Source organism: Anabaena cylindrica UHCC 0172 (assembly GCF_034931625.1).
Lineage (GTDB): Bacteria > Cyanobacteriota > Cyanobacteriia > Cyanobacteriales > Nostocaceae > Anabaena > Anabaena cylindrica_A.
Window position 1 is genome coordinate 1 of the sequence record NZ_JAYGGY010000010.1, and the last position, 57,671, is coordinate 57,671.

Below are 57,671 nucleotides of genomic sequence, written 5' to 3' on the forward strand. Positions count from 1 at the left end.
AAAATCATCTTTTTATTATTACTAACTGTACCTCATAACAGCGGGAAGTGCTGTATCTGCTAATGGAGATGTTTCATAACTATCATTAAATAATGTTTTTAGAGATTCATTGGCAGCGACAACTAATTTTAAACAAGCATTTTCACCTTCAGCTAAACCCCGTAAATGATCTCTCACATCCCTTGTAAATCCTGATCCATTCAATTTACCAACATTATCTAAAATTAATAATACTCTTTTATCTTGTAAATTTCTAGTAAATCTATAACCTGTACTATCTGCAATATCAACTTTTTCACATATAGCAAAATAAAAATCTTCTTGATTATGAATATTATTCATATCGAGAAAAACGTTTTGACGTGGTGATTTTAAAAGATTTATTGATTGTTGATAAACTGCATATAATAAAGATGATTTACCAATTGCTTGTTCACCAATAATGGCAACACTACTAGAACTATTGAGAAGTTCAAATATCTGCTTTATTTCTTGTTCTCTACCAAAAAACTTTTCTAGGTTCTCTATTCTTCCCGTTGTGGGAACAAAAGGATTTTGATTATTTGGTGGTGAAGTTGGTTTAATTTGAGTTGCTTCTATATTAGGTTTTACCTGATCAGGATTAGATGTATATTCTTGATGAAAGTGTTTTATAGGATTTTGAAAATTTCTTTTATTAACTATAATCCCTAAATCTTGTTTCAATTTGTTAAATAATTTTCCTCCTAATGTTCTTGTATGTTGATCACTTAAAATAATTATTCCAGCAATATCTTGATATTCTAAGCCTTTCCAAATACCCAAAAATAGACCCTCTTCTACAGAGTTTAAGACTGGTTTTCCTTTTTCTGATAAGACACGATTGATAAAACTTAAAGCTTCTTTAGAGTCCATTTAGCATCAATACCGTTCAGTTAATAAAACAGTAGGTTGGGTTAAGCGACAGCGCAACCCAACAAAAGCATTAATAATGTTGGGTTTCCTTGCGTCAACCCAACCTACGAGATTTAAGTTTTTAACCTTAGCTGAATGGTATTGGGTTAAATTTAGCACTTGGCTAATAATTTAAAATTCTACCCTACAAACCTACATCAGCCTACATTTCCCTACGTAAATTTTCTTGAATAATTACCTACAACACCCAACCTATTCAGTATAGACGACAAGTGATGATAGAGACATGAAAAAAGGACACACATTTGAGGAGTTTGAACCCATGTCTCAACAACCAACAGAAAAGGAAAATCTTCTTACCCAGTCAAATAACGTCACCAAACTTTTAGACACTGCGGAAAAAATCATGAATAACATCACAAAGTCAGAAATAGTGGAAATAGTTGAAGTGGGAACTAAAACCACAGAAACCATTTTCAAAGATTTATTGAAGTCTGGAGGTAAACCCGTTTCTATTATCTTAGCTATTGCTGTTTTGATTGTAGCGACTGCAATACCTATTGTGGCTTTGAAACTATCTCCAAACCGGATAAATCAACCTGCGAAAAGTTCTCTAGTCAAATGATAATATTAGGGTGAGTGAGCAATATTGTGACTCACCTTTTTAAACATTCCTTCATTTACAAAGGCTTTTGCGTTGGTATACCTACAGGACGAGGAAAATGAACTGGGGTATGTACTATTTTTCGCAAATATATACAATGACGAATGCTGTTAGTTAAAGGAGTTGTAAATTCTTCAATTAATTCAATTACTCCACCTAGTTGATTAGCTGCATTTTGTAAATTTGCAGTTTCTGCTGCTGTCCAATTGCCTCGATAAATGACAGCTAAACCGCCTATTTTAACCAATGGTAGACTATATTCAGCACAGGTGGAAGAAGTTCCCACGGCACGAATTAGAGCTAAATCATAGCTTTGACGATGCTTAGGTTCTTGACCAATTTCTTCTGCTCGTCCAATTATGGTTTTGGCGTTAATTAAATCAAGATTGCTTAATATAGTATCAATAAAATTAATTTTTTTGCGAGTTGAATCTAACAAAGTGACTTGAGAATTTGGAAAAATAATAGAAATTGGTATACCGGGAAAACCTGCACCTGTGCCAATATCAATTACAGATGCACTTTGATGAAGAGAATCAATAAAATGCTGTTGTGGTGCAATTCCTTTTAAAGAATCCCAAAGATGTTTTTCCCAAAATTCTTCAGTTTCGGTAATACGAGTTAAATTAAGTTGGCGGTTTCCTTCTAAAATTAATTCATACAATTGCTGAAGTTGATTTTGTTGTTGAGTTGTTGGTTGCCAATTAAGTGTTTGCTGCCAGATTTCTGTCATTTCAGGTAAACTGGCTACTGGTAAAGATTCTAGATTCATTTTCAGAGTTTAATATTGGAGATTACCCAGGAATTGGAAAAAATTACGAATTATGAATTACTACTTCTTTGACTTTAGTTTCTAATGTTGCGGGTTCAACTGCTGTTAATACACCATGATTTAGTGTCCAACAACGGTCAGCTATTGGTAACAGATCGCCAGCATCGTGTGTTACAACTAATAAAGTCCAATCTTTTTTTAGTTTCGCTAATAAGTTTACTAGTTGGCGACGCATTGACCAATCTAAACCAGCGGTGGGTTCATCTAATAATAATAAATTTGGTTGGCGGATTAACTGCACGGACAAGGCTAAACGTCTTTGTTGTCCACCGCTTAAAGCATGGGGTGGTGTAGATAAGGATAAATGCTCTAATCCCACTTCGCTTAATGCCTGATGAACTCGCTCTGAACCTAATTCAGGATGCCCTAAACGCAATTCTTCTAAGATTGTACCACCGCAAAAGTGCCTTTCTGGAAACTGAAACACTATTCCGGCTAATTGTTGTAGTTGTTCGGCTATCAGTTGTTGTTCTCTCCAGAAAGCTGCACCGGCGGTAGGTTCAGCTAGTCCAGATAAAATTTCGAGTAAGGTACTTTTACCGGAACCGCTGGGGCCAATAATCAAACCTAGTTGCTGGGGTGGTAATTCTAAGTTGATAGATTTAAGAATTGCGGTTGGGCAAGCTGTGGGGTGATAAGTTAGATTTCTAAGATAGAGCATTTGTTAAAATTAGCAAGAAGTCAGCGAATAACTGATGGAGTCGATGGAGAAAAACTTGATTTAGCAGCAATAATCATGCTTTTTTTCTATTGTGGCAGACTTATCTGAGAAAATCGCTACAACCAGTCAGGGAACAGAAGTAATTGACCAGAGTCTACCTGTGTAGAAAATTTTGATGGTGATAGATGCTTCTGGAATTTACCAATTTTTTACATTTTAAGTAACAGATAAGACAATTTCAACCGCAATTCTTCTGAGGCGTTTTATGTCCAAACCATTTTTCATTCCTCAATTAATTATGTTTTTCCGATTTCCTAACCTTGTTAAAGTTACCGTTGCTACTACTTTTGCGCTAAATTTATTGGTGAATTCTGCTTGGGCTGGTGATCCGTTTCGGAGTGGTGAACAGCATAAAATTGGCGATCGCACTGAAGCAGCTTTTAAAGCCATTTTCCAACAAGGAAATTACCCAGCAGCTGAGGATTATCTACAAAAAGCAGTCTCTAGCGAACCAACTGAACCCCTGGCTTATGCTATGAAGGCGGCTTTAGCTTATGGAAATCAAGATTTGGCCAGTTTAGATAAGTACAGCAGCAAGACTCTAGAAGCTGGACAGAAGCTGATTGCTAGTGACCCATTACGCGGTAATTTATATACTGGTGTCGGCAATTTTTTAGAGGGTGCAGTCATTCTTACCCGTGATGGGAGTGTCAATGGTGTATCAAAAGCTGTTAGTCGTTTGACAAAAGTTTATGAGTATTTAGATAAAGCGGAAGCGATCGCACCTAATGATCCAGAGGTAAACTTACTTCGGGGTTATATGAATTTAATGTTAGCTGTTAATTTACCTTTTATCAGCCCAGATCAAGCAATTGAAAAGTTAGAAAAAAATGCTTCACCTGGTTATTTGGTGGATCGAGGTATTGCTTTAGCCTACCGGGATTTGAAAAAATATCCTCAAGCCTTAGATTATGTCAATCGAGCCTTAAAATCGACTACTGACAACCCAGAAATCTATTATCTCAAAGCCCAAATCCTGTATGAAAAGGGTAAAAAGGAAAAAAACCAGAATTTGATTAAAGATGCGATCGCTCATTTTGATAAAGCTTTAACCAAAAAATCCCAACTTCCCGCTAGTTTAGTCAAACAAATTGAACACGAACGCAGAAGCGCAGCCAGTCGATTGACTAATCTGTCATAGTGCTATTCATCTCAGTGAGCAGTTTTTAATCGTAGAGTAGGGGCGGGGTTTCCTCGCCCTTGATCATATTGCATCCCACCCAAAACCGCTATATAGTAAATAATTCATCATTAATTGTGAAACCTTTTTACTAATTACCCATCTACCCATCACCAAAATGCACATTCAATTCCGTGAGTTTAATCCTTTTGATGTCTGGATTTGGTTGAAATTTAACATGATTCCCTCTGAACGGGAAAAAAAATATGTAGAAGAAGTATTTAATTCCTGGTTTTATCTGGGTAAATTAGGAGCATTTAATGCTGAAAATCTCCAGGTACAGGAAACTGGTTTAGAACTCAGCTATCTGGATTATGATCCACAAGGTTATAATAAAAGCTTTCTCGCTTTGATGCACAACATGAGTGAGTTTGAATATGAAGGAGAATGGGGGCGTTGCTGGTTTGATATGGGAACTAGTGATGCTATCTCTCTCGATATCTTAATCAACGCCTTGACACAATTAAGTGAGGAATATGTTGATATTCAAGAACTATATATTGGTGGAGAAAATCCAGATTGGCCTATTGAAGATAGCGAAAATCGTGCTGATGCAATTTACGACAATTAACTACAACCATGAATAAATCAGGTCAAATTCGAGTCATAGTTTTAGCTCTAATTCGAGACGGTGAGAGAATATTTGTTTCTGAAGGTTATGACCCTACTAAACAATCAACATTCTATCGTGCTTTAGGCGGTGGTGTGGAATTTGGTGAAACTAGTTCTGTAGCTTTAAAAAGAGAATTTCAAGAAGAAATTCAAGCTGATTTAACAAATATTCGCTATTTGAGTTGTATAGAAAACCTATTTAGTTTCGATGGTAAACAAGGACATGAAATCATTCAACTTTATCAATGCGATTTTGCAGATCCTAAATTTTACCAAATCGAAAGTTTAACTTTTTCCGAATCTCCAGAACGTAAACATCGCGCTTTATGGATAGATATTGCTCGATTTAAATCAGGAGAATTAAGATTAGTACCTGAGATATTTTTTGATTATTTGTAAACTCAAGGGTAAGGAGTCAGGAGTCAGGAGTCAGGAGTCAGGAGTCAGGAGTCAGGAGTCAGGAGTCAGGATGAAGAATATTTTTCTCTTCTGTTCCTTGCTATATCAAACATTCTGTATCCTGAATCCTTACAATCAAGATAGAAATCTTCTTCTCTGCGTGAAATGAAAATTACATCCAAGACGATTGCTATAATTAACTTAGAACATCAACTAAGAGAGTGAATTATGTCTATTCAATTAATGACAAGACGTTTCACCGTTGCACAATACAACCAAATGAATCAAGCTGGTATTCTCACAGAAGATGACAGAGTAGAACTTCTTAACGGAGAAATTATTGAAATGTCCCCCATTGGTAGAAGACACGCAACTTGTGTAAACCGTTTAAATTTTCTTTTTTCACAATTACTTACTAAAAAGGTAATAGTTTCTGTACAAAATCCCATAATCTTAAATAATCTATCAGAACCACAACCCGATATAGCATTACTCAAACCCCGTGCAGATTTTTATGAAGCTGGACACCCACAACCAGAGGATATATTGCTATTAGTTGAAGTTGCAGATAGTAGCATTGAATATGACAGAGAAATAAAAATTCCTCTTTATGCAAGTAGTGGTATTTGTGAAGTTTGGTTAATAGATATTTATGAACAACTAATTACAGTTTATCGCTACCCTAACGCAAATGGTTATAGTGAAATCAAAACTTTCCGACATGGTGATATTCTAGATATACAAGCATTTCCTGAACTTACGTTGAGAGTTAATGATGTACTAGGATAGCCGATTTAATTAATCGTATCTATCTTTTTTTAATTTAATCACTTCAATAACATTATCATGATGTTGACCACCGATAATATCTTTTAAATGTATTTTTCCCTCAATATATTGTAAATGTATCCGCCAACCTGATATTTTATCAATATCAGCACGGTAGATAGCTTGTTTAATACCAGTTACTTTGTGTAATCTGGTTTTAGGAAAAGTTCTAGTTCTATGACATTCATTATCTTCTAGTTCTGCTAAAGCTTTGAGAAACTCTATTTTTAACTCCTCTGGTAAAATTTGCATCGCTTCATAAATAACACCATATTCATCTAGAAGAGGCTTAATTTGTGGCATTATAAAGCTGTAACCTTAACCTCTTGATTTTCATCTACCGTAAAATCTTGATAAATAAATTCGGCAATGGCATTATATGCTTGTTGTGCATCTTCCATTTTTACTATTCTAAATAAAGTAACAAGTATGCAGCCAAAAATTGGATCATCATCAATGGTTAAAATTACTCTTTGTTGGTCATTAATTTTTAAAGAATATATAGTCGAATCATAGGAGTGATTAAGTTTTATGTTTCTGAGTTGTTCACTGTGTTGATAAAAAGAATTGTTTTCAGATGATAAAAGTTCAAAATTGCGATTCATCTCTTTAATAATTTTAAACTTCTCCGTATCACTAAATCTTTCTAAATCTTTTTCAAAATCCTTTGTCGATTCAATGAGTATATCCATCAATTTAACTCCTGAGTCGAAATTTCAAGGTTACTTCAAATTTACTCTAAACTTACAGATAATTGTATGGTGGCAAGTGTAAATATGTCAGATTTTTTCTAAAAAACTGATTCATGTCAGAAATCTATTGATCAGAACCTGTAATCACAACTATTCATGCTTAATAATTCATTTTTTTGACAAATCAAATATGATGCTAGTTCAACAGCTAAAAAATAAACTACCTGTAACTCTATTCATACTTCTATCAGGAGTTGCTATCACCCAAAACATTGGTTGTACAAAGTTATATTCCGATAATAGCAAAAATTCAGCAGATGCCCAAACTCCAACCAAACCAGCACCCCAAGAAATTGTTCAAGCGGGAGAAGTGCGGGCTTTACCTGGGAAATTAGATACCATACCTGTTTTTAACAGTAATAGCCCAGAATGGGTGAAAACTGAAGGAGTTTTACTTTCTACTTTTCCCCCCAATGGGAAAAAAGTTCCCGCAGCACATCTTAATTTTCCCTTCCAAGGACGCTTTGATTTATTTGCTCATCACTATAGCCATACTCCTAAAGATTTGCAAACGCTTTATCTGGGTATAGTTTTGCATAATCCTGGTAAAAAATCTGTAACGGTCGATGTTTTACAAGGTGCGAGTTATTTAATGCAAGATGCACCTTTTGTAACTTTAGCGCCATACATTGAAAATAATGATGGAAAGGCTTTTTCAGGGCCGGGAAATAGGGCTGTAGCTGATGTGTTGCGAGGAGTTCGTCAAGCTGATTTTCCGCCTAAATTGGTAATTCTTGCGGGAAAAAGTCGGATGTTGTTAAATCATCCTATTCCGGTGCGAAATTTAGAAAAACCTGTAAATGGTCGGTCGAGTTTTTTTCGTTTGCGTAGCAGTGGCAAAGTTTATACAGCTAGTTTGGCGATGTATGCGAAGAAAAATGCTGATGGTTCTGACCGTGCGCCCACTTTGGCAGAATGGCAAGTTTTATTAAATAACGGTAATTTTGCTGGGCCAAGAGATAAAATCCCCACACCACCAGATGCTAAAGGCGGTCAATTAATTTATGGGCGTGTCGCTGGTGTTTCTCAAGGTTCTCGGTGGGAAGCGAAACTGGTGGATAACCCGGAAACGCAAATTTTGACAATTCCCCAACCTGGTAAAGCGATTTCCTATCCTATAGCTACTTTGCGGGGTGGTAGATTGGGTACTGAGCAGAGTCAAACGGCGAAGATGTTGGTGCGTTATGCCGACACAGCTTATGAAGCACATGGAAATTATGGTGTGGAATATAATCTCAGTTTGCCTTTAAGTAATAATACTGCGAATGTTCAAACTGTTTCTGTGACTTTAGAAACTCCTTTGAAAGACGATAAATTAGCTCAAGGTGGTGTCCGCTTCCGTCAACCATCTTTAGATTTTCCTTTCTTTCGGGGGACAGTGAGGTTGCGTTATGCTGATGAGCAGGGGGAACAAAAGACGCGCTATGTGCATTTATGGCATCGTACTGGTCAAGTTCTGGAACCTTTGGCAAAAGTTGTGTTACAACCTGGAATGAGGCGCATGGTGCAGCTAGATTTGATTTATCCACCCGATTCCACTCCACCCCAGGTTTTGACGGTGAGAACTTTAGAGAAATGAGGTAATTACGATCGCAGTTTTCCCGATTTTATTTACCGCCGTAGAAAAAGGCAATTTCTTTTTCTTTGAGGGGTGCAAAACCGGCATCTACTAATTTTTGGTCTAGTTCTGCTTGGGGAATGTGTTTTGCACCAATACGAACTATTCGGGAGCGCATGGTATTAGATACGCCACTACGTTGTCTACCTGATTCTAAACCCATAACTTGGGTGTATAGTTCTAGTTTAGCTGATGGAATAGGAGAACCATCAAAATCAACTCCTTGAGCGATCGCTACATCAATAGCATCTGCACCCGTGGTAGTCTGCTCTCCTGGATCAATTTCGGTCGTCATGGCAATTTGCTCACAAGAATATTAAGTATACTTTACCAGTCTTGCTGCCACCTCTGGCTGCGTTGCTTGACTGATGAGCTTTACGAGTCCAGACTTGTCACTTTCGGAAATTTTGGTTTAATCTCGAACCAGCAGTATAGCAATTTTTAGGTGATGCTATGTCTGATGCCAACTCTCCTCGCCACAAAGACCGCAGTCTCGAACAAGCACTAACTAACAAAATTATCGACGATTATTTCGAGAATTCTGAAAGTTGGCTGAGAGCAATTTTGCGGATGTGTATTTTCTCTTTAGCTGAAATTAATGGAGAATCAGTATTTATCGTTGAATGTCCGAATCACGCTGTAGCTAAACGTTTGAGTCGGAAAACTTATCCGTTTCGAGGAATGGTGTATTTTTTAACTGATAACTTCGATGATCGCGATCGCACTTTATTTTGCTACAAAGATGAACGTAAAGGCTATTGGCGCTGTTTCGATACTAGTACAAACAGTTGGCAATCTCTAAGTAAGTTACAATCATCTACTACCCCAAGGGAATAGAGACTGGGTAATGGGTAATGGGTAATTGAGGAGATGAGCGAGAATAACTTTCCACCTGTTCCCTATTCCCTATTCCCTATTCCCCGATTACGTGTAATTGAACCACCAACAAACGCTCCTAATATTGTACCTGTCCAAATTCCCGCTGTACTACCTTGCCACATTGCTCCTGGTGTTACCCAAGCATTACACATTTGTTGCAAACCCCAAGCTTGATTTTGGCATTTTTGATTGTGTAGCATTGAGGTGATTTGTCCACCAATCAAACCACCAAAAAAACCCGAAGATAGAGCTAAACAAGTACAAATTAGGATGCGGTTGTTGGTCATAGTAATCAAGATTATGGTGAGGAATAATTAATAGCGTATAGATTTCTTTTAACAAATTTCTGATAAATCTCCTGATCCTTCTAGCAAAGATTTGGGATAACCACCCATTTTTTCTAAAACTGTTTTAGCTGAAGTTGGATAATTATTAACTGGTGTTTCTAGGGATGAGATAAATTGTAAGACAAGTGGGATTTGTTGATCGGTAAGATTTGCGATCGCTTGTAAGAGTTCCTGGTGTGGATTGGTGGAGTACATAGTGATTAATTGGTGTTGTGATGATTACAATTTTAGCAAATAGGAATGGAAAGCGGCTAATCGTTAACTAAAGTGCGATTCCTATGGAGTGCTTACGCTATCGCTCTCATGATATTATCGGAGCTAAGAAAAATAATATTGCTTCAATTGGTGTGACTTATAGCTATGGAAGTAGTGAAGAATTGGAAACTCACAAAGCTGATTTAATTGCTGATTTTCCAAATGAGATTCCTACATTGCTGCCTTTGAGATTCTGTTGTTAAATCATCATTTAATAATGTTACACTTTAGTTACTGGAACAATGTCATTTTCACATGGTTGAAGTAATAACACAGCACTCATTTCAAATATTTGTAACATTTATTACAATCTGGATTGCTTTTCAACAGTATCAAGTTAATAAAAACAAGTTAGAATATGATCTTTTTGACAAGCGATTAAAAGTTTTCGTAGCACTACAAGATTTTTTGACAGTTATATCAGGAAAAATAAATGATTTAGACAATATTGTCAATAATCAACCGATTTCTAAAACATATAGTGTAGTTATTAATCCTCCTAAAGAAGTTTTTATTAATTATCAGAAGGTCATTCCTATAAGCGAGTTTATCTTTAATCAAGATATACACTCATATCTTTTGGAAATTGAGAGTGAAGGAAAAGAATTATTAAATATATTGGAGAATGCTAATAACACTAAGTTCTCCACCGAAGAAACAGATAAGTTAAAGTTCAAACTAATTAATAGAAGACAATGGTGTACAAACCAACTTTCAATTTCAAGACAGAAGTTTATAAAATATTTAAAACTCAAAACCTTTAATTAATATTACCTCCATGTCTTGTTATTAATTCTTTATGGTTAACTAATTCAAGCTTACCTTTTTTTGAATTAGAATCGTATTCTAAAAGTTTCCATAATAGCCCCATCTCAAAAAAATCAATAAAATCAATAAAATCAATAAAAACTGGACATGAACATAAAGACCATTTTTTGAAAAAGCTGCTTCTACTCCCAAAATTATTAAATGTATATATTGATGGTGATTCTGATATTTTCTCCTCTAAACCTAAATTAAAATAAAATTTGTTAGTATTTACATCACCATTTACTATCCAAAACATTTTTTCATAGAACCTCTCACGAGAAATAATCTCTTCGGGTTTTATAGGTGAGTTTTGAAATTCTATGACCACACCGTTTTTTGTTTTTACATCTGCGATATGTTTTTTGCCAGTAATCTCATCTTTATGTATTAATTCTTGGCATTCTATTGGAAAAAAACTTTTCCATTTGCGATGCCATTCAGTCTCATTCTCCCACCAATGATCACACTTTTGTTTAGTACAATGCGCCCAATGCCATACTTTATAATTACCACATTTAGCAATTGTATCAGACCCGCAACATACACATATACCTTTTAATCCTGGTTGTGCTTCTATTCTAATATTATTGACTAAAGAAAAACGCATATTTCCTCCGGTTTTTTTATTAAAAACCGTTATTTTCCTCAACGAATTAAATTAATAGTAATTCCCAGAGATAAACTACTCCAGACTTTATCTGCTGTTAATACAGGTAAATTCAAGCGTTTACCTAAAGCAAGACAAGCACGATCTCCTAATGATAATCCTGCACTTTTGGTTAAAGGTCGAAATTTAGCTATACTTATAGCATCTTCCTCATTGCAAGCAATAATTTCTAGACTATTTTCTAATAATCCTTCATCTCTCAATCGTTTAATAATTTCGTCTGGTGATTCTCCTAAATCAACAACTTTTGACAATACCTCTACCCAATTAATAATACTGATATAGCACCCATCAATCAACGCATTTTCTACAATTTCGGCTCCGGTTTCATCTCTAAGATAAGCTAAAAAGGCAGAAGCATCTAACACAGATTTATTCACTTAAATACTCCTGTCTCCGTTCCTGGATAAGTTCATCTACCAAGTTTCTATCAGGTGATTTATCTTTTAATAAACCTCTTAATTTTTTAACTTGTTGTTTGAGGCTTACTAATTGGAGTTTGCCGCTATCTTCCAGAGTTAAAATTAATCTATCTCCAGATTCTAAATTAAGAATTTGTTGGATTTCTTGGGGTAAAGTTAAACGTCCTTCCGGTTCAATATCAACTGTATAGTGTTGAGGAATTGATGAATTAGCAAGTGTCATAACTTGATATTCCCTTTTTTTCTACTTAGTTCTAGTTTAGCAAAACTCTAAAATTTAAAAAATAAATCTATCTCAGCTTTTTCTCTATCTTCAAACCCTACTCATCAATCTTCATTTCCAAATCTTCAAAATTAGTAATTGTCACTTCCACATCAGGAAATATTGCTGTTATTTTCAACTCTCCTCCCATAGCTTCAATAACTTCTCGCAGATGACTAACATACATATCAGTACGATTTTCTAATCTAGAAATAGCAGGTTGTTTAATTTGTAACTTTTCAGCTAATTGAGCTTGAGATATTTTTTAAGCTTGGCGTAATTCAGCTAATGCCATTTCTTCTTTTAATTTAGCTGTTTGAGTGGCAATTTTGGCTTTTCTTTCTGCGGAGAAATCTTTAGTAAGATTGCTAAACTTTTTATGTCCTGTCATATTAAACCCTCCCGACTAATTTCTTGGAGATATTCTTCATATAGATGATGAATTGTATTTCATTGCACCGACTCAGTGGAAACTGCGGAAGGCGATAAAAGCGGTGAATAAGGTAATAAATGACCGACAGCAATGCGAAACTGAAAAATAAAATGACGGTTTCCGTCGTCAGGTGCGTCAGATGTCAAATGTCTGTTGATTGTTAATGAATTATCGAGTCTGACGCACCCTACAAAGCTACTAGGTGGGAATCATCCGTAATTACCAATTACCCATCAACCAGTATTTCTCATCCCTGCGGCAATACCGTTAATGGTTAACAACGCTCCTCTTAGTAACTCACCTTTGCTGTAACGAGAGTGAATTATTCCAGAGGTGCTGGTGTTTTTGTACTGCCGTAGACGCTTGAGTAGAGAAACTTGGATAAATCCTAAAGGTACAATTGTCCCGTTCCGTAACTGTACTGAACGCTGTAAAGTTGGATCACCGTCCAAAAGTCGCTGGTGTCCAGTGATGTTTAGAACTAAATTCCTGGTGAGATAGAATTCGCTGGCAATTTGCTCAAATACTTTATCAAACCGGGGTTTGTCTTCTGGGTTGGATAATTCATCGACGTAATGACGTGCCATTTCAATGTCTACTTTGGCTAAGGTCATTTCGGCTTTGGAAATTACCATTTTGAAGAAAGGCCATTTGAGATAAAAGTAGCGTAGCAATTTCAGGTGTTCTTCTGGTTCGGTGTTGAGAAAGTCTTGTAAGGCTGTACCGATGCCGTACCAAGAAGGTAATAAAAACCTGGTTTGTGTCCAGCTAAATACCCAAGGAATAGCTCGTAAGCTGCTTAAATCTTTTTTACCGGATGGTCGTCGGGCAGGACGGGAGCTAATTTGCAGTTGGCTGATTTCTTCGATGGGGGTGACTTGGTGGAAGAAGTCGATAAAGTCTGGTTGTTCGTAAATTAGAGAGCGATAATGTTGACGCGATCGCACTGCTAATTCTTCCATGATCTCATTCCACGGTTCAATATCATCAAACCCGGTTCGCAATAAACTGGCTTGAATGACTGCACTGGTAATGGTTTCAATGTGGTATAAAGCCAAGTCTAGCAAGGAATATTTGGAAGCTAAAACTTCCCCTTGTTCGGTGATTTTAATGCGGCCATTAATACTGTGACCTGGTTGAGCCAAAATCGCCTCATAAGCTGGTCCACCACCACGGCCTACAGAACCACCCCGTCCATGAAAAATCCGCAGGTGTAAGCCGTATTCTTCCGCGATTTTCTGGAGTGATTTTTGAGCTTTGTGAATTTCCCAGTTGCTACTCAAGAAACCGGAGTCTTTGTTGCTGTCAGAATACCCCAGCATGACTTCTTGTAAGTTGGGGTTGAGTGTGGGGGTGAGGGAAGCATTTTCTGGGTTAATTGCTTCGTAACCACCTGCTAAAAAGGCGCGATAAAGAGGGAGTTCAAATAGTTGCCGCATGACGCTTCTGGAGCGTTGTAAGTCTTCTACAGTCTCAAATAGCGGTACTACTCGAATTGAGCCAACTGCGATCGCCGGATCAAATAATCTGGCTTCTTTGGCTAGGAGTAAAACTTCCAAAACATCGCTGACTTCCCGGCACATACTGATGATGTAAGTCTGACAGATGTTGATGCCAAACTCTTGTTGTAGCGATCGCAAAACCCGGAAAGTTTCAATGACATCGTTGGTTTTTTCCGAAAATGGCAATTCACTGGGAATTAATGGCCGTCTTGTTCGTAATTCCCCGGTTAACCAAGCTACTTTCTGCTCTTCTGAAAGTTCGTTATAGGGTTGGGGTAAAACTTGCAAGTATTCAAGAATCTCATTCAGCGCATCAGCATGACGGGATGATTCTTGGCGAATATCTAGCTGGGTGAGATTGAAGTCAAAAATTTCCACTTGACAAATCAGGGTTTCTAAAGCTCGACAGCCTAAACCCGTTTCCGTCAAATTGTGGTGAATTAATCGCAATTCAGCTAAAAACTCTGCCCCGGAACGGTACATTGGTGCATCTTCATTTGTGGGCGTTTCCCGTTTATATAAAGCCAAATTGCGATCGCGTGTATTTTCTAGCCTTCTTAACACATAAGCCAGTTTTAAGCGATAAGGTTCTTGGCGATAACGTAGAGCTAGAGCATCATAGACATCACTCATCGTTGATTGATCTAACTCTAGGGATTCCAGCAAATCTGGTAATACATCACTCCAGTGCATGGAAACACTCAATAACTCAATCAGCTGCGTCACCGACTGAATATATCGCTCCAAGACCATTTTTCGTTGATAACAAGCAGTCTTCCAAGTAACTTCCGGTGTCACTGACGGGTTTCCATCTCGGTCTGAACCGACCCAAGAACCAAAGGAGCAGAAATTTGTACTTGGTGGTTCTAGCCAAGGAAATGTTTGTGCTAGAGAATATTTGAGGCGTTTGTACAACTGAGGAATGCCATCAAATAACACTTCTTGGAAGTAGTGCAGAGCATAATCTACTTCATCTAAAACCGTAGGCTTAAATTGATGTAGCTCATCTGTACGCCACCACAGGCGAATTTCTTCCATCAATCGCTCTCGCACCTCTGCTGCCTCCCAAGGATAGCCACCAGAGCGATTTTCTAAGCTATCTAGGTGTTGTAAAAGGTCTACTACCTGTCGCTGTTTATCGCGGATAGTATGACGGACAATTTCCGTGGGGTGTGCAGTGAAGACTAAGCGGATATCCAGTTGAGAAATGAGACGTTGAATTTGCTGGGGTGGGACATTCAGTTTGAATAACAGCGGAAATAAAGCTGCAAATGTACCCTTTTGTTGAATTGGTGTGGTGTCTGTCCAATTTTGAGGTGTGTCTGATCCTAATGACTTGGTGACTGGTAAATCATCTTCTCTTTGGTTGGTCGAATAAATAATATTGGCGAGATTTACCTGATCTGCACCGTTTGTATCAGAATAGCGAGTCAGTTGCTGCTTTTGTTCATATTCCTGCTCAATGATGTTAATCAACTGAAAATATAGAGCAAAGGCACGAGCAGCACGAATAGCCTCGTTGATATTTAGTTGTTCAATCAATTCGACTGCGGAGGAGGCTTGATCATGGGTAGCTTGTCCTTCTGGAGAACACAAATCGCGTAATTGACGCAATAGATCTACCATTTTTTGTCCGCATTCTTGCCGAAGAACCGACTCCCACAATTCCTCTACTACCTGTAGACGATGACGCAAGAATAATTCCGACATGGGGTATGTATTCGCTGCTGGCGATGAAGAGTATAAAAGGGAACCCATATTCTCCGTTCTGGTAAAGCCAATTAATATTTACAGTGCTGAGTGCTGAGTACCGAGTACCGAGTGCTGAGTACTGAGTACCGAGTGCTGAGTGCTGAGTACTGAGTACCGAGTAATAAGAATACTTATTACTTTTGCAAACAGTAAATGCTCGACCTTTTGTAAGTGGTCTTTTAATTCAGTATGGGCGAAACGCCCCGCTACTGCTAATAGCACTTTTAACTCAGCATTCTTCATAATTCTAGTTTTTTTGTTTGTACTGGAATAGGATTAACCGTAGCCAATAAATGCTTTTATATATATATTGTTAGCTTTGGTTTAATTCCTGTTCATTAGGGAAGTTAAGAATGGGCAAGCGATCGCCCCGAAATACTTCTTCACTGGCTTCCCCTAAGGCTTCTAGTGCTTTACCAGTAGCTTTATCGGCTATTAGCAGCAGTATTATAGACGCTATGCCTATTTGGAGGAGACAAGATTGGGGAATGTTCAAGCAAATCGGATTAAATCCGATGGTTGGTGAGGGGTTGTGGGTTACAGGTGACATTGCTAATTCTTGTTTTTTGGCAGATGAGTAAAATAAATGCAAAACTCAATCTTGATCAGACTTGTAACCTTCGGGACTTCCAAGAAATAAATTACGAACCACAGAGGCGCAGAGGAATAAGGAGTTGAGAGATTTTTGCTTTAGGTGGTTGAGTATTTTTGGATTTGGAAGTCCCTTATAAAACTATCTTTGCCCATTTTTCTAGCTCTAAAGGTAACAAAATTGTTAAAAAAAAACTGCAAAATGTGCTAAATGTATGTTTCTAGTTTACAAGTACAGGCAAAATCCCCTAATACTCGCTTCCTGTTAAAGTTAACTGCCCATGAAAACAGTATCACTTGATCGCCAACAAACCTTAGTGCAATGGGTAAGCCAAGCCACAGGAATCAGCACTTTCGGGGTGAAAGTCCGGTTGCTGGGAAACGACCTGCACATACTTTGTGAAGGTACAGACTGCCCGCAACGTTGGCACACTCTGTCTGATTTGTTGCAAGCACTACAGCAAACAGATTTGGATAGCTTAACCAGTGAGGAACAATCCCCAATATACCAAGTATTGGTCTACGGTCGAAAAAAAGGCTCACACCATCCTCAATGGTGTCATCGGGTTTATTTAAATCAATTAGATCGGCATCTAGAGCAGGTACAGCAAGCCATGTTAGTAGAAGCACAAAAAACACAACTACCTGGTGGGGCGCTGATTGTCTCTAATGAAAGTTTGGCACGCCAAGGAAATCCAGATGCGATCGCTCGCTATTTGAGCGAAAATCTGAGTAGCTTGGGTGTGGCAGTACAAGTCAAAAGTCTACCCCATAATGCCAAGGCCAAATCTCAAAAAATAGTCAATCGTCTCTGGATCTTCTGTCAGTCGAGTTATAGCCCAGATGCCACCTTGTTGGCCGAACCAGTAGCCCAAAAATTAAGGCATCTCAAACTGGTTGGTTATGAAGACGCAATCATTGTCTCTCAAGTGAAGGGAGAAATAGACCCTGATTGGCGGCTACGGGTGGATTTGACACCACCGGAAACGATGTTGAAGGAGTGGGCGCGTTGGGGAGATGTGCAAGCGATCGCTCGATTGTTAACAGAGGTATTATCAGATTTAAAAATCTCTGTCCAAGCTTCTCTCAAAGAATTTACCCTACATATCTTTTGTACCCCAGCAGTTGATCCTGTCAAAACCGCTCCTGCACCAGAGAAGGAACTGTGTTTACAAATTATTCTCTCTCAGTTAGAAGCGATCGCCCCCCAAGGTATTCTGGCAGCAGCTATCTATGGACAAAAAACAGGCGAACAACAACCCGCTTGGGTAGATTGGTTGTCTTTACCATCCGCTAAACATCCCGCTTTAGCAACATCTACACTAGCCTTAGGTTCTACAGGTGATGAACCAGCTATTATTTTTTTACTAGAACGCCTACTCAATCCTGACATGGATTGGCGCTTAAAAACTGGTGGTATTCGCGTCCTCCTGCTTCGTAAAGGTGACTTACTACACGTAATGTGTGATGCGCCTAATTGCCCTACACGCCAACAAGTCGCCAGCAAAGTTACTCAATTTGTTCGTCAACTTAATATCCCTGATCTTTTTGGTGTCAGAGTTTACGGTCGTCGTGCCGGCGATAATCAACCCGTATGGCATCACGGATTTGATTTTACACAACGTCACAGATTAGTCCCAGAAGCCACACCAGAATTTGCTGCTACTGCTGAATATTTCAGTGAACTAGTCACAAATGAAACTGACGAGCCAATTCTACGTCCTGATTTAACAACCCAGGAAGTTCAAAGTTTTGTCACCGAAACAGCACAAGATTGGATAGAAACTGCTCACAAAAAAGTTAAAAAATTACTTGTGGGAACTCAATTATTTGCAGAACCCAACCACTCCATCGAGCAGAACCCTGATGAACAAGGATTTTTAGCTGGTCTAGTTTGGGTAGCATTGGGATTAATACTCACACTTCAAAGTGATTGGATGTTAGGTTACGTCCTAACTCGTACTGTCTCAAATTCACTCAAACGTAATAGTGCTTTATCCTCACAGGCATCGTTGACATCAGGAGAAGACCCAAATCAGAGAACAACAGCATTTTTTACTAGCAACAACAACATAAAATCTGCTCAGGGAAGTAATTCGGGATTTAATGCCTCTGGTTTTACCCAAAATGATGTCACTTCATCAGAAAAGTTACCATCTGCACCATTGAAAGCAAAAGCCAGCGCTACTGCTATTCTTTTAGCAGCACGCTCTCAAATGCCAAGTTTTAATGCTAGGCAATTAGATGAGCAATTTGCACTTTATAAACAGCGTTTAGCCACAAATGGAAAACCACCAGATATCCTGATTATTGGATCTTCTCGTGCCTTAAGAGGTGTTGATCCCGTTGCCCTTTCTAAAGCTTTGACAACTCAAGGTTATCGCCAAGTTGATATATTTAACTTTGGTGTTAATGGTGCAACAGCCCAAGTTGTAGACTTGATAATTCGTAAAATTTTAGAACCCTCAGAACTACCAAAACTGATTATTTGGGCAGATGGTTCTAGGGCTTTTAATAATGGAAGAGAAGATATCACTTTTAACGCCATTGCTGCATCAAAAGGCTATCAACAAGTTTTACAAAGAGCCACGAAACCTGTCATTAGTGATCAATCACCTCAACAACAGGAAAATGCTGCCCAAAAGGCAGAAATCAAAAATGAAACCTTAGATTTTAATAGCTATCAAATTGCTAATGATTGGTTAAATCAAGCTGTGGTTGGTATATCTGCTAGTTATCAATATCGTGACCAAATTAAAACACTTTTACAAAAACAACTCAACCATTTACCTTTTAGCAATAACCATCAGCCAGTCACAGTTCAATTGACAAACGATTTAGAAGAAGATAATTCTCTGCAAGCAGTTGATTTTGATGGTTTCTTACCTTTATCTATTCGTTTTAATCCTGACACATATTATCAAAAATATGCCAGAGTATCGGGAAGTTACGACAACGACTATAAATCCTTTCAATTAAAAGGTAATCAAGATGCAGCTTTACAATCATTATTAAAGTTTACAAAATCTCAAAAAATCTCCTTAGTTTTTGTAAATACTCCCCTCACAGCCGACTATTTAGATCCAGTCAGAACAAAATATGAACAAGAATTTCAACAATATATGTTAAATATTTCTACCACTAATACAAACTTTATTTACAGAGATTTAAGCCAAATTTGGCTCAAAGCAAATGAATACTTTTCTGACCCCAGCCACCTGAACCGCTACGGTGCTTATGAAGTTTCCAAAAAGCTGGCTGTTGACCCCATGATTCCCTGGATTTTTAAATAAGAGGGTGGGGAGGTAGGCGCAGGGTAAGAATTATCTATAACCTCTTCCCAATGACTAATGACCAATGACCAATGACCAATGACTAATGACTAATGACTAATGACTAATGACCAATGACCAATGACTAATGACCAATGACCAATGACCAATGACCAATGACCAATGACCAATGACCAATGACTAATGACCAATGACCAATGACCAATGACTAATGACCAATGACTAATGACCAATGACCAATGACCAATGACTAAAAAATGAAGTTTATATCAGTTTTTTACGGACTTTTTCTGCTGAGTATTCTGGGAATTTACTGGACTGTAGCCAATCAAAAATTACGCTTGTGGACTCTACTAATAGCTAGTATTGTATTTTATTCATCTTGGCATATTCAATATTTGCCATTACTACTAGTCTTGACTTTTATTAACTTTCGTCTAGGGTTAGAAATTGGCAAAAATACCTCACCAGGACAACATTCTCAAAACTGGAAAATTTCTAACGAAGATTGGCAAATTGCTCAAGCTGACTGGAATCTTAACAGACTGAAAATTTTGTGGTTTGGGATAATTTTAAATACAGGACTTTTACTATGTTTTAAATATTTACCCATTTTATTAAAATGGTTATTTGATTTATCTATAAACTCACCAGAAGCATCTTTTAAATTAACTACACCCTTGGGAATTTCTTTTTTTACATTTGAGTGCATTGCTTATTTAATAGATGTCTATCGTGGTGCGCCAGCTACTGACCAATTTCTGAACTTTGCCACCTACAAATTATTCTTTGCTAAATTAATTTCTGGACCCATTACTCGTTACCATAATTTAGCAGTTCAATTCGATACAGTACGATTTCCCAATGCTGATAGATTGGCAGAGGGACTGTGGTTAATTGCTAGAGGTGCGGTTAAAAAAGGTATTCTGGCAGATAATCTGGGAATTTTTGTTGATTTATGTTTTGGTAACTTGCAAAGAGCAGGTAGTGCTGATTTATGGTTAGCTACCTTTGCCTATGGCTTACAGTTATATTTAGATTTTAACGGTTATGTAGATATTGCTCGTGGCAGTGCTTTACTTTTTGGTTTAGTTCTGCCGGAAAACTTTGATTTTCCTTACTTCAGTACCAGTATTGCAGACTTCTGGCGACGCTGGCATATAACTTTAGGTGATTGGTTGCGTAATTACCTATATTTTCCTTTGGGTGGTTCTCGTCGGGGGTTGCTTCGCACCTGCGGAAACTTATTGATAGTGATGATCATAGCTGGGGTCTGGCACGGTTCCGCCTGGGGTTTTCTGATTTGGGGAGCATTACATGGTTTGGCCTTAGCAGTTCATCGTCTCACAGATGCAATGAGCGATCGCTTTAAAATTTTAACCCTATTTTGGGAAAACCCTCTAGGTATAGTTTTTGCTTGGTTTTTAACGCAGCTGATGGTTTTCACATCTTGGATTTGGTTCCGTCTTCCCAACCTTCAAGACTCTGCTTTTGTCATCCAACATCTTTGGGGTCATACTGCTGATGGACAATTTGCCGAAAAAGTCTATGTGGAAGCTTTAAATATCAGTCAATACCAACTCTCTTATTTGTTGATAGTTATAGCTGTTCTCATGAGTATAACCTATGCCTTTAAGCGAGGAATGAAATTAGAATTTAGCTGGCCTATCAAACTTGTTTTTGTACCTTTATGCTTTTACGCTGTTTGGTTACTAGCCCCTGAAGGTAGCTTACCTTATATCTATTTTGACTTTTAACTAATTCTTTTGACAGCATTTAGATTGCCTTAATTAGAGCTTGCTGAAAAATTTATTTTGTTTAGTGATAGCACAGCTTTTTATAGATAATGGTGCTGGAAATCCTGATTTTCAGGGCTATTTCTTCCGTAACTGTTCCTACTCATAATCATCTCAAACCTGAAAAAATGTTTGAGTTTTTCGCATAAATTCTCACAAAAAATATGAAAGCCTTTATGCTCCTGACTTTTACATTCTCTATCCTGAATACTTACATAAAATTAAGCTTTTAAGCCAATATATCCTTTTAAAGGTAACTAGAAAAGTCGTGTAATACATCTATCCAGAGTGTTATTACACTAATCAATATTTTTAGTAAATTTCATCCAAAAGGTATATTTTCTCTATATTTTACTTTGATGTTGATCAGCACAATTAATAATTAATAATGCCATTGTAAATTTACCCTGTCAGGGAATGATATCGGAACCAAGAATTATGACAGCAGTAGTTAAAAATCAATTAACAGAACATCAGTGGCACAATCTACCTGTACAGGAAGTAAGTCGATATTTAAACAGTAATATCAAAACAGGCTTAAATTCTACTGAAGTAGCCAAGCGCAAAGAAAGTTTTGGCGCTAACGAACTTAAAGCTAAACATGGAAAAAGTGCTTTACTGCGGTTTTTGCTGCAATTTCATCAGCCACTACTTTATATCTTGCTAATTGCCGGTGCAATTAAAGCATTTTTGGGACAATGGGTAAATGCTGGGGTGATTTGGAGTGTAACTCTGATTAACGCTATTATTGGTTTTGTGCAAGAATCGAAAGCAGAAAGTGCGATCGCAGCCTTAGCTTCCTCAGTCAAAACCAACAGCACTATTATCCGCAACGGGAATAAAATCCAAGTTTCCTCCACAGAATTAATTCCGGGAGACATAGTATTATTAACTTCTGGCGACAAAGTACCAGCCGATTTACGACTTGTGCAAATCCGTAATTTACAAGTCAACGAATCGGGATTAACAGGGGAATCCGTTGCTGTTGAAAAAAATACCCAACCCGTAGACGCAGATTCAGCCCTAGCAGAACGCACTAATATGGCTTATGCTGGCAGTTTTGTCACTTTCGGAACTGGGAAAGGTATTGTAGTTGCCGTTGGTACAGCCACAGAAACCGGGCGTATTTCTCAATTAATGGAACAAGGAAACATCCTCAAAACCCCATTAACCCGGAAATTTGACAAATTTAGTCGCACCTTACTTTACATTATTTTAGCAATAGCAGCCCTTACATTTGCCGTTGGCCTAGGACAAGGTAAAACCTGGGTGCAAATGTTTGAACCTGCGGTAGCTTTTGCTGTGAGTGCCATTCCTGAAGGATTACCCGCTGTAGTCACTGTCACCTTAGCAATTGGTGTTTCCCGCATGGCACGCCGTCATGCCATTGTTCGCAAATTGCCCGCAGTCGAAACTCTAGGGGGCGCTACAGTTATTTGTTCTGACAAAACTGGGACTCTGACTGAAAACCAGATGACAGTACAAGCCATCTATGCAGGTGATCAGGATTATACTGTCACGGGTACAGGCTATACACCAAGCGGAAAAATTTTACTCAATGAAAATCCTCTAGATTTTAATGATTTTCCTCCTCTAGCAGAATGTTTAAAAGCGGGCTTGTTATGCAATGATTCCCACTTAGAAAATAAAGATGGGCAATGGATAGTAGTTGGCGATCCTACCGAGGGTGCATTAATAACTGCTGCCAATAAAGTTGGGTTAACCCGTGACAACTTACAAGCGAGTATATCCAGGATTGATGTCATCCCCTTTGAGTCGGAGTTTCAGTACATGGCAACTCTGCATGAAATTGAACAACAAGAACGAATTATTTACGTTAAGGGTTCGGTAGAAGCAATTCTCAAGCGTTGTCAACAGGTGTTAAATTCTGCTGGAGAATTTTCTCCTGTAGATGCCGATACCATAAATCGGCAGGTTGAGACAATGGCGCATCAAGGTTTACGGGTGTTAGCTTTTGCCAAAAAATCAGTATTAGAGAATCAAGTCTCATTAGATCACGCAGATATCAAAAATGATTTGATTTTCTTAGGCCTACAGGGGATGATCGATCCACCTCGTGCCAAAGCTATCAAAGCTGTGCAAGCCTGTCAACAAGCTGGGATTCAAGTGAAGATGATTACAGGTGATCATGCTGTCACGGCTGCTGTGATCGCATCTCGCATGGGTTTTAATCATCATCGGGAAATTCTGGCTTTTACAGGTGCTGAACTGGCGAGAATGGAAAAACCAGAACTAGCCACAGCCATAGAAGATGGGGTAGTATTTGCCCGTGTGGCACCAGAACAGAAATTGCGGATTGTGGAAGCACTGCAATCTAAAGGTGAAATAGTCGCCATGACGGGGGATGGTGTGAATGATGCACCTGCCCTCAAACAAGCGGATATTGGTATTGCTATGGGTGGGGCTGGTACGGAAGTTGCCAAAGAAGCCGCTGATATGATTTTGACAGATGATAACTTTGCATCTATAGAAGCTGCCGTTGAGGAAGGAAGAACAGTCTACAGTAATCTCCTCAAAGCGATCGCATTTATACTGCCAGTCAATGGTGGTGAATCTATGACAATTTTAATTAGCGTTTTGTTAGCCAGAGATTTACCTATTCTATCTTTACAAGTTCTCTGGTTAAATATGGTGAATTCCATTGCTATGACAGTTCCCTTAGCCTTTGAACCCAAATCTGATCGGGTGATGCAACAACCCCCACGGAACCCCAAGGAAAAATTACTTTCTCCTAATCTAGTCAAGCGCATTTTCATTATTTCTATCTTTAACTGGATTTTAATTTTTGGTGTATTTGAATGGATGCGACAAACAACAGGTGATATTGCTGTTGCCCGCACAATGGCAATTCAAGCTTTAGTAGTAGGCAGAATTTTTTACCTGTTAAGTATTACCCAATTAGGTATTGCTATTTTTGATAAAATTCGCGGAATTAGACGAGAAATAAGCGATCAAACTGCAATGTATGTAGGAATTGCCAGCACTGTAATTTTGCAGATTATTTTCAGCCAATGGAGTTTGATGAACCAATTATTTTATACGGCTTCCTTAGACTTGAGTCAATGGTTAATTTGTCTACTTGTCGGCTTGCCTATGATTGCAGTAGCTGCTTTAGCCAATCGTTTGGACTCTAGTTTTTAAGAAATTATTTGTGGTGTAGGCATCCTACCCACATCAATTATTCTGTAAATCTGAGAGTAAAGTCAATTCCAAAGTATTTGGGCTAGAGGTGCAAACCATGAAAATTTATTTACTCAAACCAAAACATATTTTTTGGGCAAGTGTCTTTTTACCTGTTATTTTACTTTTGCCTGTTTCGGGTTGGGCTATAACCATACAAGAAGTCCCCAATCCTCGCAAAGAGTCTGGTGGCTGGGTAACTGATATGGCAGAAATTCTCAACGATGAAACAGAAGCCCAAATCAATCAGATGATTTCTGAATTGGAGACAAAAACAGGCAAAGAAATGGTAGTAGTAACTGTGCTAACAACGAGTCCTGCTGCATCACCAAAAAGCTTTGCTACGGAATTGTTTAATTATTGGGGAATCGGTAAGAAAGGACAAGATAATGGCGTATTATTTTTGATATCAGTAGGCGATCGCCGCGTAGAAATTGAAACTGGTTATGGCGTAGAAGGAATTTTACCAGATGCTAAAGTCGGCAATATTATCAAAACCGAAATCATCCCCCATTTCAAAAAAGAAGATTTTGCAGGTGGTACGCTGGCAGGAAGCAAAGCATTAATAGTAGTTCTCAACTCAGATCAAGCATCATCGGGAAATACTCTAACCATCCCGAATAAAATATGGGGCTTCACTCTATGGCAATTTTTAGTTTTTTCAGTTGGGGGAATAGTTGCAGTCGGAGGTAATTTTTATCTACTTTTTCGTCCTCAAAAAATATTCCTTGAACCAGGAGGGCGAACTCGTAGACACAAAGCCAATTACGTTTTTTTATGTGGTAACTGCAAACAGCCAATGGAAAAACTAGACAAATCTACAGTCCAATCTTGTTTGAGTGAAGAAGAAAAAATAGAACAACAACAAGGCAAGATTAAGTTTCAGGGTTGGAGATGTCTTAGTTGTCATCCGCAACATACTGATAATAGTGTTCACATTGTTGGGATCGAGTCCTTTCGTATCGGTACTAGTAGCAGTGGTGGCAGTAGCAGTGGTGGCAGTAGCGGGGGCGGGGGCTTTGGAGGTGGTAGTAGCGGTGGTGGTGGTGCTGGTGACAGTTGGTGAAGTACCTACACTAATGCCTTCCGCGTCGTCTGATTAAACCCGTGTTTAAATAAGTCTTACACAGCGTTTCTAGTCTAATAAATCTTATGAACAATCAAGGTAAAAGAGTTCCTGAAAATATTGCTCCAGAAGTGTTAGAGTTAGCTTCGCGTTACTATGCCAATCAAACTCAAGGTTATTCAGCTTCGGAGTTAGTAGCCGCAGGTAAGGAAGTTGATATTCCTGCCGAATTTATTCAGCAAGCCATCCTGGATGTTCAAGCAAAGCATAAACAACAATTACAGCAACAACAGCAATTAACCAACCTGCGTCAAAAAATTCTGATTGCTGCCACTGGTGTAGTAGCTGCGTTAAGTGTTTGGAGTGCCTGGACTTACAACTCCATTCAAAATAGTAACTCCAAAGTACAAGCCGCTTGGGCGCAAGTCGAAAATCAACTCCAGCGTCGTGCTGATTTGATCCCCAATTTGGTGAATGTCACTCAAGCTTATGCTAAACAGGAAAAAGAGTTAGTCTCTTTATTAGTGCGATCGCACGAAGCTTATTTGCAAGCGGCTACTCCTGATGACAAAGTTGATGCAACAGTGCAAGTTAATCAAGCTATTGACCGTTTTCGTGATTATGCCACCATTAATCCCCAATTGCAATCGAGTCAATTATTTACTAATCTTCAGTACGAAATTACAGGGACTGAAAATAGATTAGCTGTAGAAAGAATGCGTTATAACCAAGCAGTGCAAGTTTATAATCAAAAAATTCAAACTTTTCCTAATTTCTTCGTGGCTAATACTCTTGGCTTTGAGAAGAAAGAATTTTTAAGAGCTACAAATATTGATCTTCCCAAAATTCCTGGGTAATGATTCCTGATTTTGGCAAAAAACATCAAAGCAAAATCCACAAAATCTTTAAATCCTGAGAATCCGACTTTTGAATGTGTATTTTAATACGATAAAGACTGGCTTTTTACAGCAAATGCCTAAGTATACACATTAAATGTCATATTTAATTGGGGAAATAGATTTTTATTAAGCAATTCACTATAAAATTTAAAATTTAAAATCTAAAATTACTATGGCAAATCTAACTCCTAATTCTAGTTTCAGTGTCACCCTGCGTTTACAGATTCCCAATCGGGTGGGGATGTTAGCATCTGTAACCCAAGCGATCGCTCACAGTGGTGGTAATCTAGGACAAATTGATTTAATTGAGCAAAGTCGCCAAGACTCCACCCGCGATATTACAGTCGATGCAGCCAGTACCGAACACGCTGAAGCTATTGTCCAAGCGGTAAAAGTCTTACCAGAAATTAAAGTGATTAGCGTGTATGACCGCACTTTTAATTTACATCGTGGTGGCAAAATTAGTATTACTAGTAGAATTCCTCTGAGGAGTGTTTCCGATCTCGCAATGGCTTACACGCCAGGAGTCGGTAGAATTTGTACAGCGATCGCCCAAAATCCAGAAGAAGTTTACAATCTGACTATCAAACAAAACACGGTTGCTATTGTCACCGATGGTAGTGCTGTCTTAGGATTGGGCAATTTGGGGCCTGCGGCTGCTTTACCAGTAATGGAAGGTAAAGCCATGCTATTTAAGGAATTTGCCGGGTTAGATGCTTTTCCTATCTGTCTAGATACCCAAGATACAGATGAGATTATCAAAGCTGTGAAGAATATCGCCCCTGTATTTGGTGGTGTGAATTTAGAAGATATTGCTGCACCTCGCTGTTTTGAAATTGAAAAAAGACTGCGAGCAGAATTAAATATCCCGATTTTTCATGATGACCAACATGGTACAGCAATTGTCACCTTGGCAGCGTTGTTTAATTCTCTGAAACTGGTCAATAAATCAATTGCAGACATTCGGATTGTCATTAACGGTGCTGGTGCTGCTGGAGTAGCGATCGCTCGTTTACTTCGCAAAGCCGGCGCAGAACACATTTGGATGTGCGATTCTAAGGGCATCATATCAACTACTCGTACAGATTTAACCCCAGAAAAACTGGAATTTGCAGTTAAAGCCCAAGGAACTTTAGCCGGTGCAGTACAAAGTGCAGATGTCTTTATCGGTGTCAGCGCACCCGGAGTTTTAACACCAGAGATGGTACAAGGCATGAGCAAAGATGCAATTGTATTTGCAATGGCAAATCCGATCCCCGAAATTCAACCAGAATTAGCACCTGACAATGTTGCAGTTATGGCTACAGGTCGGAGTGACTACCCCAACCAAATTAATAACGTCCTGGCGTTTCCTGGGGTGTTTCGTGGGGCTTTAGATTGTCGGGCTAGTACGATTACTACTACGATGTGTTTAGAAGCTGCCAGTGCGATCGCATCTTTAGTTAATCCTTCAGACTTGAATCGAGAACATATCATACCTTCGGTTTTTGACCAACGTGTTGCTACTGCTGTTGCTGCTGCTGTACAACAAGCTGCACGAGCGGAAGGTATCGCTCAGAGTTAATGACTAGCCCTTCGGGGCGGAAACAGAGGAAGAAATAACTCTGAAAAATCAGGGTTGCAAACACCTTAAACTTTCTTGTGGTGCGGGCAGGATGCCCAGCAATCATCTGAAATGTGTCCTTGTTTCACCCCCTTATATTTATGTATGGGGTTTTCCCCTTCCTCTCTGCTCCTTATCCTCTTTTTTGACTCCTCACGGCTGAATTATAATTTGTGGGTTTTTGCCCAGCTTTTCATCACACCAACACAGCAAGTTATACTAGAAATGGTGGCAAGTTGAAATTACACCAGTCAGTAACTCAGGGCTAAAGCCACTGAGCTTGCAAGAGTAATCAAGCAAGCTGTACTGACCAGACCACCCTCAGCGACTTGCCCTGAGCAAAGTTGAAGGGTAGCCGTTATTTGAGTCAAGACACCGGAGAATGCGACGCTAGTTTTCCGCTCTGTCGTTTGTAATTAAACAGTTTTAAAGTCACTGAAACAGTGTTACAAGCCAAATACAAGCCCAGATAACAAGGTCAAAGCGAACATTACCTGAGCAATCAGAGAGGCAGAAATGTCAAATTACGCATTAGTGATCGACACTAACAAACAACCTTTAAGCCCTTGTCACCCCTCGGTAGCAAGGAAATTATTGGCTTCTGGAAAAGCTGCTGTATTTAGGAGGTATCCCTTTACTATCATCTTAAACAAGTCATGCTCAGATGTTGTTACCCAAGCGATAGAACTCAAAATAGATCCTGGTTCAAAAACTACAGGCATAGCATTGCTTCAGGGCGAAAAAATCATTTTTGGCGCAGAACTTTCTCATCGAGGAAGTGCAATTAAAGCTTCCCTAGAATCCCGTCGTTCACTCCGCAGGGGGAGACGAAACCGCCATACTCGCTATCGTCAAGCCAGATTTTTGAATAGAACTCGGCCAAAAAATTGGTTAGCTCCAAGTTTGCAGCATCGCGTTGAGACTACCTTAACTTGGGTCAACAAACTCATTAAATTTGCTCCGATCACAAGGATATCTCAAGAGCTTGTCAGATTTGACTTGCAACAAATAGACAATCCAGAAATATCAGGTGTTGAATATCAGCAAGGCACTTTGTCCGGTTACGAAGTCCGTGAGTATCTACTTGAAAAATGGAAGAGAAAATGTGCTTACTGTGGGATTGAGAATGTCCCCTTGCAAGTTGAGCATATTCACCCCAAAGCCAGAGGTGGCACTAATCGGATTTCTAATCTTTGTCTTGCTTGTGAGAAGTGCAATATCAAAAAAGGCACTCAGGATATTGAGAAATTTCTGGCTAAGAAATCGGATCTTCTCAAATGTATTCTGGCACAAGCAAAACGACCTTTAAAAGATGCTGCGGCTGTGAACTCTACCCGTTGGGCATTATTTAACCGACTTAAAGAAACTGGTTTACCTGTTTCCACTGGTTCTGGTGGTCAAACTAAGTTCAACCGCACCAGATTAAACTTTCCTAAAACTCATTGGCTAGATGCTGCTTGTGTTGGGCAAATTGGAGAATTGGAAATTTTAACAAACAAGCCTTTGCTAATCAAAGCAACAGGGCATGGGACTCGTCAAATCTGTCGGACTGACAAATTTGGTTTTCCATCTCGATATGTGTCTAGAATTAAATTTGTTAAAGGTTTTCAGACAGGTGACATTGTGAAAGCAATTGTTACTACTGGCAAGAAAATCGGTAAATATATTGGTCGTGTTGCAGTTAGAGCAACCGGTTCTTTTAATATTTCCGCATCAAAATTGGTTCAGGGTATTAGTTATAAATGCTGCAACATCCTTCACCGCAAAGATGGCTACAATTACGCATTTTAGGATTGACAGGGATTAAAATCCCTTGAGCCGCATCCCACGAGGTTTTATGACTGAGCAACCCAACGCAGATTTATTGAAGACACCGATTGATGAACTAAAACCCAAGTCAGATAATGACTCTTGGCAAAACCGCATTTCCGGTGTTGTCAACAAAACCACAGCCAAATTAACCCAACTCCTACCTGTAGACCAAATAACACAAACCGTAGGCAAATGGTTTAGTGTCAGTGATGCCCAAGTTGCAGAGATTTTAGAGACGATTCGCGCTGAATTGCCTACTACAGAAGCATTGCTGTTAGGTAAACCCCAATCTGGTAAAAGTTCCATTGTCCGAGGTTTAACAGGGGTTTCTGCGGAAATTGTCGGACAGGGATTTCGTCCCCATACTCAAAACACCCAACGTTACGCTTATCCTTCCAATGATTTACCCTTACTAGTTTTTACAGATACGGTGGGATTAGGAGATGTAAATCAAGATACTGAAACAATTATTCAAGAATTAATTGGTGATTTAAAGACAGAAACAAATCGTGCTAGAGTCTTAATTCTCACAGTTAAAATTAATGATTTCGCAACTGATACCCTGCGACAAATTGCTCAAAAGCTGCGTCAACAATATCCAAATATTCCTTGTTTGTTAGTGGTGACTTGCTTACATGAACTTTATCCACCAGAGATAGAAGATCATCCTGGTTATCCCCCAAATTTTGCGGAAGTTAACCGAGCTTTTACAGCAATAAAAGAAAATTTCACAGGTTTATATAATAGTGCAGTTTTAATTGATTTCACTTTAGAAGAAGATGGCTATAATCCTGTATTTTATGGCTTAGAAGCACTGCGAGATAATTTAGCTGAACTTCTCCCAGAAGCAGAAGCAAAGGCAATTTATCAGTTATTAGATCAGCAAGCGGATGAAAAACTTGGTAATATCTACCGAGATGCGGGAAGACGGTATATTTTACCTTTTTCGATTATGGCAGCTACTTTAGCAGCAGTGCCTTTACCTTTTGCAACTATGCCAGTTTTAACGGCTTTGCAAGTCTCAATGGTGGGATTATTGGGTAAATTATATGGGCAAACGTTGACACCATCTCAAGCTGGGGGTATTGTGAGTGCGATGCCTTCGGCGGGCGCAGCCATCGCAGGTGGTTTTTTAGCCCAAGCCATAGCAAGGGAGTTAATTAAATTTATCCCTGGTTTCGGCAGCGTAATTGCTGCATCTTGGGCAGCTGCTTATACATGGTCTTTAGGTGAAGCTGCTTGTGTGTATTTTGGTGATTTAATGGGTGGGAAAAAACCTGATCCTCAGAAGATTCAAGCAGTGATGCAAGAAGCTTTTGAAGAGGCAAAAGAGCGGTTTAAGGGCATGAAAAGTTAGATATCACCAGATAAAAAAATACTCAACCACGTAACAAAAAAATCTCTCAAACACTCATTTTTCCGTGTCCTCTGTTCCTCTGTGGTATGAATCCCAATACTGCTCGGTTAAGAATTTTTGTAGGTTGGGTTGAACGATAGTGAAACCCAACAAATGCCTGTAAATGTTGGGTTTCGTTCCTCAACCCAACCTACCTAATTTCATTTTTTGAGCTTAACCGACAAGTATTGGTATGAATCTAGTGTGTTAATTCTGAATCCCTTATCCCATAAGACTTCATGCACAAAATGTGTCGCCCTATTTTTATGAGAAAGTCCCTGAAACAGATGTTTTCGGTATAAACTACGGTAACACCAATAATTTTCTGGACAATCCCTCCAAAAATACACAGAATTAACATACTAGTATGAATCCTACGTGAACGCTTTGGCGATACGTTTTTTTGGGTAATTTATAGCAGAAAAACAATTTTTTATTATTCTTTGTTTCTTGTGAAGTGAGCATCTTGCCCGCCTATAAAAAAATCCCCCACCTTGCGGCAGGGGATTTTAATTACTTACCTAAAACCAGTAGTCAGGATCAACCAAACTTACCAGCAGTAGAAGCAATGAGGAACGCTGCGTAGGTAACGATGTAGCCAACAGTGAAGTGAGCTAGACCAACCACACGAGCTTGAACAATGGAGAGAGCAACGGGCTTATCTTTCCAGCGAACTAAGTTAGCTAGAGGAGTACGCTCGTGCGCCCAAACCAAGGTTTCGATCAACTCTTGCCAATATCCTCTCCAAGAGATGAGGAACATGAAACCAGTTGCCCAAACTAAGTGTCCAAAGAGGAACATCCAAGCCCAAACAGACAAGTTATTCATGCCGTAGGCGTTGTAACCGTTAATCAACTGAGCAGAGTTAGCCCAGAGGTAGTCACGGAACCAGCCCATTAGGTAGGTAGAGTTTTCGTTGAACTGAGCAACGTTACCTTGCCAAATACCCAGATGTTTCCAGTGCCAGTAGAAGGTTACCCAACCAATGGTGTTTAACATCCAGAACATAGCTAGGTAGAAAGAGTCCCATGCGGAGATGTCGCAAGTACCGCCACGGCCTGGACCGTCGCAGGGGAACGCATAGCCGAAGTCCTTTTTATCGGGCATCAGCTTAGAACCACGAGCATCCAAAGCACCTTTAACAAGTACTAGGGTAGTAGTGTGGATAGCCAAAGCGAATGCATGGTGAACCAAGAAGTCGCCAGGGCCAATTGTTAAGAAGAGGGAGTTAGTACCAGAGTTAATGGCATCTAACCAGCCAGACAACCAAACGTTACCGTAGTTGGGATAGGCTGTGTAGGCGACGCTATCGGGGTTAGACAGCAATGTGTCTAAACCGTAGAGTACTTTACCGTGAGCAGCTTGAATGAACTGAGCAAATACTGGCTCAATCAAGATTTGCTTTTCAGGAGTACCGAAAGCAACAACTACGTCGTTGTGAACGTACAAGCCCAAGGTGTGGAAGCCCAAGAAGAGAGATACCCAGCTGAGGTGGGAAATGATCGCTTCTTTGTGCTGCAAAATCCGGTCTAATACGTTGCCCTTGTTTTGTTCGGGGTCATAATCACGTACCCAGAAGATGGCGGCGTGGGCGAATGCACCAACCATCAAGAAACCAGCGATGTACTGGTGGTGGGTGTACAGTGCTGCCTGTGTTGTGTAGTCCCTAGCAATGAATGCGTAAGGAGGCAGGGAGTACATATGCTGCGCCACCAAAGAAGTAATAGTTCCTAGTGCAGCCAATGCCAAAGACAGTTGGAAGTGCAGGGAGTTATTAATGGTGTCGTACAGACCTTGGTGAGGCAGGTTGAACTGACCTTCACTCTTGCTACCGGGAACTAAACCGGATTTGGAGTTCAGCATTTCTTTGATGCTGTGACCAATTCCGAAGTTAGTGCGGTACATATGACCGGCGATGATGAAGATTACAGCGATCGCTAAGTGGTGATGAGCCATGTCGGTCAACCACAAAGATTCTGTTTGGGGGTGGAAACCGCCCAAGAAGGTGAGAATCGCTGTACCAGCACCAGTGGAAGTACCAAACAGATGACCCGCAGTGTCAGGGTTCTGAGCGTAAACGCCCCAGTTACCTGTGAAGAAGGGGGTCAACCCTGCTGGGTGAGGTGCGGTGCTTAAGAAGTTATCCCAGCCAACGTGAATACCACGAGATTCAGGAATAGCAACGTGAACCAAGTGACCTGTCCAAGCCAAGGAGCTAACACCGAACAAACCAGCTAAGTGGTGATTTAAACGGGGTTCAGCACTCTTGAACCAAGAAAGACTAGGACGGAACTTGGGTTGCAAATGTAACCAACCAGCAAATAGGAACACTGCTGCCAACAAGAGCAGACCTAATGAACCGGTGTACAGTTCAGTATTTGTCCGCATCCCGATGGTGTACCACCAGTGGTAAACACCGGAGTAAGCAATGTTTACAGGGTTGCTTGCTCCACCTTGGGTGAAAGCTTCAACCGCAGGCTGACCGAAGTGAGGGTCCCAAATCGCATGGGCGATGGGACGGACGTGAAGGGGATCTTTAATCCACTGTTCAAAGTTACCTTGCCAGGCTACGTGAAACAGGAGGCTGGATGCCCACAGGAAGATGATTGCCAAGTGACCGAAATGCGTAGCGAAAATCTTTTGGTAAAGATTTTCTTCCGTCATGCCATCGTGGCTTTCAAAATCGTTGCCTGTAGCGATCGCATACCAAATCCGACGAGTAGTCGGGTCCTGTGCGAGATCCTGGCTAAATTTTGGAAATTTTGTTGCCATAGGTTTTGATATGTCCTCTGACCTTTAGCCATCAGGTATCAGTGTTTAGAGTTCTGAGTTTTGAGTCCTGAGTCCTGAGTTTTTACTGATTACTCAGCACTCAGCACTCAGCACTCTACAAACTGATTGCTACCCTACTGAAAGGATGTGTGCGTGGAAGAATGCCCAAGTGGTGGCAATTCCTCCTAATAGATAGTGAGCCACACCTACAGCACGACCTTGAGTGATGCTCAAAGCACGAGGCTGTATTGTTGGTGCTACTTTCAGTTTATTGTGCGCCCATACAATGGACTCAATTAGTTCTTGCCAGTAGCCACGACCACTGAACAGGAACATTAAGCTGAATGCCCAAACAAAGTGAGCGCCTAGGAACATGAGTCCATAAGCAGACAGTTCACTTCCGTAGGAGTTGATTACCTGTGTAGCTTGCGCCCACAGGAAGTCACGCAACCAACCATTGATGGTGATGGCGCTTTCGGCAAAGTTACCGCCAGTGATGTGAGACACATTACCTGCTGCGTCTACGGTTCCCCAAACGTCAGATTGCATTTTCCAACTAAAGTGGAAAATTACAATTGACAGGGAGTTATACATCCAGAACAGTCCTAGGAACACATGGTCCCAACCGGACACTTGACAAGTACCGCCACGACCTGGACCGTCGCAAGGGAAGCGGAAACCTAAGTTTGCCTTGTCTGGAATCAAACGAGAACTGCGGGCGTAAAGTACGCCTTTAAGCAATATGAGAACGGTAACGTGAATGGTGAAGGCGTGGATGTGGTGAATCAAAAAGTCTGCTGTACCCAATGCAATGGGCATCATCGCAACTTTTCCGCCTACAGCCAAGATACCGCCGCCAAATGCGTAGCTAACTGGTTCTAAAGCATTGGGTGCTGTACCGCCTGGAGCCAGTGTGTGCAAGTTTTGTACCCACTGAGCAAACACAGGTTGCAACTGAATAGCTGCGTCAGAGAACATATCTTGGGGACGACCCAAGGCACGCATTGTGTCGTTGTGAATGTACAAACCAAAGCTATGGAAGCCTAGGAAAATACAAACCCAGTTGAGGTGAGAGATGATAGCATCACGGTGACGAATGACGCGATCCAGGACGTTGTTTTGGTTAACAACAGGATCATAATCACGAACCATGAAGATTGCTGCGTGAGCAGCACCACCAACAATCAAGAAGCCACCGATCCAAATATGGTGAGTGAAAATGCACAACTGTGTAGCGTAATCAGTTGCCAAGTATGGATAGGGAGGCATCGCGTACATATGATGCGCGATGATGATTGTCAAGGAACCCAAGAAAGCCAGGTTAGTAGCTAACTGAGCGTGCCAAGAGGTGGTCATGTTTTCATAAAGACCTTTGTGACCTTCACCAGTGAAGGGGCCTTTATGGTTTTCTAGGATATCTTTGATGCTGTGACCGATACCCCAGTTGGTACGGTACATATGACCAGCGATGATGAACAGTACAGCGATCGCTAAGTGGTGATGAGCAATATCACTCATCCACAAGCCGCCTGTAACGGGATTCAAACCGCCTTTGAAGGTCAGAATGTCAGCATAAGTTGCCCAGTTCAAAGTGAAGAAGGGTGTAATACCACTAGCAAAGCTAGGATACAACTCTGTAATCAAGTCCTTATTCAAAATGAACTCATGAGGCAAGGGGATGTCCTTAATGGCAACACCTGCATCTAGTAGCTTGTTGACTGGTGCGGACACATGGATTAAGTGACCAGCCCATCCCAACGAACCACAACCTAGCAATACTTGCAAGTGGTGATTTAGCATCGACTCCGCATTCTGGAACCATTCCAGTTTAGGAGCGCGTTTGTGGTAATGGAACCAACCAGCAAATAGGAACAAGCCTGCTAGTACCAAGCCACCAATCGCGGTGCAGTAGAGTTGGAAGGAGTTGGTGATACCCCAGCCACGCCATACTTGAAACAAGCCAGAGGTGATTTGAATGCCGTGGAAACCACCGCCCATATCACCGTTTAATATGTCTTGTCCCACAATGGGCCAAACTGTTTGAGCGCTAGGCTTAACGCCTAATGGATCAGTTAACCAAGCTTCGTAGTTGGAGAACTTAGCGCCATGGAATAACATTCCGCTCAACCAGATTGTCACTACAGCCAAGTGGCCAAAGTGTGCTGAGAAGATTTTGCGGGAAATGTCTTCTAGGTCGCTTGTATGTGTATCGAAGTCGTGGGCATCAGCATGAAGGTCCCAAATCCAGGTGGTGGTTTTTGGACCTCTGGCTAGAGATTTGGCAAAGTGTCCAGGTTGCGCCCATCTCTCAAAAGAGGTGGGGACTGGATCATTGTCAACGATGACTCTTGCCTTTTTTGCCTCTCGCTCCGGAGGACTAATCGTCATTCGACCTCCTCTGTGAATAGGGAATGAGGAATCATGAATACCACCGAGTGAATTTTACTCGTCGTTTCCAGGGTTTTTCTGGAGCCGTGTGGAATAGTTGTTTCTGTTGAATTATAGAGTCTGTACTGGCACATTGTTAGAGACATTTTAACAATAATTCAAACTTGCCAATTTTATTGTCATATCTGCCTTTTATATTCAAACTTTTTGTAAAAAAGTCAATAGTTTTTCTATTTAATTTACAAACTATAACAATTCTTAAAACTAATGGTTAATCGTGAATATAGGCATAAAACTTACTGTTATGGCTGTATATTTTCGTTGTATCTCAAGTTAAATTGGAAATTTATGTCAAATATATTACGGTTTTTGCATATTTTATGATAAAGATGCAAAAACATTGAGTGTATTTGCCGCTGACCTAAATCTTTGGGTCTATATTTCACCAGTCACAATTTGCGTCACAATGATTTGTCAGTTGTTGAAGACGATCATAGGGTGAAATGCATGACCTCTGGGCAAAAGAAAGCTTTAGCGAAACTCTTCTCTAAGAATTTCCCGATCTTCAAATGGGTAATGACATTGCTGCTAGTCTTGACTTTAAGCAGCTGTGTCGAAAAAGCTGGAAGCCAAGAAGTATCGGTTAAGCAACAAGACAGATCATCACAGATATCTAAAGTTTCTCGGCAATTTTCAGAAACAGCCCCTCCTGATATCATCCAAGAACTACGTTCTAGCTTGGAAGTTTATCAGCCACAGGTAACAATCCTGACTCCTCAACCAAATGAAGTTCTCAACGAGAATACAGTTACAGTTCGGTTGCAAGTGAAGGATCTACCAATATTTAAAGATCCACAATGGCAACTAGGACCCCATCTGCACGTAATTCTCGATAACCAACCTTATATAGCGGTTTACGACCTCAGTCAGCCTCTTATTTTGCCAGACTTGTCCGCAGGTACTCATACTTTACGTGTATTTGCATCTCGTCCTTGGCATGAAAGCTTTAAAAATGAGGGCGCTTATGCCCAAACAACATTTCACCTGTTTACTAAAACCGACGATAACAATCCTGACCCTAATCTACCCCTTCTCACTTACAGTCGTCCTAATGGTAGTTACGGTGCAGAACCCATCATGTTGGATTTTTACCTAACTAACGCGCCTTTGCATATTGTTTCTGAGGATAATCTTGAAGACACAATGAGCGATTGGCGTATTCGCTGCACAATTAATGATGAAAGCTTTATTCTCGATCGCTGGCAATCAGTTTACCTCAAAGGCTTCAAACCCGGTAAAAACTGGGTACAACTGGAATTTCTCGATAATCAGGGAAATCCTGTAAAAAACGTTTTTAATAGCACAATTAGGCTAATTAACTACCAACCTGATGGTAAAGATACCCTTTCGAGAATGGTTAGAGGGGAAATTACGGTTGATGAGGTACGCGGTATTGTAGACCCGAATTATATAGTTAAGATTCCGGTTACTGAACCTACTCCTACCGTAACGCCAAAAGTTGAAGAAACACCAGCACCTCAACCCCAAGTAGAAAAAACGCCTGTTCCGGAAATTGAAGTTCCTGAAGTTCCTCAACCCCAGGTAGAGAAAACGCCTGTTCCGGAAATTGAAGTTCCTCAACCCCAGGTAGAGAAAACACCTGTTCCGGAAATTGAAGTTCCTGAAGTTTCTCAACCCCAGGTAGAGAAAACGCCTGTTCCGGAAATTGAAGTTCTCCAACTACAGCCGAAAGTAACACCCACTCCTGCGGAATTACCAGAACAAGAAAAATCAACTTCTGAAAAAACGGGATTGAACCGATTAAGTGGTTATTTTGAGCGTAAAATCTCGTCTACACCTGCAAATCTAATTAAATAAAAATACTCAGGTGTAAATTTTGGGATAAAGCTTCTATGAATGCCAGCCCTGCGACAGGATTGCCTATATGATCTAAAGCAGGACTGTAGCAAGCGATCGCTCCTTGATTTGGTGCGATCGCTAATAACCCTCCGCTAATACCCGATTTCATCGGTAAACCAACTCTGACGGCATACTCCGCAGAAGCTTCATATAATCCACAAGTTAACATCACGGCGTTAACGATACGGCGGTTTTCTGAATTGATCAAACTGCTTTCACAAGCTAATAATTTTCCCAATAAAGCTAAATCCTGTACAGTTCCAGAGATACAGCATATTTGTTCGTAAGTGTCAAGAGCAATTTCAATATTTTCGATATGACCATTTTGAATCAGATGATGTGCGATCGCTATATTTGCCGGTGAACGAGTAACACGAACTGAAGCCAGCATTTCCAAATCTACATATAGTTGACAACCTGCCGCTTTATTCAGCCATTCACAAAATAAATAGGCGCGATTGTTTGCATCCTCTCCAGGTAGTTTATATGCTAGGGTAATAGCACCACTATTAATCATCGGGTTGCGAGGGTGTCCATTATCAGCAACTAATTGTTCCAAAGAATTAAAAGGCGCTTCTGAAGGCTGCACTCCAACCCATTTGAATACCTTTTCTGCTCGAAAAAGCTTTAGCAAGTATAATAATGAAAATACCTTAATCACACTCATCAAAGGAAATACACAAGCTGTATCCCCTAAACTATAATTTTCACCTGACTGACAGCAGATGTGAAACGCAAACCAATTAGGGTTAGCTACAGCCAAAAGAGGAATACGTTCAATCACACTTCCCTGTATTCCTTGGGTTTTGGCTTCCTGTACCCAAAGAGCTAAATTATTTATATTGATTTTTCCGAGTTTTTTCAAAACCGTCTATCTAAAATCTACAATCTCAACTTACTATGATTCCCCGTGTTAGATCACCAGAACTACCGCAAAATTACCCTTGGTTAAATATAGTTAAACCCTTATCCCTAAAATCGCTCAAAGGTAGAATTGTCATTTTAGACTTTTGGACATACTGTTGTATTAACTGTCTGCACATATTACCAGGCTTGAAATATTTAGAGCGCAAATATCAAGATAGTCTAACTATTATTGGTGTCCACTCTGGAAAATTTAACAACGAAAAAGAAATTGAAAGCATCCGTCAAGCTATTCTACGTTATGAAATTGAACACCCAGTTTTAGTTGATAATGATTTTCGCGTTTGGGAAAATTATACTGTCAAAGCCTGGCCTACTTTAATTATTATTGACCCACAAGGATACGTTATTGGTCAGTTTGCTGGAGAAGGGCATCTTCAAGTCATTGAAAACATGATTATTCAACTTCAACATAAAAATCAAGATCACATCAATTGTCAAAAATTTCAATTCACTTTAGAAAAACAGCATCAACCATTAATTACACCCCTAGCTTTTCCGGGTAAAGTCTTAGCTACACGAGTAGGTTTGTTTATTGCTGACTCAGGACATCATCGTATCATCATGACCAGTTTTGATGGTGAAATTCTGTATGTAATTGGTACAGGAAAATCTGGACTAACTGATGGTGCTTTTAATCAAGCACAGTTTTCTACACCCCAGGGAATAACATTTGATGATGAAAATCAAATTCTTTACGTTGCTGATACAGAAAATTCTACCTTACGACAAATTGACTTACAGCGACAATTAGTAGAAACTATTGCAGGAACTGGCCAGCAAAACCATATTATTAGTCCTCACGGAGGTGTGGCACTCGAAACAGCCCTGAATTCCCCTTGGGATTTACAAAAAGTAGGCAATAAATTGTTGATTGCAATGGCAGGATCACATCAAATTTGGGAAATGGATTTAAAACGAGGTACTATTCAAACCTTTGCTGGTACGGGTGCAGAAGGTTGTTTTGATAGTACACTTGCTGAATGTGCCTTTGCTCAACCTAGCGGCATTACCACCAATGCTCAGGAATTATTTATTGCTGACAGTGAAGTTAGCTCAATTCGAGGTGTAGAACTCAACGAACAGGGTAAAGTGTGGACTATTTGCGGCAGTGGTATGTTATTTTGCTTTGGTGATATGGATGGAGAAAAGCTAGATGTCCGTTTGCAGCACTGTTTAGGTGTGGAATATTTCCAAAATCACCTGTGGGTAGCAGATACTTACAACCACAAAATTAAATTGGTAGATACTACAACAGGGAATTGTCAAACTATCTTAGGAGATGGTTTACCTGGTTTTCAAGACGGACAAGGTCAGAATACGCGGTTTTCAGAACCTTCAGGACTCAGTGGGATAGATTCATATTTATATATCAGTGATACCAATAATCATGCCATCCGCCGTGTCAATTTGAAAACGCTAACCGTGCAAACATTAGATTTTCCTGGTTTGCGTGCGCCTAGCCTATCCCGGATTTCTCATATATCTGCATTGTAAAAGGTGAATTTGCAACGTCAAATGCACAAATACTGCCTTGCCAGCAGAAGAATCAAGATTAAATAAACTTCAAAGACGCGTAGACTCGGAGTGGCTTTCCGTAGTGTAGAACGCGAAGAAAAAAAAGAATATAGGTAATATTACAGTAGGAGGAGAGTATGTGAAGCGGGCTATGATAACAACAAATATATGGTTTCAAGAGGATGTTTTACAATTTATTGATGATGTATCAAAAATCTTTAGATCCTCCTAACTCTGTGAAAAGAGGGAAACAGGAGTTAAAATTCTCCTCAGAAGGGCGATTTAAGACTATATCTCGAAAAATATTCTTTAAAATCGCTTAATAGGTTTAAACTTTGCCAAAAAAGAATTCAATCTAGATGGTCAGAATCAACATGAATAATAAATACATTCCTTTGAATTGTGAAGATGATATTCTCTCTTTGGGAAAAGATATATTTAAAATAAGTAGATTTAAGGAGTTAGTTATCCGAGAAGTTAGAGAAAATTTAATCCTACAAATTTGTAATTCTGAGCAACGGCCGCAAGGATCAATCATACAATTATTTAAAACTGTTCAAATAGGAGAAGAAGTTATAGACATAAATAACATTCAATTTCAGTTTTTCAAGGCTTGTCAATTACTAATAAGAGGTAGTAAAAACTGGCAAACAGGAAAACTGAAGGTTCAGATATCTGTATCACCTTTAGGTCAACAAGCAGATGAGGTATACATAGAATTTTATTCTGATGAATTAGATGAGCTATTAGCATTAGAAAATTTGCAACACATTTCTAAAAATATGACTTACTCTAAATCATATTGATTTGCACTAATGCAGTATGAACACCATCCTTCACATCACCGAACGGCAAAAATGGCAACAAGCAAAAATCTTTAAAAGCTATCGCTGTAGCACCTTAAATAGTCAAGGATTTATTCATTGCTCTCAAGCAGCACAAGTTATTAAAGTAGCAAATAAGTTATTTTATAATCAACATAATTTAGTTCTGCTGTTTATAAAAACTGAACAGGTTCAAGCAGAAATTCGTTATGAAGTTGCTGAAAAGAATGAACTATTTCCTCATATTTATGGTGCTTTAAATATTGATGCTGTTTACAAAATCATAGACTTTTTACCTAGAGAGGATGGTTTTTTTGATTTACCGTTAGCAGTAGTTAATTTAAAATAACTATAGGACTCCTACTCCTATCTGATTTCTGAACGAAATTTCCGATAAAATCCTTATAAAACGGAATTTTACGTCTCAGTATACGTTCAAAATTTAAGTCGGAGTCCTATAAAATTCAAAATTTTAGACGTAAAAATAAGATGGAAAATCAGAAAATTGATGTACATGAATATGTTGAAAAAATGTCGTTGTTACTGAATTTGCAGATAAAAGATGAGTATCTGGATGAAGTCGTCGTGAATTTCGAGAGAATCAAATTAATAGCAGAAATTGTCAATAATTTTCCTTTAGGAGAAGAGATTGAAATTGCACCCACGTTTGAACTATGAATGATGCTGTATCTATAGCTGCAAATATTTTATCAGGTAAAGTTAGCGCAGTAGAAGTCACTCAAACAGCGTTAGCAAGAATTATTGCCAGGGATAATGAATTAAATTGTTTTACAACTATTACCGCAAAAACAGCTTTAGAAGATGCAGAAAGAATTGATAAAAATATTGCTGAAGGTAAAAATATTGGTGTTTTAGGTGGTGTACCTTTTGCCGTTAAAAATTTATTTGATATTGCTGGTTTAACAACTTTAGCCGGTTCAAAAATTAACGCTGAAAATCCCCCAGCTACTCAAGATGCAACCGCTGTTATTAGGTTAAAAAAAGCTGGTGCAGTGTTGGTTGGTGCGTTAAATATGGATGAATATGCTTATGGGTTTGTGACAGAAAATGCTCATTATGGTACTACTCACAATCCTCATGATTTACAACGGGTTGCTGGGGGTTCTTCCGGCGGTTCTGCTGCTGCGGTTGCTGGGGGGTTAGTTCCTTTGACGTTGGGTTCCGATACTAATGGTTCTATTCGTGTTCCTGCGGCTTTGTGTGGTGTGTTTGGTTTTAAACCTACCTATGGAAGATTATCTCGTGCAGGTGTAAAATTATTTTCTAGCAGTTTAGACCATATTGGTCATTTTGCAACTTCAGTTAGAGATATTGCGACAATATTTGATGTTCTGCAAGGTGAGGATGAAAAAGATCCAATTTGTACAAAACGCCCTGTTGAAAAGAGTTTATCACAAATAAATAATGATATTTCTCATCTGAGAATTGCGATCGCAGATGATTATTTTACCCAAAACTCTACACCGGCAGCTTTAGCCGCAGTACAAAAGGTGGCTGAAGCGTTGAATATCACCCAATATGTCACAATACCAGAAGCGAACATTGCTCGTGCTGCGGCCTTTGTGATTACAGCTTCTGAAGGTGCAAATCTGCATTTAGAGAAATTGAAATCCCGTCCGCAAGACTTTGATTTTGCCACACGCGATCGCTTTTTAGCTGGTGCATTAATTCCCGGTTCCTGGTATATTCAAGCACAGCGTTTTAGAAGATGGTATCGAGATCAAATTAGAGAAATATTTCAAAATTTAGATATCATCATTGCCCCCACTACACCGATTACAACCCCGTTAATTGGTCAGCAAACCATGATTTTAGGTAGTGAAGAAATTCTTGTCCGTCCTCATTTAGGATTATTCACTCAACCATTATCTTTTATTGGTTTACCTGTTTTATCAGTACCCATTCAAAGCGAAAATTCTCTACCTTTAGGTGTACAATTAATAGCAGCGCCTTATAATGAAGCTCTAATTTTACAAATTGCAGCAGTCTTGGAATCACAGGGTGTAGTTTCATGTCAGATCAGTATTTAACTTACTCTACTAATATTAGATAACTAACCATTGTGGACAAAACTCTTGCTCCATAATAGGATATAGCCTTTGCTAGGTAAGTGAGAACATAGAGTAATTATAAAATTGTTACCCCAAAATATTTTTATACTTGGGACGCTGGAAATCGCGCTATAATCATTAAAGAGTAAATTAACTTATTTAGGTTATTAGCTAATCCAAATCCCATCTTCCCATACTTGGGAAACCATATGCTAAAGCTTATAATTACCGTATTCATTATTATTGTAGGTTCAGCACTTTGTTCTAGTACAGAAACAGCGCTGTTTTCTGTTTCAACATTGAGAGTTAGACAATTAGCTCAATCGAAAAATCCAGCCGCAGTTGCACTTCTAGCGATTCGTGAAAACATGAATCGACCTATTGCTACTATTGTTATTCTCAATAATACTTTCAACATTATTGGTAGTATTCTTACAGGTAATATTGCGACTCAAGTATTAGGCGATAATTGGCTAGGTCTGTTTTCAGGAATATTAACATTTTTGATTATCATCTTTGGAGAAATTATCCCTAAGACAATTGGAGAGAGATATTCTGAACAAATAGCCATATTTACAGCTATACCTATCACTGGACTTTCTATTGCTTTTACACCTTTAGTATGGATTCTAGAAAATGTCACTGCACCCTTTTCTAAAGGGAGAAAAAGACCAACAACAAATGAAGCAGAAATAAAGCTGTTAGCAAGGATTGGTCAACAAGAAGGAATTATTCAAAGTGAAGAAGCAGAAATGATTCAGAGGGTATTTAGATTAAACGATGTGACTGCTTCAGATTTAATGACACCCCAAATCATGCTGACCTATATACGTGGTAATTTAACTCTTGCTGAATCTAAAGCCGACATTATTGCTTCCCAACATACGCGAATTATTGTTATTGATGAATCTATTGATCAAGTTATTGGATTTGCTCTCAAACAAAGCTTACTAACTGCAATGATTGAGGGTAGTAATGATCAAAAAATTGCAGATTTATGTCGAAATGTTCGCTTTGTTCCTGAAATAATCCGGGCTGATAAACTTCTAAAAAACTTTATAGAAGCCCGTGAACATCTTGCAGTAGTTGTTGATGAATATGGGTGTGTAGCTGGTGTTATTACTTTAGAAGACGTACTAGAGGTAATAACTGGTGAAATTGTAGATGAGACTGATAAAACTGTTGATTTACAAGAAATTGCCCGTAAAAAACGAGAAAGAATGTTGCAATCTATAAATATTTCTCATCCAAAAGAAACTATTGTTGATTAATCATAAATTACGGTGCAGAATCATTGATTTTATATATTACACTTAATCACTCGCACTACTAAATAATAAAATCGCCTTTCTACTCCATCTAATAAAAACCACCCATAACGCCCCCACCAAGAATCAAACCAAAAAATTCCACTTGGTAAATGGGCTTCTGGTGCTGTGATATCAAAGGTCAAATCATCATAATACATCCACTTTTTATCTTTCTTCCAACCAACTTTATCACCAATAGCATCCCAAACTTCTCGGTGAAATTTTCTAGTTCCGCGCAGACTTTGATAAATACGTCTTTGCACAGAAAAACCAAACCTGCCATTACTATATTTTACCCACAATTGGTCAAGAGTACGAATATCTTGACAAGGGAAATTATAAATATCTTTTTCACTTAACCAACCATCATTTTCTCTTCCTACTATGGCTAACATTACTCGTGTTGTTTCTTCATCTGCTTCTTTCCACTTTCCAGATGCAAGTAATTCCCGTAGTCGAGTGTAGTCCATTCCCACTACTGAAATTAGTTTTTCTTCTATCTCTTGAGAGGGTAACATACTAGCTAGACCTAGTAATTCTCTAAATTCAAATACCGACTGAGGCCGATTTTCTGGTTCCAAAGCCATTCCCTGAATAATGGCATCATTTACTCTATCGCTAATTTGCGGATTAAATTGTTTTGGTGGTGGTAAAGTATTATTTTTATTTCTATATTCAGCAGGTATAGGTACTTTTTTTGTCAGTAAAGTATAGAGGGTAGCAGCTAAGGCATAAACATCTGTATAAGCACCAAAATTACCTCTTTTTTGATATTGTTCAATTGGTGCATAACCATCGGTTCTATCATTAGTCATACTTTTGATTTGACCGTTGCTATACTCTCTTGCTAACCCAAAATCTATTAACACTACCTCTAATTTTCCTCGACGTAATAAAATATTACTAGGTTTGATATCTCGATGTAAAAATCCTTGGTGATGAATATATTCTAAAGCTTGTCCAATTTGGTCAATATATAGTATTGCTTCTTCTTCTGCTAACACTCCATTATCATTAATATATTCGGCTAAATCTTCTCCATCTATATATTCCATGATCATGCACCAAAGTCCATCTTCTTGGATCACTTCATATACTTTGACAATATGAGGATGAGAACATCTGGCTAACCGAACTGCTTCATTGACAAACTTTACCTGTAGCTGTTTAAAATCTACTTTATTTTGTTGAATATAATTGAGAGCTTTGAGAACAAATAATTTAGATGTAGCCTTTTCTCTGATACTATAAGTGACTCCAAAGCCACCGCTACGCATCACTCTTTGGATAATAAATCTACCATTATTCAGATGTTGATTGGGCTGCCAAAGTTTCATTTATGTCTTATTGAATAAGAGTTATGAGTTAACCTATTTCTACAAGGGAGGAGGGGCTAGTTTTGGGTTTGCTTGATCAGGAAGATGATAACTAGAGTGAAAAAGATAAGGTAGGGAAATCTTATACTAAATTCTGTCACAAAATTTACTTATTGTTTCCAAAGTAAAAACAGATATAGGTTAGCTATATCCTTTTATACTAGTGCTATCAAAGACTAAGTCTATTTGTAGTAAATTAACAGTTTTAACTTCTATCAACGTTTTGTAAAACGTAGTTTTTGTTCTTAGCGGATTTTTACCACGCCTGGAAATGATGACAGTGTGGAATACCTTACCCATCTTATCGGTTAGCACACCTTATGTGTAGTTTGCAAGTTTTGTTTAAATTTGTTATATTTATTTACATAGAGCAACACAAGTTAAAACAAGAGGTTTCAAAATGACTATTTTAATCGCGTTATTGGTTATAGGCTGGGTGGCCGCTTCAGTTGTAGGTTCTCTGGCTTATTTTATGGGTGAACAAACCAAGCCAATTCATGAACGTAACTGGCGTTCTGAGTCTTTTGAGCAGTTATCGCAGTCTATCACTGGCATGGAAATAGACTATAGCGATCGCACTCCTGCATATGTAATGGATGCTTACGCAAGTCGCACTCTACCTCAATAGCAGTCAAGGCCACCTAATAAAATGTCCATAAAAGTAACCCCCAGCATCTCGACTGGGGGTTTTGCTGTTTGTGATAGAGAGGAATTCTCAATCTAAAATCCAAAATCTAAAATGGTCTGACTACATCGGACGATAGGCGCGATAGTTGATATTGGGGAAAATATTATCCATTAACTCGACTTTTTCCAGCCAACCGCTATCAACTTTACCGATTTTCACATCTTCGTACAGTTTATTAAACCGCATTAAGTGCGATCGCGTTCTTCTCACCGCATAAGGAACCATTGTTCCCGTCCGCATAATAAACGCCCAGTCAGAAGATTGTGCTAACAATAACTCTCTAGCTGCTTGGTTTAAAGCTTTTGACTGCAACTCATCCTCTGGTTCTAAGGTAGATATTTCAATCATTCGTTCCGCAGCTTTGTGTAAATGTGGATAAACCCACGCATTTGTTTCATTTAACCAATACTCATGGAAACCCTTATATCCCCAACTAGACTGAGCCGGACGACAAACTTGTTGGTTGGGGTTAGCCCGCAAATAATCAGCTAAATGGGTCATTTCATAAGTTCCTTGGTCATACCATGACTTACGGAACAGGTAATCAATAAACCAAGGACCCTCATACCACCAATGACCAAATAACTCAGCATCATAAGGTGAGACAATAATTGGCGGACGACCCATAATTCCGTGTAAATGCTCAGATTGACGCTCACGGTTATACATAAAATTAGCAGCATGATCAGCCGCTTTTTCCTTTGCCCAATAAGGATCATAGAGGGCTTTATCAGAAAGACCTAAGCCACGTCCTGTAATTTTATGATACTTAATACCCGTGTTTTTCCGCTGACCATTGGGCATGATGTAGGGCTTAATATATTCATATTCCGCTTCCCAGCCCAAATCTTTGTAAAATTCCCGATATTCGGCTGCACCAGGATAACCTACTTCAGAAGACCATACCTGTTGGGAAGATTCATGATCTCGACCAAAAGCCGCTACACCGGGTTCAGTGAAAATTGGCGCATAAGTACCAAAGCGGGGACGGGGACGAGCGTATAAAATACCATGTCCATCAGTGAGGAAATAACGCAAACCTGCATCCGCCAGCATTCGGTCTAAACCTTCGTAATAGGCGCATTCTGGCAACCAAATCCCTCTGGGTGCTTTACCAAAAGTTTCCTCGTAATGTTCACAAGCTACCTGAATTTGCGCCCATACAGCTTGGGGATACATTTTCATCAGCGGTAAATACCCGTGGGTAGCACCGCAAGTGATAATTTCTAGATTATTAGTATCTTGAAATCCTTTAAAAGCTGTAACTAAATCACCGTCATAGCGTTCCCATAACTCCCGCGCTTCGTTGAATTCAGTCGCGTAATGTTCCGCTAGATAACGAAGATGCCCATTTTGGACATTGCGCTCGGCTTCTAGTTCTATCAGTTCTTCTAGTTGAGCTAAATGTGCATCATAGCGTTCTTGTAAAAGCGGATCACGGAGCATAGACACGAGGGGAGGTGTCATACTCATCGTGATTTTAAAGTCGATTCCGTCTCGCTTTAAGCCTTCAAATACTTTCAATAAAGGGATATATGTTTCGGTGATGGCTTCATAGAGCCATTCTTCCTCCAGCACGTAGTCACTTTCTGGGTGACGAACGAAGGGTAAATGTGCATGAAGTACGAGTGCGACGTAGCCTATAGCCATAATAATTCTAGTTGGGTACAGTAAGTTGAAGGTCAGAGTTTGGCAGAAATTAACAATATTTTAAGACTATATCGGGATCATGATCCTATAAAGCAAAGTTCTTATTTCTCATCCCTATTGATTTAAAATCAGACTAACGATGACAAAGGTCAATAGCCTTGAAAACGGACAGCCTTTTTTACGAAATCTTTCAAACTGATCCCAGTATCATATTTGAACTCATCAATAGTAAGTCTCCTAGAATCGCAACTTACAGTTTTGCCTCTGTGGAAGTTAAAGAAACTAGCTTTAGGATGGATGGAATTTTAGTACCTCCTATCTACGCTACTGACTTACCTATAGTATTTGTCGAAGTTCAAGGATATAGAGATACCAAGAAAGTTCTTTACTCTAGCTTTATTAGTGAAATTTTTCTTTATTTGCACGATTATCAGCCTGTCAATGATTGGGAAGGAGTGCTAATTTTTACAAAACGTAGTCTAGATCCGGGTTTGCCGAGAAATTATCGGATATTTGGATCTAGCGAGCAATTTCACCGGATTTACTTAGATGAATTAGATGAAAGTACTGGGCTATCCTTGGGATTAAGTTTATTGCAACTTGTTGGCTTAAAGGAAGAAATTGCAAAAACCCGTGGTAAAGAACTGATTACACGCACTCGACAAGAGGTGACAGATACCAAAACACAAAGAAAGTTTATAGAATTAATAGAAACGGTCTTCGTTTACAAATTTCCAGATTTAATGAGGGAGGAGATTGAAGCGATGTTAGGACTAAATGAACTGAAGCAAACACGAGTTTATCGAGAAGCATTAGAAGAGGGACTGGAGCAAGGTAAGCTAAAGGCAGTACCACTGTTATTAAAAGCAGGGATGACTGTTGAAGAAATTGCTAAACAGTTGGGTGTGGATTTAGCCGCAGTAAAAAAGGTTGCAGAAGAACAGCAGCATAATTAATGCGATATAGCTATTCTTATTCCTCGCTCTCGCGGTATAGTTCCTGTAAGTCTTGTAATTGAGTTTTGCGGGAAATACGGCGATATTTTTTACTTTCCAGTTTTGGTTCGTACTGACTCTGACCTTTTTTAGATTTTAATTTCAGACTAGATTCGGGGTCAGCTTGTTGGTTAATATGGGTTTGACGAGTGATCGCTTGCTCTAAAAATTCTAAATAATGTGTATATCGTTCCCAGTCCTTGCCCACAGCACAATCAGGCTCATCTCGATGGGTACAATCACTAAATCGACAACTACCAACTTCTAACCGTTTTCTGGCTTCTGGGAAATAGTAAATTAATTCTTCTGGGCTACAATCCAAATCAGGTTGGTTAAAGCCAGGGGTGTCGGCCAGCAAACCACTACTGGGCATTTCAAATAATTCTACGTGACGGGTGGTATGGCGACCACGGGCTAATTTACCAGAAACTTCCCCCACTCGCAGGTTAATATCGGGAATCAATTCGTTAATTAAGCTGGATTTGCCCACACCGGAAGGCCCAGCAATCACAGTAATTTTATTGCTTAAATATTCTGCTATCAGGTCAATATTAATTTGGTTTTGAACACTGATAAAAAGTGGTTGATAACCCCAAACCAGTAAGCGATCGCTAATTTGCTGTTTTTCTTCTGGGGAAATTAGATCGCATTTATTCAAACACAACAGCACATCAACCCCTGTAGACTCAGCTTTAATTAAAAATCTGCTCAGTTGCACAGGTTCTAAAGGCGGGTCAGCTACCGCAAATACCAGTAAAATTTGGTTAACATTAGCGATCGCAGGTCGGTCTAACTCACTGTTGCGGGGAAGAACATCCCCAATAGCTCCCCTTCCCCCAGACCAATCAGGTTCTTCCACAATTACGCGATCGCCAACCATCACCTGTTGACCAATTTTTTTCAGGCGTGTTCTGCGCGTACACAGGAGAATTGGGGGACTGGGAATTGGGGACTGGGGGGGAATATTTATCACTCTCCTGCTCCCTGCTCCCTGCTCCCTGCTCCCTGCCTCTTCATCCATCTGTACTCGATAAAAATTAGCCTGTACAGCTAACACCGTACCCCATAAATATCCATTAGCAACGGTTTCACCTTTCATTCGGCAACTACAGGACGGCGTACTAGCAGAGAAAAATAGCCAGAACAATCCGTAATAGTTTCTACTTGGAAACCTGCCATTGTGAGGCTATCAGGAACTTGTTCAATCGGTTCTCCAGCATCTAACCAGACTTCCAACAAACCACCATCTGGCATTTGCTCCAAACGGAGTTTTGTCCGCACAAAATTAATCGGACAAGGAGTACCGCGCAAATCCAGTTGAGCATCAGGCGTTAACAGGGAAGATACACTCATTACTTAAATAGATTTCCCAAAAAACCTTGACCACCTTTACCAGTCCTATCTCCCTTAATTTTAGCCAGTTTTTCCAGTAGTTCTCTCTCCTCTGGGGTAATCTTATTGGGAATATCAATTAACACTGTTAGCATATGGTCTCCCCGACTCACAGGATTTCCTAACCGAGGAACACCGCGATTTTCCATTTTCATCACCGTATTGGGCTGAGTTCCTGGTGGAATGATTAACTCCACAAGTCCATCTACAGTATTCACCTCCAAACGGCAGCCTAAAATTGCTTGCAGATAGCTAAGTTTAATTTCCGAAATAACATTAATTCCATCGCGCTGGAATTCTTCATCTTCATTCACAAACAAATAGACATACAAATCTCCAGGTGGGCCTCCGCGTTGACCAGCATCACCTTCTTGGGAGATCCGCAAACGGGTGCCATTATCCACCCCAGCCGGAATAGTAATTTTCAGTTTTTTTGTAACCTGATTTGCGCCTTTACCGTCGCAAGCATCACATTTATCTTCAACTACTGTTCCCGTTCCATTACAAGTGGGACAAGTCGAGACTTGGGTGAAGCTACCAAACGGCGTTCTAGTCACACGTCTGACTTGACCAGAACCAGCACAAGTTGCACAAGTTCGAGGGCGAGTCCCTGGTTTAGCACCAGAACCGCTACAAACTTCACAAGTTTCTAGATGAGAAATCCGAATTTCTTTTTCGCCACCAAATACCGCCTCCCGAAAATCTAACTTCAGGTCTAGGCGTAGATCATCACCCCGCACAGGTCCACTACGTCGTCTTTGTGGCTGGGTTGGACTACCCATTCCGCCAGCAAAGCCACTGAATATGCTTTCAAAGATATCGGCAAAACCGCCCATATCCCCCATATCTTGGAAGCCAGCACCAGCAGCAGCACCAGACACACCAGCTTCACCAAAACGGTTATAACGCTCGCGGGTTTCTGGCTCAGACAGCACTTCATAAGCGCGGTTGATTTCCTTGAACCGTTCTTCAGCACCAGGTTCTTTGTTCACATCTGGGTGATACTTCCGGGCTTGGCGGCGATAAGCCTGTTTAATTTCTTCTTTGTCGGCGTCACGAGAGACACCCAGAATTTCATAATAGTCGCGGGCCATAAAGCAAGGGTAAAAGTTAGAAGTAAGAAAGCAGAAGTACTCAAAGGATTCAGGTCAAGGAATAGAGACAATACTTACATTTTTGTTAATCAAGCCACACAATTTTCACTGTATAAGGCTGTCTCTTTTTCAATTGTGCTATTTAGATTGGTCAAACTAGTCTCAGCAGACAGAGGAACTAGCCGTACTATTTAGTGTGGAAAACCACCATATACTTTTAGTCGCATCTGTAATATGAGGAATTTTATTCACCTACAATTCGCTTCTACAATTTAGCAAACCTTGGAGAGATAAAACCATGTTGCCTAGATATTAAAAATTCCGGGAACTGGTAATTGGTAATAGGAAAAACTCTTATCCTTACCTCTTCCATTAACTAGTCTATCGCTTCATAATCAGCGGAAGCCGTATTATCCTCATCAAAATCAAAATTGAATTGTGGTATTGCCGTCTCAGTCATAGCGTTTTCTTCTACTAAAGTTACGGAAATATCAGTATGCTCTTGTTCTTGTTCTTGTTCCTGTTCCTGTGATTCCGGTATGGTATCTGTTGAGCTACTAGCTCGTTTATAAACATCTGCACCGATCGCAAACAGAGTTTGTTTAAATTCCTCTAATATGGGACTAAAGGCAACGGCGGAGATAGCAGGGTCACTCATGGCCGCTTGGAGTTTGGTAAATTTCTCCTGTGCCGAAGCTTTAACTTTTTCACCAATTAAGTCACTATTCTCCTTTAACGTAGATGTGTAACTTGCCAACAGGTTATCTGCTTGGTTTTTTAGTTCGATCAGTTCTTTGCGTTTTTTGTCTTCTTCGGCAAATAATTCCGCTTGCTGCCGCATTCTTTCAACTTCGGTTTGACTTAAACCACCTGTATTGGTAATGCGAATACTTTGTTCCCTGCCTGTACCCTTGTCTTGAGCAGCAACTTTGAGAATGCCGTTGACATCAATGTCAAAAGCTACCTCAATTTGTGGTACACCACGAGGAGCAGGGGGGATACCGGCTAAGAGAAACTTACCAAGAGTTTTGTTATCTCGTGCCATAGCTCGTTCTCCTTGAAGAACGTGTATTTCTACGGAATTTTGGCCATCAACTGCTGTAGAAAAGACTTGGGATTTACTGGTGGGAATGGTGGTATTACGTTCAATAATTTTAGTGAATACTTCCCCAAGGGTTTCTAGTCCTAAAGATAGGGGAGTGACATCTAAAAGTAACAGGGTATCTACTTCCCCACCTAGAACTCCCGCTTGAACTGCTGCTCCTAGTGCTACAGCTTCATCAGGGTTGATAGAGCGATCAGGTGTCTTGCCATTGTAGAACTTGATCACAGCATTGAGAACTGCGGGAATGCGGGTAGAGCCACCTACTAAGATAATGCGATCGATATCTTCTGGTTTGAGGTCTGCGTCTTTGAGAGCCTGGATCATCGGCTCAATGGTGGCTGCAATTAAATGGGCTGTGAGTTCTTCAAATTTAGAACGACTCAGTTCCATCTCCAGATGCTTAGGCCCTGTTTCATCGGCAGTGATAAATGGCAAGTTTACCGAAGTACTCACCATGCTGGAAAGTTCTATTTTGGCCTTTTCCGCTGCTTCCCGTAGTCGTTGCAGCGCCATTTTATCTTTAGCAATGTCGATCTTCTCTTGTTCTTTAAATTGCTCTACCATCCAGAGGACAAGGCAATTGTCAAAGTCATCTCCACCTAGTTGATTGTTACCACTAGTGGCTTTAACTTCAAAAACTCCGTCTCCCAGTTGCAGGATAGAGACATCAAAAGTTCCACCTCCCAAGTCGAATACTAAAATTAGTTGTTCTTGGTCTTGCTTGTCTAAACCAAAGGCTAAAGCTGCTGAGGTTGGTTCGTTGATGATCCGTAAAACTTCTAAGCCAGCAATTGTGCCAGCATCTTTAGTTGCTTGCCTTTGGGCATCTGTAAAATATGCTGGTACGGTAATCACTGCTTGAGTGACTTCTTCACCTAAAAAGTTTTCTGCGTCCTGTTTGAGTTTTTGCAGGATCATGGCAGATATTTCTTGGGGTGTGTAATTACGTCCGCGAATCTGCACGTCAACGGTATCGTCTCGACCTTTGACACAGTTATAGGGTACGCGATCGCGTTCTAATCCAGTATCATCCCAACGGCGACCGATAAACCTTTTGATACTATAAATTGTATTTTCAGCATTAGTGATGGATTGTCGTTTAGCCAGCTGACCAACTAAAAGATCCCCACTCTTGCCAAATCCGACAATACTAGGAGTAGTGCGTCCCCCTTCGGAATTAGCAATTACTATTGGTTGGCCACCTTCGACAATAGCAACGCAACTATTAGTAGTGCCTAAGTCGATCCCAATAACTTTTCCCATACTGACAGTATTCTTGATAGAGTGCTTTTACCGTGATTTTTCGCCGACTATCGTTTTTACTCAGGGCTGGAAGCTCAAGGTAATTTCTGTGTAAATTTTAACTGCTACTGAAATAAAAATACAGTGAGCTATGTTGATGGCTGCTACCGAGTCTTGGATGAGAAACACTGCTGGAGGGGGCTGCTCAACCTAAAAAAGTCAACAGCCCTCTTTTCTCCAAAAACGTGATTCTAACTCTTGTGAGAATCTAGAACTTTTCAGTCAGCACGATGAGCGAATACAGTTTAACTATTTTCTTGACTCGATTCATCTTCCTGCTCTGTAGGTGTATCTTCCATAGGAGCCGCCACTTTCACCATTGCATGACGCAGTATGCGTTCTCCCAAATAATACCCGCGAACTAACTCCTCTAATACTGTACCTTCTGGATGTTCATTCGTAGGTTCCCGCATTACTGCTTCATGCAGATTAGGATCAAATTCTTGACCTTCAGGTCGCATTGGTGACACACCTAAGCGTTTGAGGCAATCCACTAATTGTTTATAAACTCCTTGATAACTTTTGTGAATTGTCATCTCACCTTCCGATTGTGGTTTGAGGTGCGATCGCGCCCGCTCAAAATTGTCAACAACAGGCAACAATTCCATAATCGTATTTCGCTTCATCTGCATCTCCATCTCTTCTTTTTCTTTGGAGGTGCGTTTGCGGTAATTTTCAAAATCTGCGGCAATCCGCATATATTGATTACTACGATCTTCTAGTTGCGTTTTCATGGACTCAAGTTGTTGAGTCAATTCTGCTAAAGCTGCCGTATCTACTTCTATTTTGTCTGCCGCAGCAACGTTATTTTCTTCGGCGAGTGCAGGTTCTCCCGGTATATTATTTTGGGTTGCCATTTGCTCAGTCACGTCGCTGCCAGATTCGTTATGGTTAATTTCGGCTGGGGAGTCGCTCTTCATTGCTTGCTTTACCTCTATTGGTTGACCCAATTGCTGGTTTGTATTGTTTACTTGTTTATTTTCTTCTATCATTGTCTACTCATCCCAGATGCTTTTTACGGCAGAGCGTCAAGCAATTGTGGATTGCGGATTGTGGATTCCAGATTTAATCTATTGCGTTAGACATAGATTTGGTTTTTGACTTCATGATTTTTGGTTTTGGTTTTATTCCATAGTTGAAACTGCCGTTGCGCTGTAATAACTTTTAGATTTTGTCTTTTTAATCTAAAGTCTGGGGGACACATCTTGCAACTGTTACTGTTTACGACTGACAACAGCGGCTGATTTAATCACCGAATTTTCCTAGAAGTGATGTCACTATTATCTTATTGTGACAAATGGGCGGCAATTAATTGCCCCCTGATCATAAGTCAGTTTTTTAACTAATTACAAGCATAGTAAGCTAAAAGCCCTAGAACTTACGCAACTGGTATATTAGTCCGGTGCGTCAGATGTCCAAAATCTCTTGATACTAACCAATTTATTAGGTCTCACCTACCCTAGAAGAGAGACTGAGTGTAATATGCAGCCTTAGTCCTAGGCACGGAGAAAAAAGCGTACTAGTACCTATAAACGTGCTGAAAATAAAAATTTTTAAGAAGAAAAGTTTTAAACTGAAATTTAATACAGCCGCAATGAGAATAATTGACTACAGTGTGGGAATACTTAAAGAAGAGTTTTCCCTGCGAGATTGCTTATGACTTACTCGTCACCACAACGGCGTAGCACCGCTCTAACTACAAGAACAGAGTTTTCGCCCTTCGGCAACAAGCTAGTACAATCTGGCTATATCAACAGTGAACAGATGAAGCAGGCGCTGATTGAAAGCCGCAAGTCTGGCAAAATGTTAACAGACGTACTAGAGTCAATCACTGGGCAACAACTATCACCTGAATTTCTCAGGGAATACAAAAAACAACATTTATTTGAACTAAAAATACTATACGGCGTTGAATTCCTAGATCCTGAAGTTAATCAAATTGGCGACCTGATGGTGAGTCAATTGATTGAAACCCTGATCCCAGTGGATATCTGTCGTCGTCATCGTTTAGTACCTTTGTCTAGACACGATGAAAAAACCCCGCCTTATGTGTTAGTGGCAATGGTTGATCCGGATAATCTAGAGGCATCTGATGACCTCAACCGGATTTTGCGTAACCAAAATTTGTCCTTACAGAGGATGGTAATTACTCAAGAAGATTATCAGCAACTGATTAACCAATACTTAGATGAGTTTGCTATTAAACAAAAGCAACTCGAACAAGAAAAGTTTACAGATGTTGGTCAAGATTTAGTAGATATCGAAAATCTGAATGATGAAGAAGTCGCTGAGGATAAGGATGCGGACATAAACGCATCAATTAAGGATGCTGAAGATGCACCCATTATCAAACTTGTCAACAGAATCTTGTTCAAAGCTTTGCATGAAGGCGTTTCGGATATTCACATCGAACCACAAGAGGAAAACTTAAGAATTCGGTTCCGTAAAGATGGGGTGCTGCGTGAAGCTTTTCCCGCTATGCCCAAAAAAATTATTTTGGCGGTGACAGCCCGATTTAAAATCATTGCTAACTTAGATATTGCGGAAAGACGTTTACCCCAAGATGGACGTATCCGCAGATTATTTGAAGGCAGAAAAGTAGACTTCCGCGTCAATACCTTACCCAGTCGCTATGGGGAAAAGGTGGTACTACGGATTTTGGACAACTCATCGACTCAACTGGGATTGGATAAGTTAATTACCGATCCAGAAACTTTGCATATTGTCCAGGATATGGTCAGTAGGCCTTTCGGGTTGATTTTGGTGACAGGACCAACTGGTTCTGGGAAAACGACTTCGTTGTATTCAGCATTGGCAGAAAAGAATGATCCGGGGATTAATATTAGTACTGTAGA

At 39.7% G+C, this 57,671-nt stretch carries 52 protein-coding genes (1 of these 52 running past the window's edge); 27 read left to right on the top strand and 25 right to left on the bottom strand.

Features of this window, described 5'->3' with window-relative positions:
* Positions 1–21: 21 nt before the first annotated feature.
* Positions 22–894: an ATP-binding protein gene (locus VB713_RS04495; RefSeq protein WP_323310387.1), complete on the bottom strand. Its 873-nt coding sequence runs from the start codon at positions 892–894 to the stop codon at positions 22–24.
* A gap of 322 nt (positions 895–1,216) precedes the next feature.
* Here VB713_RS04495 and VB713_RS04500 point away from each other — a divergent pair, with 322 nt between their 5' ends.
* Positions 1,217–1,519 carry a hypothetical protein gene (locus tag VB713_RS04500; RefSeq protein ID WP_323310388.1) on the top strand — a complete coding sequence of 101 codons (303 nt, stop codon included), beginning with the start codon at positions 1,217–1,219 and terminating at the stop codon, positions 1,517–1,519.
* A 55-nt stretch (positions 1,520–1,574) separates the two neighbouring features.
* On the opposite strand, the gene rsmG is transcribed toward VB713_RS04500, so the two are convergent.
* Positions 1,575–2,330 (bottom strand): 16S rRNA (guanine(527)-N(7))-methyltransferase RsmG, encoded by a 756-nt coding sequence (rsmG, locus tag VB713_RS04505; protein WP_323310389.1) that lies wholly within the window; start codon positions 2,328–2,330, stop codon positions 1,575–1,577.
* 43 nt (positions 2,331–2,373) lie between these two features.
* A complete protein-coding gene (locus VB713_RS04510) occupies positions 2,374–3,051 on the bottom strand; it encodes an energy-coupling factor ABC transporter ATP-binding protein (RefSeq protein WP_323310390.1) in 678 nt (225 codons plus the stop codon).
* Positions 3,052–3,316: 265 nt separating this feature from the next.
* Here VB713_RS04510 and VB713_RS04515 point away from each other — a divergent pair, with 265 nt between their 5' ends.
* From VB713_RS04515 to VB713_RS04530, 4 genes are all read left to right on the top strand, one after another.
* On the top strand, positions 3,317–4,252 hold the full coding sequence (locus VB713_RS04515) for a Sll0314/Alr1548 family TPR repeat-containing protein (protein WP_323310391.1): 936 nt from the start codon (positions 3,317–3,319) through the stop codon (positions 4,250–4,252).
* A 157-nt stretch (positions 4,253–4,409) separates the two neighbouring features.
* A complete protein-coding gene (locus VB713_RS04520) occupies positions 4,410–4,862 on the top strand; it encodes a DUF3531 family protein (protein ID WP_323310392.1) in 453 nt (150 codons plus the stop codon).
* A gap of 8 nt (positions 4,863–4,870) precedes the next feature.
* A complete protein-coding gene (locus tag VB713_RS04525) occupies positions 4,871–5,302 on the top strand; it encodes an NUDIX hydrolase (protein ID WP_323310393.1) in 432 nt (143 codons plus the stop codon).
* Positions 5,303–5,530: 228 nt separating this feature from the next.
* Entirely contained in the window at positions 5,531–6,091 is a 561-nt protein-coding gene (locus tag VB713_RS04530) for a Uma2 family endonuclease (protein ID WP_323310394.1), read from the top strand.
* Between the two features lie 9 nt (positions 6,092–6,100).
* Here VB713_RS04530 and VB713_RS04535 read toward each other — a convergent pair whose 3' ends face one another.
* The gene (locus VB713_RS04535; RefSeq protein ID WP_015213195.1) at positions 6,101–6,433 is read right to left on the bottom strand and encodes a hypothetical protein; all 333 of its coding nucleotides are present in this window, start codon (positions 6,431–6,433) and stop codon (positions 6,101–6,103) included.
* Positions 6,433–6,822 (bottom strand): hypothetical protein, encoded by a 390-nt coding sequence (locus VB713_RS04540; protein ID WP_323310395.1) that lies wholly within the window; start codon positions 6,820–6,822, stop codon positions 6,433–6,435. Before VB713_RS04540 ends, VB713_RS04535 begins: the two co-directional genes overlap by 1 nt.
* A gap of 193 nt (positions 6,823–7,015) precedes the next feature.
* Between VB713_RS04540 and VB713_RS04545 the strand changes: the two genes are divergently transcribed.
* Positions 7,016–8,461: a DUF3370 domain-containing protein gene (locus VB713_RS04545; RefSeq protein ID WP_323310462.1), complete on the top strand. Its 1,446-nt coding sequence runs from the start codon at positions 7,016–7,018 to the stop codon at positions 8,459–8,461.
* Positions 8,462–8,489: 28 nt separating this feature from the next.
* On the opposite strand, the gene VB713_RS04550 is transcribed toward VB713_RS04545, so the two are convergent.
* Positions 8,490–8,795, bottom strand: a complete 306-nt coding sequence (locus tag VB713_RS04550; protein ID WP_323310396.1) for a DUF4090 family protein — start codon at positions 8,793–8,795, stop codon at positions 8,490–8,492.
* Between the two features lie 158 nt (positions 8,796–8,953).
* Between VB713_RS04550 and VB713_RS04555 the strand changes: the two genes are divergently transcribed.
* The gene (locus VB713_RS04555) at positions 8,954–9,337 is read left to right on the top strand and encodes a hypothetical protein (RefSeq protein ID WP_323310397.1); all 384 of its coding nucleotides are present in this window, start codon (positions 8,954–8,956) and stop codon (positions 9,335–9,337) included.
* Between the two features lie 62 nt (positions 9,338–9,399).
* Here the strand turns inward: VB713_RS04555 and VB713_RS04560 are convergent, their stop codons facing one another.
* Together VB713_RS04560 and VB713_RS04565 are read right to left on the bottom strand one after the other, a co-directional pair.
* Positions 9,400–9,666, bottom strand: a complete 267-nt coding sequence (locus VB713_RS04560; protein ID WP_323310398.1) for a hypothetical protein — start codon at positions 9,664–9,666, stop codon at positions 9,400–9,402.
* Between the two features lie 48 nt (positions 9,667–9,714).
* Positions 9,715–9,921 carry a hypothetical protein gene (locus VB713_RS04565; protein WP_323310399.1) on the bottom strand — a complete coding sequence of 69 codons (207 nt, stop codon included), beginning with the start codon at positions 9,919–9,921 and terminating at the stop codon, positions 9,715–9,717.
* A gap of 83 nt (positions 9,922–10,004) precedes the next feature.
* Here VB713_RS04565 and VB713_RS04570 point away from each other — a divergent pair, with 83 nt between their 5' ends.
* Both VB713_RS04570 and VB713_RS04575 read left to right on the top strand, forming a co-directional pair.
* Positions 10,005–10,184 (top strand): hypothetical protein, encoded by a 180-nt coding sequence (locus tag VB713_RS04570; RefSeq protein WP_323310400.1) that lies wholly within the window; start codon positions 10,005–10,007, stop codon positions 10,182–10,184.
* A gap of 52 nt (positions 10,185–10,236) precedes the next feature.
* Complete coding sequence (locus VB713_RS04575; RefSeq protein ID WP_323310401.1) at positions 10,237–10,749, top strand: hypothetical protein; 513 nt, start codon at positions 10,237–10,239, stop codon at positions 10,747–10,749.
* Here the strand turns inward: VB713_RS04575 and VB713_RS04580 are convergent.
* From VB713_RS04580 to VB713_RS04610, 7 genes are all read right to left on the bottom strand, one after another.
* Positions 10,742–11,398, bottom strand: coding sequence for a competence protein CoiA (locus tag VB713_RS04580; protein WP_323310402.1), 657 nt, complete (start codon positions 11,396–11,398; stop codon positions 10,742–10,744). The two genes, VB713_RS04575 and VB713_RS04580, sit on opposite strands and share 8 nt — an antisense overlap.
* 38 nt (positions 11,399–11,436) lie before the next feature.
* Positions 11,437–11,838: a type II toxin-antitoxin system VapC family toxin gene (locus tag VB713_RS04585; protein WP_323310403.1), complete on the bottom strand. Its 402-nt coding sequence runs from the start codon at positions 11,836–11,838 to the stop codon at positions 11,437–11,439.
* On the bottom strand, positions 11,831–12,103 hold the full coding sequence (locus VB713_RS04590) for a SpoVT/AbrB domain-containing protein (protein ID WP_323310404.1): 273 nt from the start codon (positions 12,101–12,103) through the stop codon (positions 11,831–11,833). Before VB713_RS04590 ends, VB713_RS04585 begins: the two co-directional genes overlap by 8 nt.
* Positions 12,104–12,200: 97 nt before the next feature.
* A complete protein-coding gene (locus tag VB713_RS04595) occupies positions 12,201–12,404 on the bottom strand; it encodes an XRE family transcriptional regulator (protein WP_323310463.1) in 204 nt (67 codons plus the stop codon).
* Between the two features lie 3 nt (positions 12,405–12,407).
* Entirely contained in the window at positions 12,408–12,533 is a 126-nt protein-coding gene (locus VB713_RS04600; RefSeq protein WP_323310405.1) for a hypothetical protein, read from the bottom strand.
* Positions 12,534–12,808: 275 nt separating this feature from the next.
* A complete protein-coding gene (ppc, locus tag VB713_RS04605) occupies positions 12,809–15,835 on the bottom strand; it encodes a phosphoenolpyruvate carboxylase (RefSeq protein WP_323310406.1) in 3,027 nt (1,008 codons plus the stop codon).
* A 307-nt stretch (positions 15,836–16,142) separates the two neighbouring features.
* Positions 16,143–16,379, bottom strand: coding sequence for a hypothetical protein (locus tag VB713_RS04610; RefSeq protein WP_323310464.1), 237 nt, complete (start codon positions 16,377–16,379; stop codon positions 16,143–16,145).
* Positions 16,380–16,701: 322 nt separating this feature from the next.
* Here VB713_RS04610 and VB713_RS04615 point away from each other — a divergent pair, with 322 nt between their 5' ends.
* The 8 genes from VB713_RS04615 to VB713_RS04650 all read left to right on the top strand — a co-directional run bounded on the left by VB713_RS04615 (position 16,702) and on the right by VB713_RS04650 (position 31,447).
* Positions 16,702–19,713 (top strand): DUF1574 domain-containing protein, encoded by a 3,012-nt coding sequence (locus tag VB713_RS04615; RefSeq protein ID WP_323310407.1) that lies wholly within the window; start codon positions 16,702–16,704, stop codon positions 19,711–19,713.
* Positions 19,714–19,970: 257 nt separating this feature from the next.
* Entirely contained in the window at positions 19,971–21,470 is a 1,500-nt protein-coding gene (locus VB713_RS04620; RefSeq protein WP_323310408.1) for an MBOAT family protein, read from the top strand.
* 477 nt (positions 21,471–21,947) lie between these two features.
* Positions 21,948–24,671: an HAD-IC family P-type ATPase gene (locus tag VB713_RS04625; RefSeq protein ID WP_323310409.1), complete on the top strand. Its 2,724-nt coding sequence runs from the start codon at positions 21,948–21,950 to the stop codon at positions 24,669–24,671.
* Positions 24,672–24,768: 97 nt separating this feature from the next.
* On the top strand, positions 24,769–25,776 hold the full coding sequence (locus VB713_RS04630) for a TPM domain-containing protein (protein WP_323310410.1): 1,008 nt from the start codon (positions 24,769–24,771) through the stop codon (positions 25,774–25,776).
* Between the two features lie 86 nt (positions 25,777–25,862).
* Positions 25,863–26,633, top strand: a complete 771-nt coding sequence (locus tag VB713_RS04635) for a LemA family protein (RefSeq protein ID WP_323310411.1) — start codon at positions 25,863–25,865, stop codon at positions 26,631–26,633.
* Between the two features lie 214 nt (positions 26,634–26,847).
* The gene (locus tag VB713_RS04640) at positions 26,848–28,239 is read left to right on the top strand and encodes a malic enzyme-like NAD(P)-binding protein (protein WP_323310412.1); all 1,392 of its coding nucleotides are present in this window, start codon (positions 26,848–26,850) and stop codon (positions 28,237–28,239) included.
* A gap of 555 nt (positions 28,240–28,794) precedes the next feature.
* Positions 28,795–30,069 carry an RNA-guided endonuclease IscB gene (gene iscB / locus VB713_RS04645; RefSeq protein WP_323310413.1) on the top strand — a complete coding sequence of 425 codons (1,275 nt, stop codon included), beginning with the start codon at positions 28,795–28,797 and terminating at the stop codon, positions 30,067–30,069.
* A 46-nt stretch (positions 30,070–30,115) separates the two neighbouring features.
* Complete coding sequence (locus VB713_RS04650) at positions 30,116–31,447, top strand: 50S ribosome-binding GTPase (RefSeq protein ID WP_323310414.1); 1,332 nt, start codon at positions 30,116–30,118, stop codon at positions 31,445–31,447.
* Positions 31,448–32,026: 579 nt separating this feature from the next.
* Here VB713_RS04650 and psaB read toward each other — a convergent pair.
* Together psaB and psaA are read right to left on the bottom strand one after the other, a co-directional pair.
* Complete coding sequence (gene psaB, locus VB713_RS04655) at positions 32,027–34,258, bottom strand: photosystem I core protein PsaB (RefSeq protein WP_323310415.1); 2,232 nt, start codon at positions 34,256–34,258, stop codon at positions 32,027–32,029.
* 129 nt (positions 34,259–34,387) lie between these two features.
* Positions 34,388–36,646 carry a photosystem I core protein PsaA gene (gene psaA / locus VB713_RS04660; protein WP_323310416.1) on the bottom strand — a complete coding sequence of 753 codons (2,259 nt, stop codon included), beginning with the start codon at positions 36,644–36,646 and terminating at the stop codon, positions 34,388–34,390.
* A 507-nt stretch (positions 36,647–37,153) separates the two neighbouring features.
* Here psaA and VB713_RS04665 point away from each other — a divergent pair.
* Positions 37,154–38,524, top strand: a complete 1,371-nt coding sequence (locus VB713_RS04665) for a hypothetical protein (protein WP_323310417.1) — start codon at positions 37,154–37,156, stop codon at positions 38,522–38,524.
* Here VB713_RS04665 and VB713_RS04670 read toward each other — a convergent pair.
* Positions 38,517–39,431 (bottom strand): glutaminase, encoded by a 915-nt coding sequence (locus VB713_RS04670; protein ID WP_323310418.1) that lies wholly within the window; start codon positions 39,429–39,431, stop codon positions 38,517–38,519. The two genes, VB713_RS04665 and VB713_RS04670, sit on opposite strands and share 8 nt — an antisense overlap.
* A 35-nt stretch (positions 39,432–39,466) precedes the next feature.
* Between VB713_RS04670 and VB713_RS04675 the strand changes: the two genes are divergently transcribed.
* The 6 genes from VB713_RS04675 to VB713_RS04700 all read left to right on the top strand — a co-directional run bounded on the left by VB713_RS04675 (position 39,467) and on the right by VB713_RS04700 (position 45,175).
* Positions 39,467–40,987, top strand: coding sequence for a thioredoxin-like domain-containing protein (locus VB713_RS04675; RefSeq protein ID WP_323310419.1), 1,521 nt, complete (start codon positions 39,467–39,469; stop codon positions 40,985–40,987).
* Positions 40,988–41,382: 395 nt separating this feature from the next.
* Entirely contained in the window at positions 41,383–41,814 is a 432-nt protein-coding gene (locus tag VB713_RS04680) for a KGK domain-containing protein (RefSeq protein WP_323310420.1), read from the top strand.
* Positions 41,815–41,830: 16 nt separating this feature from the next.
* Positions 41,831–42,181 carry a DUF952 domain-containing protein gene (locus VB713_RS04685; protein ID WP_323310422.1) on the top strand — a complete coding sequence of 117 codons (351 nt, stop codon included), beginning with the start codon at positions 41,831–41,833 and terminating at the stop codon, positions 42,179–42,181.
* A 140-nt stretch (positions 42,182–42,321) separates the two neighbouring features.
* Positions 42,322–42,510 (top strand): DUF4089 domain-containing protein, encoded by a 189-nt coding sequence (locus VB713_RS04690; RefSeq protein WP_323310423.1) that lies wholly within the window; start codon positions 42,322–42,324, stop codon positions 42,508–42,510.
* On the top strand, positions 42,507–43,883 hold the full coding sequence (locus VB713_RS04695) for an AtzE family amidohydrolase (RefSeq protein WP_323310424.1): 1,377 nt from the start codon (positions 42,507–42,509) through the stop codon (positions 43,881–43,883). The genes VB713_RS04690 and VB713_RS04695 overlap by 4 nt, the downstream gene beginning before the upstream one ends.
* Positions 43,884–44,113: 230 nt before the next feature.
* A complete protein-coding gene (locus VB713_RS04700; protein ID WP_323310425.1) occupies positions 44,114–45,175 on the top strand; it encodes a hemolysin family protein in 1,062 nt (353 codons plus the stop codon).
* Between the two features lie 29 nt (positions 45,176–45,204).
* Here the strand turns inward: VB713_RS04700 and VB713_RS04705 are convergent, their stop codons facing one another.
* Positions 45,205–46,551, bottom strand: coding sequence for a serine/threonine-protein kinase (locus tag VB713_RS04705; protein ID WP_323310426.1), 1,347 nt, complete (start codon positions 46,549–46,551; stop codon positions 45,205–45,207).
* A 439-nt stretch (positions 46,552–46,990) separates the two neighbouring features.
* On the opposite strand from VB713_RS04705, the gene VB713_RS04710 reads away from it, so the two are divergent.
* Entirely contained in the window at positions 46,991–47,218 is a 228-nt protein-coding gene (locus VB713_RS04710) for a photosystem II protein, Psb35-related (RefSeq protein WP_323310427.1), read from the top strand.
* A 120-nt stretch (positions 47,219–47,338) separates the two neighbouring features.
* Here the strand turns inward: VB713_RS04710 and VB713_RS04715 are convergent, their stop codons facing one another.
* Positions 47,339–48,928, bottom strand: a complete 1,590-nt coding sequence (locus VB713_RS04715) for a glycoside hydrolase family 57 protein (protein WP_323310428.1) — start codon at positions 48,926–48,928, stop codon at positions 47,339–47,341.
* A 158-nt stretch (positions 48,929–49,086) separates the two neighbouring features.
* Here VB713_RS04715 and VB713_RS04720 point away from each other — a divergent pair, with 158 nt between their 5' ends.
* Positions 49,087–49,884: an Rpn family recombination-promoting nuclease/putative transposase gene (locus tag VB713_RS04720; RefSeq protein WP_323310429.1), complete on the top strand. Its 798-nt coding sequence runs from the start codon at positions 49,087–49,089 to the stop codon at positions 49,882–49,884.
* Positions 49,885–49,900: 16 nt separating this feature from the next.
* Here VB713_RS04720 and rsgA read toward each other — a convergent pair whose 3' ends face one another.
* The 5 genes from rsgA to grpE all read right to left on the bottom strand — a co-directional run bounded on the left by rsgA (position 49,901) and on the right by grpE (position 55,808).
* Entirely contained in the window at positions 49,901–51,022 is a 1,122-nt protein-coding gene (gene rsgA / locus VB713_RS04725; protein WP_323310430.1) for a small ribosomal subunit biogenesis GTPase RsgA, read from the bottom strand.
* Positions 51,019–51,276, bottom strand: coding sequence for a sulfurtransferase TusA family protein (locus VB713_RS04730; protein WP_015216333.1), 258 nt, complete (start codon positions 51,274–51,276; stop codon positions 51,019–51,021). Before VB713_RS04730 ends, rsgA begins: the two co-directional genes overlap by 4 nt.
* Complete coding sequence (gene dnaJ / locus VB713_RS04735) at positions 51,276–52,409, bottom strand: molecular chaperone DnaJ (RefSeq protein ID WP_323310431.1); 1,134 nt, start codon at positions 52,407–52,409, stop codon at positions 51,276–51,278. The genes VB713_RS04730 and dnaJ overlap by 1 nt, the downstream gene beginning before the upstream one ends.
* A gap of 376 nt (positions 52,410–52,785) precedes the next feature.
* Positions 52,786–54,777 carry a molecular chaperone DnaK gene (gene dnaK, locus VB713_RS04740; RefSeq protein ID WP_323310432.1) on the bottom strand — a complete coding sequence of 664 codons (1,992 nt, stop codon included), beginning with the start codon at positions 54,775–54,777 and terminating at the stop codon, positions 52,786–52,788.
* Between the two features lie 284 nt (positions 54,778–55,061).
* On the bottom strand, positions 55,062–55,808 hold the full coding sequence (gene grpE, locus VB713_RS04745) for a nucleotide exchange factor GrpE (protein WP_323310433.1): 747 nt from the start codon (positions 55,806–55,808) through the stop codon (positions 55,062–55,064).
* Between the two features lie 664 nt (positions 55,809–56,472).
* Here grpE and VB713_RS04750 point away from each other — a divergent pair.
* On the top strand, positions 56,473–57,671 hold the 5' portion of the coding sequence (locus tag VB713_RS04750) for a GspE/PulE family protein (RefSeq protein ID WP_323310434.1). 814 nt of this gene lie beyond the right edge of the window; only the first 1,199 of its 2,013 coding nucleotides appear in the window; its start codon is at positions 56,473–56,475; the stop codon falls past the right edge of the window.

Excerpts from the sequence above, each read along its gene's own strand:
- VB713_RS04710 (WP_323310427.1), top strand. The coding sequence starts at position 46,991 with ATGACTATTTTAATCGCGTTATTGGTTATAGGCTGGGTGGCCGCTTCA.
- VB713_RS04510 (WP_323310390.1), bottom strand. The coding sequence starts at position 3,051 with ATGCTCTATCTTAGAAATCTAACTTATCACCCCACAGCTTGCCCAACC.
- VB713_RS04525 (WP_323310393.1), top strand. The coding sequence starts at position 4,871 with ATGAATAAATCAGGTCAAATTCGAGTCATAGTTTTAGCTCTAATTCGA.
- VB713_RS04520 (WP_323310392.1), top strand. The coding sequence starts at position 4,410 with ATGCACATTCAATTCCGTGAGTTTAATCCTTTTGATGTCTGGATTTGG.
- VB713_RS04565 (WP_323310399.1), bottom strand. The coding sequence starts at position 9,921 with ATGTACTCCACCAATCCACACCAGGAACTCTTACAAGCGATCGCAAAT.
- psaA (WP_323310416.1), bottom strand. The coding sequence starts at position 36,646 with ATGACGATTAGTCCTCCGGAGCGAGAGGCAAAAAAGGCAAGAGTCATC.
- iscB (WP_323310413.1), top strand. The coding sequence starts at position 28,795 with ATGTCAAATTACGCATTAGTGATCGACACTAACAAACAACCTTTAAGC.
- VB713_RS04675 (WP_323310419.1), top strand. The coding sequence starts at position 39,467 with ATGATTCCCCGTGTTAGATCACCAGAACTACCGCAAAATTACCCTTGG.
- VB713_RS04730 (WP_015216333.1), bottom strand. The coding sequence starts at position 51,276 with ATGAGTGTATCTTCCCTGTTAACGCCTGATGCTCAACTGGATTTGCGC.
- VB713_RS04715 (WP_323310428.1), bottom strand. The coding sequence starts at position 48,928 with ATGGCTATAGGCTACGTCGCACTCGTACTTCATGCACATTTACCCTTC.
- VB713_RS04620 (WP_323310408.1), top strand. The coding sequence starts at position 19,971 with ATGAAGTTTATATCAGTTTTTTACGGACTTTTTCTGCTGAGTATTCTG.
- VB713_RS04600 (WP_323310405.1), bottom strand. The coding sequence starts at position 12,533 with ATGACAGGACATAAAAAGTTTAGCAATCTTACTAAAGATTTCTCCGCA.
- rsgA (WP_323310430.1), bottom strand. The coding sequence starts at position 51,022 with ATGAAAGGTGAAACCGTTGCTAATGGATATTTATGGGGTACGGTGTTA.
- VB713_RS04695 (WP_323310424.1), top strand. The coding sequence starts at position 42,507 with ATGAATGATGCTGTATCTATAGCTGCAAATATTTTATCAGGTAAAGTT.
- VB713_RS04530 (WP_323310394.1), top strand. The coding sequence starts at position 5,531 with ATGTCTATTCAATTAATGACAAGACGTTTCACCGTTGCACAATACAAC.
- VB713_RS04665 (WP_323310417.1), top strand. The coding sequence starts at position 37,154 with ATGACCTCTGGGCAAAAGAAAGCTTTAGCGAAACTCTTCTCTAAGAAT.
- dnaJ (WP_323310431.1), bottom strand. The coding sequence starts at position 52,409 with ATGGCCCGCGACTATTATGAAATTCTGGGTGTCTCTCGTGACGCCGAC.
- VB713_RS04690 (WP_323310423.1), top strand. The coding sequence starts at position 42,322 with ATGGAAAATCAGAAAATTGATGTACATGAATATGTTGAAAAAATGTCG.
- VB713_RS04630 (WP_323310410.1), top strand. The coding sequence starts at position 24,769 with ATGAAAATTTATTTACTCAAACCAAAACATATTTTTTGGGCAAGTGTC.
- VB713_RS04590 (WP_323310404.1), bottom strand. The coding sequence starts at position 12,103 with ATGACACTTGCTAATTCATCAATTCCTCAACACTATACAGTTGATATT.
- VB713_RS04570 (WP_323310400.1), top strand. The coding sequence starts at position 10,005 with ATGGAGTGCTTACGCTATCGCTCTCATGATATTATCGGAGCTAAGAAA.
- psaB (WP_323310415.1), bottom strand. The coding sequence starts at position 34,258 with ATGGCAACAAAATTTCCAAAATTTAGCCAGGATCTCGCACAGGACCCG.
- VB713_RS04515 (WP_323310391.1), top strand. The coding sequence starts at position 3,317 with ATGTCCAAACCATTTTTCATTCCTCAATTAATTATGTTTTTCCGATTT.
- VB713_RS04680 (WP_323310420.1), top strand. The coding sequence starts at position 41,383 with ATGAATAATAAATACATTCCTTTGAATTGTGAAGATGATATTCTCTCT.
- grpE (WP_323310433.1), bottom strand. The coding sequence starts at position 55,808 with ATGATAGAAGAAAATAAACAAGTAAACAATACAAACCAGCAATTGGGT.
- VB713_RS04535 (WP_015213195.1), bottom strand. The coding sequence starts at position 6,433 with ATGCCACAAATTAAGCCTCTTCTAGATGAATATGGTGTTATTTATGAA.
- VB713_RS04610 (WP_323310464.1), bottom strand. The coding sequence starts at position 16,379 with ATGTCACCTGTAACCCACAACCCCTCACCAACCATCGGATTTAATCCG.
- VB713_RS04580 (WP_323310402.1), bottom strand. The coding sequence starts at position 11,398 with ATGCGTTTTTCTTTAGTCAATAATATTAGAATAGAAGCACAACCAGGA.
- VB713_RS04635 (WP_323310411.1), top strand. The coding sequence starts at position 25,863 with ATGAACAATCAAGGTAAAAGAGTTCCTGAAAATATTGCTCCAGAAGTG.
- VB713_RS04640 (WP_323310412.1), top strand. The coding sequence starts at position 26,848 with ATGGCAAATCTAACTCCTAATTCTAGTTTCAGTGTCACCCTGCGTTTA.
- ppc (WP_323310406.1), bottom strand. The coding sequence starts at position 15,835 with ATGGGTTCCCTTTTATACTCTTCATCGCCAGCAGCGAATACATACCCC.
- VB713_RS04560 (WP_323310398.1), bottom strand. The coding sequence starts at position 9,666 with ATGACCAACAACCGCATCCTAATTTGTACTTGTTTAGCTCTATCTTCG.
- VB713_RS04495 (WP_323310387.1), bottom strand. The coding sequence starts at position 894 with ATGGACTCTAAAGAAGCTTTAAGTTTTATCAATCGTGTCTTATCAGAA.
- VB713_RS04650 (WP_323310414.1), top strand. The coding sequence starts at position 30,116 with ATGACTGAGCAACCCAACGCAGATTTATTGAAGACACCGATTGATGAA.
- VB713_RS04575 (WP_323310401.1), top strand. The coding sequence starts at position 10,237 with ATGGTTGAAGTAATAACACAGCACTCATTTCAAATATTTGTAACATTT.
- VB713_RS04555 (WP_323310397.1), top strand. The coding sequence starts at position 8,954 with ATGTCTGATGCCAACTCTCCTCGCCACAAAGACCGCAGTCTCGAACAA.
- VB713_RS04545 (WP_323310462.1), top strand. The coding sequence starts at position 7,016 with ATGCTAGTTCAACAGCTAAAAAATAAACTACCTGTAACTCTATTCATA.
- VB713_RS04705 (WP_323310426.1), bottom strand. The coding sequence starts at position 46,551 with ATGAAACTTTGGCAGCCCAATCAACATCTGAATAATGGTAGATTTATT.
- VB713_RS04700 (WP_323310425.1), top strand. The coding sequence starts at position 44,114 with ATGCTAAAGCTTATAATTACCGTATTCATTATTATTGTAGGTTCAGCA.
- VB713_RS04615 (WP_323310407.1), top strand. The coding sequence starts at position 16,702 with ATGAAAACAGTATCACTTGATCGCCAACAAACCTTAGTGCAATGGGTA.
- VB713_RS04550 (WP_323310396.1), bottom strand. The coding sequence starts at position 8,795 with ATGACGACCGAAATTGATCCAGGAGAGCAGACTACCACGGGTGCAGAT.
- VB713_RS04540 (WP_323310395.1), bottom strand. The coding sequence starts at position 6,822 with ATGGATATACTCATTGAATCGACAAAGGATTTTGAAAAAGATTTAGAA.
- rsmG (WP_323310389.1), bottom strand. The coding sequence starts at position 2,330 with ATGAATCTAGAATCTTTACCAGTAGCCAGTTTACCTGAAATGACAGAA.
- dnaK (WP_323310432.1), bottom strand. The coding sequence starts at position 54,777 with ATGGGAAAAGTTATTGGGATCGACTTAGGCACTACTAATAGTTGCGTT.
- VB713_RS04685 (WP_323310422.1), top strand. The coding sequence starts at position 41,831 with ATGAACACCATCCTTCACATCACCGAACGGCAAAAATGGCAACAAGCA.
- VB713_RS04500 (WP_323310388.1), top strand. The coding sequence starts at position 1,217 with ATGTCTCAACAACCAACAGAAAAGGAAAATCTTCTTACCCAGTCAAAT.
- VB713_RS04625 (WP_323310409.1), top strand. The coding sequence starts at position 21,948 with ATGACAGCAGTAGTTAAAAATCAATTAACAGAACATCAGTGGCACAAT.